The organism is Amycolatopsis sp. TRM77291, from assembly GCF_054166285.1.
Map to the genome: position 1 here is coordinate 269,808 of NZ_JBSZHF010000001.1, position 57,067 is coordinate 326,874.

Annotated in this window: 54 protein-coding genes (1 of these 54 running past the window's edge); 30 read left to right on the forward strand and 24 right to left on the reverse strand. The window is 69.0% G+C overall.

The features are described 5' to 3' along the window. Positions 1-474: 474 nt before the first annotated feature. Positions 475-666: a 50S ribosomal protein L28 gene (gene rpmB, locus ACXIZN_RS01225; RefSeq protein ID WP_007031450.1), complete on the reverse strand. Its 192-nt coding sequence runs from the start codon at positions 664-666 to the stop codon at positions 475-477. A 133-nt stretch (positions 667-799) separates the two neighbouring features. On the opposite strand from rpmB, the gene ACXIZN_RS01230 reads away from it, so the two are divergent. From ACXIZN_RS01230 to ACXIZN_RS01250, 5 genes are all read left to right on the forward strand, one after another. Beyond that, positions 800-2,383, forward strand: coding sequence for a DAK2 domain-containing protein (locus ACXIZN_RS01230; protein ID WP_457951999.1), 1,584 nt, complete (start codon positions 800-802; stop codon positions 2,381-2,383). 4 nt (positions 2,384-2,387) lie between these two features. After that, on the forward strand, positions 2,388-4,541 hold the full coding sequence (gene recG / locus ACXIZN_RS01235) for an ATP-dependent DNA helicase RecG (RefSeq protein WP_457952001.1): 2,154 nt from the start codon (positions 2,388-2,390) through the stop codon (positions 4,539-4,541). Positions 4,542-4,625: 84 nt separating this feature from the next. Then, positions 4,626-5,006: a hypothetical protein gene (locus tag ACXIZN_RS01240; RefSeq protein WP_457952003.1), complete on the forward strand. Its 381-nt coding sequence runs from the start codon at positions 4,626-4,628 to the stop codon at positions 5,004-5,006. Then, positions 5,003-7,048: a caspase family protein gene (locus tag ACXIZN_RS01245; RefSeq protein ID WP_457952005.1), complete on the forward strand. Its 2,046-nt coding sequence runs from the start codon at positions 5,003-5,005 to the stop codon at positions 7,046-7,048. The genes ACXIZN_RS01240 and ACXIZN_RS01245 overlap by 4 nt, the downstream gene beginning before the upstream one ends. Positions 7,049-7,050: 2 nt before the next feature. Further along, positions 7,051-7,554 carry an N-acetyltransferase family protein gene (locus ACXIZN_RS01250; protein WP_457952007.1) on the forward strand — a complete coding sequence of 168 codons (504 nt, stop codon included), beginning with the start codon at positions 7,051-7,053 and terminating at the stop codon, positions 7,552-7,554. Here ACXIZN_RS01250 and ACXIZN_RS01255 read toward each other — a convergent pair. Beyond that, positions 7,544-7,951 (reverse strand): hypothetical protein, encoded by a 408-nt coding sequence (locus ACXIZN_RS01255; RefSeq protein WP_457952009.1) that lies wholly within the window; start codon positions 7,949-7,951, stop codon positions 7,544-7,546. The genes ACXIZN_RS01250 and ACXIZN_RS01255 overlap by 11 nt on opposite strands. Positions 7,952-8,163: 212 nt before the next feature. Here ACXIZN_RS01255 and ACXIZN_RS01260 point away from each other — a divergent pair, with 212 nt between their 5' ends. Next, positions 8,164-9,417: a DUF222 domain-containing protein gene (locus ACXIZN_RS01260; RefSeq protein ID WP_457952011.1), complete on the forward strand. Its 1,254-nt coding sequence runs from the start codon at positions 8,164-8,166 to the stop codon at positions 9,415-9,417. A 227-nt stretch (positions 9,418-9,644) separates the two neighbouring features. Here the strand turns inward: ACXIZN_RS01260 and ACXIZN_RS01265 are convergent, their stop codons facing one another. Then, positions 9,645-10,253, reverse strand: a complete 609-nt coding sequence (locus ACXIZN_RS01265; protein ID WP_457952013.1) for a TetR/AcrR family transcriptional regulator — start codon at positions 10,251-10,253, stop codon at positions 9,645-9,647. A 31-nt stretch (positions 10,254-10,284) separates the two neighbouring features. On the opposite strand from ACXIZN_RS01265, the gene ACXIZN_RS01270 reads away from it, so the two are divergent. From ACXIZN_RS01270 to ACXIZN_RS01290, 5 genes are all read left to right on the forward strand, one after another. Then, positions 10,285-11,442, forward strand: a complete 1,158-nt coding sequence (locus ACXIZN_RS01270) for an erythromycin esterase family protein (protein ID WP_457952015.1) — start codon at positions 10,285-10,287, stop codon at positions 11,440-11,442. A 175-nt stretch (positions 11,443-11,617) separates the two neighbouring features. Then, complete coding sequence (locus ACXIZN_RS01275; RefSeq protein WP_457960435.1) at positions 11,618-12,517, forward strand: S8 family peptidase; 900 nt, start codon at positions 11,618-11,620, stop codon at positions 12,515-12,517. An 88-nt stretch (positions 12,518-12,605) separates the two neighbouring features. Further along, positions 12,606-15,983: a pyruvate carboxylase gene (locus ACXIZN_RS01280; RefSeq protein ID WP_126733569.1), complete on the forward strand. Its 3,378-nt coding sequence runs from the start codon at positions 12,606-12,608 to the stop codon at positions 15,981-15,983. A 93-nt stretch (positions 15,984-16,076) separates the two neighbouring features. Continuing rightward, the gene (locus ACXIZN_RS01285) at positions 16,077-16,871 is read left to right on the forward strand and encodes an arginase family protein (RefSeq protein ID WP_457952017.1); all 795 of its coding nucleotides are present in this window, start codon (positions 16,077-16,079) and stop codon (positions 16,869-16,871) included. Between the two features lie 220 nt (positions 16,872-17,091). Beyond that, the gene (locus tag ACXIZN_RS01290; RefSeq protein WP_457952019.1) at positions 17,092-18,363 is read left to right on the forward strand and encodes a PucR family transcriptional regulator; all 1,272 of its coding nucleotides are present in this window, start codon (positions 17,092-17,094) and stop codon (positions 18,361-18,363) included. Positions 18,364-18,387: 24 nt separating this feature from the next. On the opposite strand, the gene ACXIZN_RS01295 is transcribed toward ACXIZN_RS01290, so the two are convergent. From ACXIZN_RS01295 to ACXIZN_RS01305, 3 genes are all read right to left on the reverse strand, one after another. Then, positions 18,388-18,804 (reverse strand): hypothetical protein, encoded by a 417-nt coding sequence (locus tag ACXIZN_RS01295; RefSeq protein WP_457952021.1) that lies wholly within the window; start codon positions 18,802-18,804, stop codon positions 18,388-18,390. A gap of 180 nt (positions 18,805-18,984) precedes the next feature. Next, positions 18,985-20,361, reverse strand: a complete 1,377-nt coding sequence (locus ACXIZN_RS01300) for a DUF6801 domain-containing protein (RefSeq protein WP_457952023.1) — start codon at positions 20,359-20,361, stop codon at positions 18,985-18,987. Between the two features lie 73 nt (positions 20,362-20,434). After that, positions 20,435-21,040 (reverse strand): DUF6801 domain-containing protein, encoded by a 606-nt coding sequence (locus tag ACXIZN_RS01305; RefSeq protein WP_457952025.1) that lies wholly within the window; start codon positions 21,038-21,040, stop codon positions 20,435-20,437. A gap of 366 nt (positions 21,041-21,406) precedes the next feature. Here ACXIZN_RS01305 and ACXIZN_RS01310 point away from each other — a divergent pair, with 366 nt between their 5' ends. Then, positions 21,407-22,321, forward strand: a complete 915-nt coding sequence (locus tag ACXIZN_RS01310; protein ID WP_457952026.1) for an RCC1 domain-containing protein — start codon at positions 21,407-21,409, stop codon at positions 22,319-22,321. Positions 22,322-22,385: 64 nt separating this feature from the next. Here ACXIZN_RS01310 and ACXIZN_RS01315 read toward each other — a convergent pair whose 3' ends face one another. The 12 genes from ACXIZN_RS01315 to ACXIZN_RS01370 all read right to left on the reverse strand — a co-directional run bounded on the left by ACXIZN_RS01315 (position 22,386) and on the right by ACXIZN_RS01370 (position 33,685). Continuing rightward, on the reverse strand, positions 22,386-23,045 hold the full coding sequence (locus tag ACXIZN_RS01315; protein WP_457952027.1) for a hypothetical protein: 660 nt from the start codon (positions 23,043-23,045) through the stop codon (positions 22,386-22,388). A 50-nt stretch (positions 23,046-23,095) separates the two neighbouring features. Then, on the reverse strand, positions 23,096-23,665 hold the full coding sequence (locus ACXIZN_RS01320; protein ID WP_457952028.1) for a hypothetical protein: 570 nt from the start codon (positions 23,663-23,665) through the stop codon (positions 23,096-23,098). Next, positions 23,662-24,165 (reverse strand): hypothetical protein, encoded by a 504-nt coding sequence (locus tag ACXIZN_RS01325; protein ID WP_457952030.1) that lies wholly within the window; start codon positions 24,163-24,165, stop codon positions 23,662-23,664. Before ACXIZN_RS01325 ends, ACXIZN_RS01320 begins: the two co-directional genes overlap by 4 nt. Beyond that, a complete protein-coding gene (locus tag ACXIZN_RS01330) occupies positions 24,150-25,343 on the reverse strand; it encodes an MCE family protein (RefSeq protein WP_457952032.1) in 1,194 nt (397 codons plus the stop codon). The genes ACXIZN_RS01325 and ACXIZN_RS01330 overlap by 16 nt, the downstream gene beginning before the upstream one ends. Next, entirely contained in the window at positions 25,343-26,398 is a 1,056-nt protein-coding gene (locus ACXIZN_RS01335) for an MCE family protein (RefSeq protein ID WP_457952034.1), read from the reverse strand. The genes ACXIZN_RS01330 and ACXIZN_RS01335 overlap by 1 nt, the downstream gene beginning before the upstream one ends. Continuing rightward, a complete protein-coding gene (locus ACXIZN_RS01340; RefSeq protein ID WP_126733557.1) occupies positions 26,398-27,390 on the reverse strand; it encodes an MCE family protein in 993 nt (330 codons plus the stop codon). The genes ACXIZN_RS01335 and ACXIZN_RS01340 overlap by 1 nt, the downstream gene beginning before the upstream one ends. Beyond that, on the reverse strand, positions 27,387-28,376 hold the full coding sequence (locus ACXIZN_RS01345; protein ID WP_126733556.1) for an MCE family protein: 990 nt from the start codon (positions 28,374-28,376) through the stop codon (positions 27,387-27,389). Before ACXIZN_RS01345 ends, ACXIZN_RS01340 begins: the two co-directional genes overlap by 4 nt. Then, the gene (locus ACXIZN_RS01350; protein ID WP_126733555.1) at positions 28,373-29,380 is read right to left on the reverse strand and encodes an MCE family protein; all 1,008 of its coding nucleotides are present in this window, start codon (positions 29,378-29,380) and stop codon (positions 28,373-28,375) included. The genes ACXIZN_RS01345 and ACXIZN_RS01350 overlap by 4 nt, the downstream gene beginning before the upstream one ends. Beyond that, positions 29,377-30,642: an MCE family protein gene (locus tag ACXIZN_RS01355; protein ID WP_457952036.1), complete on the reverse strand. Its 1,266-nt coding sequence runs from the start codon at positions 30,640-30,642 to the stop codon at positions 29,377-29,379. Before ACXIZN_RS01355 ends, ACXIZN_RS01350 begins: the two co-directional genes overlap by 4 nt. Next, positions 30,639-31,490: an MlaE family ABC transporter permease gene (locus ACXIZN_RS01360; protein ID WP_126733553.1), complete on the reverse strand. Its 852-nt coding sequence runs from the start codon at positions 31,488-31,490 to the stop codon at positions 30,639-30,641. Before ACXIZN_RS01360 ends, ACXIZN_RS01355 begins: the two co-directional genes overlap by 4 nt. Continuing rightward, complete coding sequence (locus ACXIZN_RS01365; protein WP_126733552.1) at positions 31,490-32,284, reverse strand: MlaE family ABC transporter permease; 795 nt, start codon at positions 32,282-32,284, stop codon at positions 31,490-31,492. Before ACXIZN_RS01365 ends, ACXIZN_RS01360 begins: the two co-directional genes overlap by 1 nt. A gap of 405 nt (positions 32,285-32,689) precedes the next feature. Then, positions 32,690-33,685, reverse strand: coding sequence for an LLM class flavin-dependent oxidoreductase (locus ACXIZN_RS01370; protein ID WP_257485072.1), 996 nt, complete (start codon positions 33,683-33,685; stop codon positions 32,690-32,692). A 163-nt stretch (positions 33,686-33,848) separates the two neighbouring features. On the opposite strand from ACXIZN_RS01370, the gene ACXIZN_RS01375 reads away from it, so the two are divergent. Next, complete coding sequence (locus ACXIZN_RS01375) at positions 33,849-37,664, forward strand: nSTAND1 domain-containing NTPase (RefSeq protein WP_457952038.1); 3,816 nt, start codon at positions 33,849-33,851, stop codon at positions 37,662-37,664. A 498-nt stretch (positions 37,665-38,162) separates the two neighbouring features. Here the strand turns inward: ACXIZN_RS01375 and ACXIZN_RS01380 are convergent, their stop codons facing one another. Beyond that, complete coding sequence (locus ACXIZN_RS01380) at positions 38,163-40,277, reverse strand: HelD family protein (protein WP_457952039.1); 2,115 nt, start codon at positions 40,275-40,277, stop codon at positions 38,163-38,165. A gap of 122 nt (positions 40,278-40,399) precedes the next feature. Between ACXIZN_RS01380 and rsmD the strand changes: the two genes are divergently transcribed. The 13 genes from rsmD to ACXIZN_RS01445 all read left to right on the forward strand — a co-directional run bounded on the left by rsmD (position 40,400) and on the right by ACXIZN_RS01445 (position 49,616). Continuing rightward, on the forward strand, positions 40,400-40,954 hold the full coding sequence (gene rsmD / locus ACXIZN_RS01385; RefSeq protein ID WP_457952041.1) for a 16S rRNA (guanine(966)-N(2))-methyltransferase RsmD: 555 nt from the start codon (positions 40,400-40,402) through the stop codon (positions 40,952-40,954). Between the two features lie 53 nt (positions 40,955-41,007). Next, positions 41,008-41,490, forward strand: a complete 483-nt coding sequence (coaD, locus tag ACXIZN_RS01390) for a pantetheine-phosphate adenylyltransferase (protein WP_126733550.1) — start codon at positions 41,008-41,010, stop codon at positions 41,488-41,490. A gap of 99 nt (positions 41,491-41,589) precedes the next feature. Beyond that, entirely contained in the window at positions 41,590-42,282 is a 693-nt protein-coding gene (locus ACXIZN_RS01395) for a ribonuclease domain-containing protein (protein ID WP_457952043.1), read from the forward strand. Between the two features lie 215 nt (positions 42,283-42,497). Next, positions 42,498-43,013, forward strand: coding sequence for a SigE family RNA polymerase sigma factor (locus tag ACXIZN_RS01400; RefSeq protein ID WP_457952044.1), 516 nt, complete (start codon positions 42,498-42,500; stop codon positions 43,011-43,013). Then, positions 43,013-43,801: a hypothetical protein gene (locus tag ACXIZN_RS01405; protein ID WP_457952046.1), complete on the forward strand. Its 789-nt coding sequence runs from the start codon at positions 43,013-43,015 to the stop codon at positions 43,799-43,801. Before ACXIZN_RS01400 ends, ACXIZN_RS01405 begins: the two co-directional genes overlap by 1 nt. A gap of 117 nt (positions 43,802-43,918) precedes the next feature. Continuing rightward, positions 43,919-44,644, forward strand: coding sequence for a DivIVA domain-containing protein (locus ACXIZN_RS01410; protein ID WP_034323487.1), 726 nt, complete (start codon positions 43,919-43,921; stop codon positions 44,642-44,644). A gap of 61 nt (positions 44,645-44,705) precedes the next feature. Next, positions 44,706-45,323 (forward strand): YceD family protein, encoded by a 618-nt coding sequence (locus ACXIZN_RS01415; RefSeq protein WP_457952048.1) that lies wholly within the window; start codon positions 44,706-44,708, stop codon positions 45,321-45,323. Positions 45,324-45,395: 72 nt separating this feature from the next. Further along, the gene (gene rpmF, locus ACXIZN_RS01420) at positions 45,396-45,578 is read left to right on the forward strand and encodes a 50S ribosomal protein L32 (RefSeq protein ID WP_005160412.1); all 183 of its coding nucleotides are present in this window, start codon (positions 45,396-45,398) and stop codon (positions 45,576-45,578) included. Positions 45,579-45,593: 15 nt separating this feature from the next. After that, positions 45,594-46,340, forward strand: a complete 747-nt coding sequence (gene rnc, locus ACXIZN_RS01425; protein WP_185927140.1) for a ribonuclease III — start codon at positions 45,594-45,596, stop codon at positions 46,338-46,340. Positions 46,341-46,508: 168 nt separating this feature from the next. Continuing rightward, positions 46,509-47,369, forward strand: coding sequence for a bifunctional DNA-formamidopyrimidine glycosylase/DNA-(apurinic or apyrimidinic site) lyase (gene mutM / locus ACXIZN_RS01430; RefSeq protein WP_457952050.1), 861 nt, complete (start codon positions 46,509-46,511; stop codon positions 47,367-47,369). 67 nt (positions 47,370-47,436) lie between these two features. Next, positions 47,437-47,877, forward strand: a complete 441-nt coding sequence (locus tag ACXIZN_RS01435) for a helix-turn-helix domain-containing protein (protein WP_257485079.1) — start codon at positions 47,437-47,439, stop codon at positions 47,875-47,877. After that, positions 47,878-48,435, forward strand: a complete 558-nt coding sequence (locus tag ACXIZN_RS01440; protein ID WP_457952052.1) for a hypothetical protein — start codon at positions 47,878-47,880, stop codon at positions 48,433-48,435. After that, positions 48,432-49,616, forward strand: coding sequence for an MAB_1171c family putative transporter (locus tag ACXIZN_RS01445; protein WP_457952054.1), 1,185 nt, complete (start codon positions 48,432-48,434; stop codon positions 49,614-49,616). The genes ACXIZN_RS01440 and ACXIZN_RS01445 overlap by 4 nt, the downstream gene beginning before the upstream one ends. On the opposite strand, the gene ACXIZN_RS01450 is transcribed toward ACXIZN_RS01445, so the two are convergent. Genes ACXIZN_RS01450 through ACXIZN_RS01465 form a run of 4 tightly spaced genes read right to left on the reverse strand, consistent with a single transcriptional unit; the run spans position 49,613 to position 51,940 of the window. Then, positions 49,613-49,966 carry a DoxX family protein gene (locus ACXIZN_RS01450; protein ID WP_457952056.1) on the reverse strand — a complete coding sequence of 118 codons (354 nt, stop codon included), beginning with the start codon at positions 49,964-49,966 and terminating at the stop codon, positions 49,613-49,615. The two genes, ACXIZN_RS01445 and ACXIZN_RS01450, sit on opposite strands and share 4 nt — an antisense overlap. 26 nt (positions 49,967-49,992) lie before the next feature. Next, positions 49,993-50,682: a hypothetical protein gene (locus tag ACXIZN_RS01455; RefSeq protein ID WP_034323465.1), complete on the reverse strand. Its 690-nt coding sequence runs from the start codon at positions 50,680-50,682 to the stop codon at positions 49,993-49,995. Continuing rightward, positions 50,679-51,566 (reverse strand): ABC transporter ATP-binding protein, encoded by an 888-nt coding sequence (locus ACXIZN_RS01460; protein WP_457952065.1) that lies wholly within the window; start codon positions 51,564-51,566, stop codon positions 50,679-50,681. Before ACXIZN_RS01460 ends, ACXIZN_RS01455 begins: the two co-directional genes overlap by 4 nt. After that, positions 51,563-51,940, reverse strand: coding sequence for a GntR family transcriptional regulator (locus tag ACXIZN_RS01465; protein ID WP_457952067.1), 378 nt, complete (start codon positions 51,938-51,940; stop codon positions 51,563-51,565). Before ACXIZN_RS01465 ends, ACXIZN_RS01460 begins: the two co-directional genes overlap by 4 nt. A gap of 162 nt (positions 51,941-52,102) precedes the next feature. Between ACXIZN_RS01465 and ACXIZN_RS01470 the strand changes: the two genes are divergently transcribed. From ACXIZN_RS01470 to aspS, 3 genes are all read left to right on the forward strand, one after another. Beyond that, positions 52,103-52,426 (forward strand): PadR family transcriptional regulator, encoded by a 324-nt coding sequence (locus ACXIZN_RS01470; RefSeq protein WP_034323457.1) that lies wholly within the window; start codon positions 52,103-52,105, stop codon positions 52,424-52,426. Further along, positions 52,423-53,667: a DUF1700 domain-containing protein gene (locus ACXIZN_RS01475; RefSeq protein WP_457952069.1), complete on the forward strand. Its 1,245-nt coding sequence runs from the start codon at positions 52,423-52,425 to the stop codon at positions 53,665-53,667. Before ACXIZN_RS01470 ends, ACXIZN_RS01475 begins: the two co-directional genes overlap by 4 nt. Positions 53,668-54,230: 563 nt before the next feature. Further along, positions 54,231-55,484, forward strand: coding sequence for an aspartate--tRNA(Asn) ligase (aspS, locus tag ACXIZN_RS01480; protein ID WP_457952070.1), 1,254 nt, complete (start codon positions 54,231-54,233; stop codon positions 55,482-55,484). 52 nt (positions 55,485-55,536) lie between these two features. Here aspS and ACXIZN_RS01485 read toward each other — a convergent pair whose 3' ends face one another. Next, positions 55,537-56,061 carry a general stress protein gene (locus ACXIZN_RS01485; protein ID WP_457952072.1) on the reverse strand — a complete coding sequence of 175 codons (525 nt, stop codon included), beginning with the start codon at positions 56,059-56,061 and terminating at the stop codon, positions 55,537-55,539. 228 nt (positions 56,062-56,289) lie between these two features. Between ACXIZN_RS01485 and ACXIZN_RS01490 the strand changes: the two genes are divergently transcribed. After that, a protein-coding gene (locus ACXIZN_RS01490; protein ID WP_457952074.1) for a glutamine synthetase family protein crosses the window boundary here: on the forward strand, positions 56,290-57,067 show its 5' portion. It continues 587 nt past the right edge of the window; only the first 778 of its 1,365 coding nucleotides appear in the window; it begins with the start codon at positions 56,290-56,292; its stop codon lies off the right edge, out of view.

Genomic DNA, 57,067 nt, shown 5'->3' on the forward strand with positions numbered 1-57,067 from the left:
ACATTTCCCAGGCGACTCTGTAGCACCACCAGTCACAACGGTGGCGCGTGAAGGCCCCCTTCCCTCGGCTCAGCCGAGGGAAGGGGGCCTTCACGCGCATCGGTGGCGGCAGTGAAAGCAGTGACCGGTGTGACGCCTGAGGTTTCGCCGAAGTCCGTGAAGGCCTCCTTCACTACCTTGAGGGTAGGGAAGGAGGCCTTCACTACGTGCTGGGCTGGGGTGGGCGCTTCGGAGTACGTGAAGGACCCCTTCCTGTACCTAGGCGCAAGGATGGGGTCCTTCATGTACTCGTGAAGGTGTGAAGGCCAAGTTTCCTCGGCTGAGCCGAGGGAAGGGGGCCTTCACGCGCCACCGTTGTGACTGGTGGTGCTACAGAGTCGCCTGGGAAATGTCGGAACAGAAGCCGCCACCGAACCTACCCATAAAAAATGGCGGGTGCTCCGGAGAGCACCCGCCATTCCCCAAAAACCCGGCTCAGCCGCGAACGACCTTGCCCGCCTTGATGCACGAGGTGCAGGCGTTCAGGCGCTTGCGCTGGGACAGACCGATCTTGGCGTGAACGGTCTGGATGTTCGGGTTCCACCGGCGGTTGGTACGCCGGTGGGAGTGCGAGACCGACTTGCCAAAGCCCGGTCCCTTGCCACAGACGTCGCACACGGCAGCCACGTCGAACTCCTCTGGATCTGGGACAAAGAATGACGCGCCCAGCATGCTGGGCAACTCGACCATAGTAACCAGTGGCTCAGAGCCCTCCGGCACCGGGTCGATACCCTCGCTGGAACAGCTAGGAGGTTACGGGGTGCGGGTGCTCGACGTGGCGGCGGTGTCGGCCTGGTCGGCGGCCTGTGTGCACAGCTTGGCGGTGCTCCGGCCGGCGATCGACGGCATCAACGTCTACCCGGTCGCCGACTCCGACACCGGCTCCAACCTGCTGTTCACCATGACCGCGGCCCGCGACGCGCTGGCGGAGGCCGACCCGGCGACGACCGCCGAGGCGCTGGCGGCGTTCGCCAAGGGCGCGGTCGCGGCGGCCAAGGGCAATTCGGGCGTGATCATGTCGCAGGTCGTGCGCGGGATCGCCGAGTCGGCGGCCACGAGGGAGCTCGACGGGCCGGGGCTCGCGGAGGCGCTCGGCTGCGCGGACAGGGCCGCCACCGGCGCGGTCAGCCGTCCCGTGGCCGGGACCATCCTGACCGTCCTCCACACCGTCGCCGCGGCCGTCTGTGACGCGACAGGCTCACTCGAAGAGGTGGCCGCCGCGGCGGCGAGCGTCGCCGCCGAAGCCCTCGAAGAGACCCCGAAGCAGCTGCCCGTCCTGGCGGTGGCCGGCGTGGTCGACGCGGGCGCGCGCGGCCTCGTCGCGGTCCTCGACGCCCTGCACGGCGTGATTTCCGGAGGCCTCACCGAGCCGGAGCACCCGCTCGAGGCGCATCACCATCACACGATCGAGGCCCCGACGGCCTGGGAGGTCATGTACCTGCTCGACGGCGTCGACGAGGCCAGCCTTCCCGGACTTCGCAAGACCCTCAGCGGCCTCGGCGACAGCGTCACGGTCGCCGGGGACGGCGCCGGCGCGTACGCCGTCCACGTCCACTGCGCGGACATCGGCGCGGCGCTGGAGGCCGGCATCGAGCTCGGCCGTCCCCGCCGGGTCCGGGTCGAGCCGCTGATCACGCCCACCCCGGTCGAGGTCGGCGGCGGGATCGATCGTTCGGTGGTCGCCGTGGTCCACGGCGGGCCGCTGGCCGAACTCCTCCGCGCGGAGGGGGTCGCGGTGCTTTCGGTCCCGCACGGGGTCCAGCCGACGGTCGAGGAGATGCTGGGCCTGATCAACGAGGCCGCCGGCCATCACGTCACCGTGCTTCCCGGCGGACAGGAGCTGACCGCGGCGGCCGACGCGGCCGCGGGGCACGCGATGGCCGCGGACCGCGACGTCGTCGTCATCCCGTGCGTGTCACCCGTCCAGGTGCTCGCCGCGCTGGCCGTCCACGACCAGGACCGCCGCACCAACGACGACGTGGTCGCGATGGCCGAGGCGGCCGCCGCCACCAGGCGTGGCGAACTGAGGATCGCGCAGGAGGAGTCGCTAACCTGGGTGGGCCGGGCGCAGGCCGGTGACGTCGTCGGCCTCGTCGACGGCGAGGTCGTGCTGATCGAGCCCGCGCCCGCCTCGGAGACGAGCCTGGTCGCGGCGGCGGTCGGCGTGCTGAACCGGATGCTGGCCCTCGGCGGCGAGCTGGTCACCGTGCTGACCGGACTGGACGCGCCCGTCCGGCTTCCCGGTGAGCTGGCCGATCAGCTGCGCCTGGAGCATCCCGAGGTCGAAGTGACGAGTTACGCGGGCGGCCAGACCGACGCCGTGCTGCTGATGGGGGTGGAGTGACCGCATGACCAACCTGCGCGCGGACCTCAAGCTGGTCGTCGGCGCGGCGACGGCGAAGGCGCTCGCCAAGGGCCTCAAGATCGAGACGGTCAGCGACCTCCTGCGGCACTACCCGCGCCGCTACGCCGAACGCGGCCAGCTCACCGACATCGCCGGGCTCGAACTCGGCGAGCACGCCACCGTGATGGCGCGTATCGAGCGGGTCAACAAGCGCCGGATGAAGGCGCGCAACGGCACCCTGCTCGAAATGGTGATCACCGACGGCAAACGCCGCCTGCAATGCACCTTCTTCAACCAGGCCTGGCGCGAAAAGGAACTCGTGCCCGGCAAGAACGGGCTTTTCGCGGGCAAGGTCACCGCCTTCCGCGACGTCCTGCAGCTGGCGAACCCCGAGTACGAACTGTTCGACGCCGAGCGCCAGGCCGAGGCGATGGACGACTTCCTCGCCGAGATCATCCCGGTGTACCCGGCGGCGCAGGGGATCCCGACCTGGGTGATCGCCAAGGCCGTGCGGCAGGTGCTGGACGTGCTGGAGGTCGACGAGGACCCGATGCCGATCGAGCTGCTCGCCAGGTACGGCCTGCCCAGCCTGGAGAGCGCGCTGCGCGGCATCCACCGCCCGTCGAGCTGGCAGGCGCTGAATTCCGCGCGTGACCGGCTCAAATGGGACGAAGCCATGGCCGTGCAGCTGATCTTCGCGCAGCGCAGGCATTCTTTGGTCTCGCGGCCCGCGAAAGCCTGTCCGCACACCGACGGCGGCATCCTCGAAGCCTTCGACAAGCGGCTCCCGTTCGCGCTGACGGCGGGCCAGCAGGAGATCGGCGAGGAGATCGCCAGGGATCTGTCCACCGAGCATCCGATGAACCGGCTGCTGCAGGGCGAGGTCGGTTCCGGCAAGACCGTGGTCGCGTTGCGCGCCATGCTGCAGGTCGTCGATTCCGGGCGGCAGGCGGCGATGCTCGCGCCGACGGAGGTCCTCGCCGCGCAGCACGCCCGGTCCTTGCGCGAGATGCTCGGCGACCTCGGGCAGGCGGGTGAGCTCGGCGGCGCGGAGAACGCGACGCGCGTGACCCTGCTGACCGGTTCGATGGGCGCCAAGGAACGCAAGAAGGCGTTGCTGGAGACGGTCAGCGGCGAGGCCGGGATCGTCGTCGGCACGCACGCGCTCATCCAGGACACGGTGTCCTTCGCGGATCTCGGCCTGGTCGTGGTCGACGAGCAGCATCGCTTCGGGGTGGAGCAGCGGGACGCGCTGCGCTCCCGCGGCTCCGACGAGACCAGCCCGCACGTGCTCGTCATGACGGCGACGCCCATCCCGCGCACGGTCGCGATGACCGTCTACGGCGATCTGGAGATCTCCGCGCTGCGCGAGATGCCGGTCGGCCGGTCGCCGATCAAGACGTCGGTGGTTCCGGTCGCGGAGCGGCCCGCCTGGCTGGACAGGGCGTGGCAGCGGGTCCGCGAGGAATGCGGCAAGGGCCACCAGGCGTACATCGTCTGCCCGCGCATCGGCGACGAACCGGCGTCGGACAAGGGCGACAAGCGGCCCGCGCTCGCGGTCCTCGACGTGGCGCCCGAGCTGGCCGAAGGGCAGCTGAAGGGCCTGAAGATCGGGGTCCTGCACGGCCGGATGCCCGCCGACGACAAGGACGCCGTGATGCAGGCGTTCTCCAGGGGCGACCTGGACGTGCTCGTCGCCACCACCGTGATCGAGGTCGGCGTCAACGTGCCGAACGCGACCGCGATGGTGATCATGGACGCCGACCGGTTCGGCATCAGCCAGCTGCACCAGCTGCGCGGGCGGGTCGGCCGGGGCAGCGTGCCGGGGCTTTGCCTGCTGGTCACCGAAACCCTGGACGGGACCACCACCCGCGAGCGGCTGGCCGCCGTCGAGTCCACGACGGACGGCTTCGAACTGTCCAGAATGGACCTGGAACTGCGCCGCGAGGGCGACATCCTCGGCGCCGCGCAGTCGGGGAAGAAGTCGACCCTGAAGCTGCTTTCGCTGCTGCGCGACGAGGACGTCATCGCCGAGGCGAGGGCCCGCGCGTTGGAAATCGTCGAGAAGGACCCTGCCTTGGGGAATTACTTGGGGCTGGCGCACATGATCGCCGACGTCGTCGACGAAGATCGCGTGGAGTACCTGGAAAAAAGCTGACGTGAACAGTTCTGCCCGATCGGACCTTGCCGCCGCACGGGCTTAGGGGCTTTCCTCGTTCCGTACGGGCGAGGGAGGCCGGGGATGACAGCAGCGGTACGGGTCCAGCTCGGTGAGGACGGGGCCGACGCGGAACGGGTCGACCAGCTCGCCGGATACCTTCGAGGGGAACTGGTCGAACGCGGGATCACCGAGGTGAAGGCGCTGCCCGCAGGCCCGGCGCCGCCCGGCTCGCGGGGATTCGACGTCGCGACGGTGGGCGGGCTGCTGGTCACGCTGGGGCAGTCCGCGCAGGGTCTGCGTTCGGTCGTCGCGGCCGTGCGCGAGTGGCTTTCGCGCGGCGGACGGGTGAAGCGCACGGTGCGGCTGGAGATCGACGGAGACATGCTGGAGCTGTCCGAAGCGACGCTCACCGACCAGGACAAGCTCGTCGATCTCTTCGTGAGCAGGCATTCGGCGCCATGACCGGCGCGCGGCGTGCCCTGATCATCGCCAACGGGGAGTACGACAACCCCGGGCTGAGCGCGCTGCGGTCCCCGGCCGCCGACGCGGAGGCGCTCGCCGAAGTCCTCGGCGACCGCGCCATCAGCGAATTCGACGTCCAGGTGGTGCGCGACGAGACCGCCCACGTGATCGCGGGCCGCGTCGAGGACCTGTTCGCCGACAGCGCGCCGGACGACGTCCTGCTGGTGCATTTCTCTTGCCACGGCTTGAAAAGCGAGTCGGGTGAGCTGTTCTTCGCCGCTCGTAACACCCGGCCGGAGCGGCTAGCGTCGACCGCCGTCCCCGCCGATTTCGTCCAGCGCTGCCTGCGGATGAGCCGGTCGCGGAGCATCGTCCTCCTGCTGGACTGCTGCTACGGCGGCGCCTTCAGCCAAGGGGTCGCCGTGCGCGCCACCGGCGAGGCCAACGTGCTCGACGCGTTCCCGGCCGGCGGTTTCGGCGGCCGCGGCCGTGCGGTGATCACCGCGTCGAACTCCATCGAGTACGCCTTCGAGGGTGACCAGCTCGCCGACGACCACGTCCGGCCGTCGGTGTTCACCTCGGCGCTCGTCGACGGCCTCCGCACCGGCGACGCGGACCGCGACGAGGACGGCTGGATCGCGCTCGGCGAACTGTACGACTACCTGTTCGACAGCGTCCGGGAGCGGAACCCGAACCAGACCCCCAGCCGCGACATCGAGATGCAGGGCGAGCTGTATCTGGCCAGGAGCAGGCGCCGCCGGATCAAACCGTCGCCGGTCCCGGCCGATCTGCGCGCGGCGAGCGAGGACGCCAACATGTTCACCCGCCTCGGCGCGGTGACGGAACTCCAGCGGCGGCTGACGAGCGAGAACCTGTCCGTCGCCATCGGCGCGCACGAAGTGCTCACCACGATGGCGCAGACCGACATCCGGCATATCGCCGAGGCCGCCGACCTCGCACGGCGAGAAGCGCGGGTGCGGACCGAATCCGAGGTGGTCCGGTTCGGAGAGGTCGTCCGTGGTTCGAGGCCGGCGGCGCGCATCCGGCTGGCGGGACCGCCGATCGCGCGGGCGTGCCGGTTCGCGTCTTCCCATCCCTGGCTGCGGGTGACCGAAGACGGCGACGACGCCGAGATCGTGCTGGAGCGGGAAGAACTCGGGGCGTTCGAGGCGCGGGTCACCGTGACCGGGCCGACCGGCGAGGCGGTGGTGCGGGTCGAGGGCCGGGTCGTCGCGGAACCGGCGCCGCGACCGGAACCCGAACCGGCCCCTGAACCCGTGGCGGCCGTCCCCGTGCCGCCCGCAGCTGTGCCGTTCGCGGCGCCGGTGCCGAAGACCGACCCGTTCGCGGTCGCCGCGGGGCTGCTCGCGATCGCGGCCGCGGTGTACCTCGTGGCCATCGCGTTCGCGCTCGGCAGCAGTCTGGAGGATTTCCTCGAAGACGGCGGCTGGGCGATCCTGCCGCTCGTCGTCTTCGCGAGCGCGGCGGGGATCGCGATGCTCCTGCCGGGCACACGCCGGATGACAGGCCCGGGGGCGCTGTGCGGGCTGACGCTGCTCGCGGCGATCCCGTACGGCCCGTCGCTTCTCGTCCTCACCGACGGTTTCCTGCTCGCGGGAGCCGTCTGCGCGCTGATCGCGGTACGGCGTGACCGGAGTTTCCGGCTCGGGCTGGGGAAACCGCGGGACGCGCTCGGCGTCGCCGCCCTCGTGGCCGGGATCGGTTGCGCGGCCGGGCTGGTGATGGAGGCCGTCGAGCTGTTCGGCTACTCGTCGAGCCGGGCCGACGAAGGAGCGATCTGCCTCGTGGTCTCGGTGGTGCTCCTGGCCGGGACGGCGCTCGGGGTGCTGCTCAGGCCGGCGGCCTTCGGCGTCGCCTTCCTCGGCGGCGTGGCCGGAGGCGGCATCGTCATGGTGTGCGCGCTGTTCTACGCGATGCCGAGCAGTTCGAGCGTGACCGGTGCCGGCTGGGGGATCGCGCTGGGAGCGGTCCTGGCGCTGGCCATCACGGCCGGTTTCGCGGCCCGCAAGGAGAAAGGCTGACGATGGCCACGATCCGCACCGCGACCGTCGAAGACGCCTGGCCGATCGCCGAGGTGAACGTGCGGTCGTGGCAGTCGGCGTACCAGGGCCTGCTGCCCGAGCTCTACCTCCGCGATCTTTCCGTCGAGGGCCGGGCCGCCCGCTGGCAGCGGACCCTCGCCGACCCCGCCAACCAGGGCGACATCCTGGTCCTGGTCGAAGACGGAACGCTCCTCGGTTTCACCGCCGTCGACCGGATCCGCGGCGAACTACGCGCGATCTACCTCGACCCGCAACGCTGGGGCACCGGGCTGGGCAGGCTGCTGCTCGACACCGCCGTGGCCGCGCTGCGGGAAGCGGGGCACCGCGAGGCGACGCTCTGGGTGCTCGACACCAACAAGCGTGCCCAGCGTTTCTACGCGGCCGGAGGCTGGGCGCCGGACGGGGCGACGAAGACCGACACCATGCCCGGCGAGGACGTCCAGCTGTCCGAAGTGCGGTACCGGATCGATCTCGTCAGCGCTTGAACCAGGCGCTTTCCTCGGGTTTGTTGAGGACGACGATCACGCCGACGGCGATGCCCATCCCGATCAGCTGGGTGATCGCCCCGCCGTTGAGCAGGCTGACCAGCCCCATGATCACGACCAGTCCTTCCACGGCGACGATCGTCGGCCGCACCCACGGCGAACCGCGGGAAATCCTTATCGCGCAAGCGATCAGCGCGACGGCGACCACGAAACCGAGGATCGCCAGCGCCAGGACGAGGCCGGCCTCCTCGTTGCCGTGCTCGAGCTCGTCGATCGCGAGGGCGGTCACTAGCGCGCTCGCGAGGACATTGAGGACCACCTGCACCCAAAGGAAACCGCGGACGAGCTTGAGCCTGCCCGGCATCTCCACCCGCCGGTTCCGGACTTCCTCGGTCATGACTGTCCCCTCTCTCGGTGCGGAGGGACCAGTCTGGCCGGGGAAGTCGTTGGTGCTGACGGTAAAACTGTCCTCATCTCGGCTCCGGAGCCCCGAGGCTTCGGGGTGTAGTGGCGCTTTCGGAGTCGATCACCCTTCAGTGTTGTTTTACTCTTTTCCCGGTCGCTTGAAATTACGAACATCTGTTCTATTTCTTCGAGTATTATTGAGGGGTGTCCGAGACCTTTCTTCCTGAGTTGCCGCAGGAGTTGTGGCGTGCCGGCAGGCTGGAGCTTGCGCATGGTGTGCAGCAGTCGTTGCGGGTGATTCGGATGGCCACCGCTGGTTTGGGGCGGTTTCTGGCGGAGGTCGAGTCTCGGGGTGCCAAGGACTTGTATGGGCATGGCAGTACGGCGAGTTGGTTCGCGGAGTTGGCGGGGTTGTCGCGGGCTGAGGCGGGTGCGGTGGTGAAGCGGGCGGTGGCTTTGAACCCGACGCGGAACCTGGATGGCACCGAAGCCGCGGCCGTGGCACCCGCGACGGCCGCGGTCGCCGCCGAGGGGCTGGTCGGGGATGAGCGGATCGATCAGATTCTGGAGATCTTGAAGAGGTTGCCTGCCGATACCTCGGTTGAGGATCGGGCGGTCGCGGAGAAGATCCTCGCTGATCTGGCCCCGAATGCCGGTCCTCACCAGTTGGTGGACGCTGAAGCGAAACTGCTGGGCTGGCTGGATCCCGACGGCAACGAACCCCAAGACCCCAAGCCCAAGGAACCACGCCGCGAAATCACCCTGGAACGCCGCAGAGACGGCTTCTGGAAACTCACCGGGCTGCTTGATGACGAGACGGGTGCCCGGACGGCGGCCGCGCTGGAGGCGTATGCCCAGCCGCGGCCGGTGGACGAGTTCGGCCAGGCCGATCTGCGGATGAAGTGCGAGCGCCTGGGCGACGCCTGGGCCGAACTCCTCGACCTCGCGATCGCCTGCCCCGACCAGCCCGGCACCAGCGGCTACCGCACGTTGGTGCATGTGACCATCGGACTCGACGAGCTGAAATCCGGCCTCGGGACCGCCTGCCTCGATTTCGTCGGGACGATGACGGCGCGGGAAGCGCGGCTCGCGGCCTGCGACTGTCTGATGCTGCCGGTCGTGATGAGCGCCGCCGGAGAACCCTTGGATGTGGGACGGCTGCGGCGGTTCGTCACCCCAGGGCAACGACGGGCGTTGAACATCCGAGACGGTGGCTGCGCCTTCCCCGGCTGCCATCGGAAACCCAAGAACTGTCACGCCCACCACATCGTCCACTGGGCAGACGACGGACCCACCGATCTCCGCAATCTCGTGCTGCTGTGCGGTTTCCACCATCGTTTGATTCATCACGGTGACTGGGAAGTCCGCATGGCGGCCGACGGATTACCGGAGTTCATTCCGCCCCAGTATCGAGATCCGCTCCGGCAACCCCGCCGCAACACCCTGCATCACCGCTGAACGTCGAGGAGCCCGTCGGTCACACCGGCGACGGGCCCTTCGGCATGCCCGCCGGACGAACATTGGGTCTCGTCCCTTTCATGTACGGGGCATCCAGGGCTTCACCGCAGAACGCTCCCGCTGGCCGGTCCGATCACGCGCGGCCACGCCGGTCTCGGGCAGCCAAGGCGCGAATCTCCCGCATTGAGAGGACTAAATGCGAAACCGCCCGAACCCCGACACAGGGACTAAACGCCTGGCCGCACGAAGGCGCCTTCCCTCGCTGCCACCGCCACCGCCCGCGCCGTGACCCGCGCCTCCGTCACCGTGACGCTCTCCCGCGACAGGAAAAGCCGGTAGAAGATCGGCCCGCACACCGCCCGCACCAGCTCGTCGCCGTCCGTGCCGGCAGGGATCTCGCCCCGCGCGACGGCCCGCTCCGCGATCGGCGCCATGCGCACGTGCCGGTCGGCGTAGAAGTCGTGCAGGGCCTCGGCCGCTTGTGGCGACTGGAATGCCGCCAGCACCGACGCCGTGGGCAACTCCTTCAGCGCGGGCTCGGTGAAGTACCGCACGACCTCCGCGGCCACTTCGTACAGATCGTCCTCGAGCGAGCCGGTGTCGGGCGCCGTCCAGTCGTCCTCCGCGCCCATCTGCAGCGCGGCGGCGACGAGGCCGTCCGGCGACGACCAGCGCCGGTACACCGTGGTCTTGTGCACCCCGGACCGCTCGGCGACCGCGTCCACGGTCAGTTCGCCGAACCCGCGTTCGGCCAGCAGGTCGAGGGTCGCGTGCAGGACGGCCTGGCGGGTGCGTTCGGTCCGGCCGCCGGGCCGCTGGGTACCGGAGGTTGCCAATTGCTACTCCTGTTGCGTTAGTGTGGGCAGTATGTCAGACCCAGCGAAGATCGCCGAACTCATCGGAGACGCGAAGATCGTCGCCATCGGTGAGAACAACCACCACATCCACGAGTTCGGCGACCTGCGTAATCGTTTGCTCCAGCACCTCGTCGAGCAGCACGGCTTCCGGGTCGTGGGCTTCGAGTCCGGCTTCGCCGAGGGCAAGCTCGTCCAAGACTGGCTGAACGGTGCCCCGGGTGACGTCGCCGAGATCGGCCGCGACGGCTTCACGTTCTCGCTCGGGGAGTCGCCCGAGGCGCACGAAATGCTGACGTGGCTCCGCGAACGCGGCGACGTCCGCTACTACGGCCTCGACGTGCCGAGTTCCGCGGGCTCGCCGGTGCCGTCCCTCGACGCGGTCCGTGCCTACCTGTCCACTGTGGACGAAAACGCCGTAGCCCTCGTCGATGCGGCGATCGAGGCGACCAAGGGGTACGCGTCGGTCAGCAGCGCGGAGGCGCCCGCCAAGTACGCCGCCCTCGACACGGCCGCGAAAGACAAGGCGACGGCGGCGCTCACCCGCCTCAAGACGCACCTCACCTCGCTGCGTCCCGTCTACGGGGACACCGCCGTCGCGGAGCACCACGTCGAAGGCGCGCTGCGCGTCGACGCGTACCTCGCCGAGGTCGCCGCGATGATGTCCGGTGACGCGCCCGCCCTGCAGAGCGGTTCGCGCGACGCGTACATGGCCGACACCGTCCGGCTGATCCGCCGGCTGCACGGCGACGACACGAAGATCGTCGTGATGCTCCACAACGGACACCTCCAGCGCGTCCCGTTCTCGCCTTTCCCCGGGCTCACCTCGCCGTCGGCGGGCACGCATCTGGCGGCCGAGTTCGGCGACGACTACTTCGCGCTGGCGCTCACCGCCGTCGAGGGCGAGACCACCGGGCTCAAACCCGATCCGGCCGCGCGGCTCGGGTTCACCGTGTATCGCCAGGAACTGGAGGCTCCGGCGGACGGCAGTGTCGAAGCCGAGGGCCCCGGGCTGGTGGACCTCCGCGCACGGCGGGGAACCGCGGGACCACAGAGCATCCGGCACGCGCATCTGTTCAACCCTGTGGACGTCGCCGACGCCTTCGACGCGCTGGTCTGCTTCCCGAAGTCGACGGTCAGCGGCCAGATCGGGCAAGACTGTGTCGCTTGAAGCGCGCCTCCACAATCCGAGGCCTCATGCCGAAAGAACGCGCGCGTGTCCCACCCGATCGGGTCACCCCAGTTCGGGGGCACCTCATGACAAGCCGAACGGGTGACACTCCGGGGTTGCCGTCCCCGGGGTACAGGCGTAGAGCCAAGGCATGATCATTCGACTGGTACGGGTCATGGCCGCGCTGGCGCTCCTGGTGCTGGTGGCGCCGCCCGCCTCCGCGACGGAAGTCCAGCAGAACCCGCCGAACTGGGGGCTGGACCGGATCGACCAGCGAACGGGTCTCGACCAGCTCTACCACTACGGGACCGACGCGAAGGACGTCACGGTCTATGTGATCGACAGCGGGGTCGACGCGGCGCATCCGGACTTCGGCGGCCGGGTCAAGCCCGGCAAGGACTTCCTCAACGGCGGCACGGACACCACCGACACCAACGGTCACGGCACGTACCTGGCCGGTGTCGCCGCCTCGAAGACCTTCGGCGTCGCGAAGGCCGCGCAGATCGTCCCGGTCCGGGTGATCGACGCACAGGGCGGCGGCGCCACGGACAAGATCATCGCGGGTATCGACTGGGTGACGCAGAACGCACGGCAGCCCGCCGTCGCCGTCCTCGGCATCGGCGGCACGGCTAACGACCAGCTCGACGCCGCCGTCCGCGCGCTCGCGGCTGTCGTCCCGATCGCCGTGCCGGCGGGCGGCGAGGCCACCGACGCGGGCAAGTTCTCGCCCGGCCGGGTCACCGAAGCGCTCACCGTCGGCTCGACCGACGCGAGCGACCAGGTCGGGTCGACGTCGAACTATGGCGAGGTCGTCGACCTGTTCGCGCCCGGCGTGGACGTGCCGGGGCCCAACGCCGGTGGCAACGGCGGCAGGGTGCTCAGCGGCACGTCGTCGGCCGCCGCGCACGTCGCCGGGGTGGCCGCGCTGTACCGGGCCCTGCATCCCGCGGTCTCCGCGCCGGACGTCGCGAAGGCGCTCGTGGACCTCGCCGCCGCCGACGTGCTGACCGGTGTCCACGAGGGCACCGCGAACCGGCTGCTCCAGTCCCCTGGCGCGCAACTCGGGCGGGGATGACGTCCATCACCTGGGCAACAACTCCCGCCCTGCGGGACCGAACGGGTAACGTGCCTCACCTACCGATCCGATGATGGGAAGGACCGGCATGTTCCGCAAGGTACTGGTCGCCAACCGGGGTGAGATCGCCATCCGCGCGTTCCGCGCCGGATTCGAGCTCGGCGCGGGCACGGTGGCTGTGTTCCCGCACGAAGACCGCAATTCGCTCCACCGGCTGAAGGCCGACGAGGCCTATGAGATCGGCGAACCCGGTCACCCGGTGCGGGCCTATCTGTCGGTCGAGGAAATCGTGGCGGCCGCCAAGAAGGCGGGCGCAGACGCCGTCTACCCCGGCTACGGCTTCCTCTCCGAGAACCCGGACCTCGCGCGCGCGTGCGAGGACGAAGGCATCACCTTCGTCGGACCGAGCGCGGACATCCTCGAACTGACCGGCAACAAGGCCCGTGCGGTCAAGGCCGCGCGCGACGCCGGCGTACCGGTCCTGGGTTCCTCCGAACCGTCCTCCGACGTCGACGCGCTGATCGCCGCCGCCGAGGAGATCGGCTTCCCGGTCTTCGTGAAGGCCGTCGCCGGCGGTGGCGGGCGCGGTATGCGCCGCGTCCAGGACCCCGCGCAGCTGCGCGAGTCCATCGAGGCCGCCGCGCGCGAGGCCGAGTCGGCCTTCGGCGACCCGACGGTGTTCATCGAGAAGGCCGTCGTCGAGCCGCGCCACATCGAGGTCCAGATCCTCGCCGACGGCGAGGGCAACGTGATCCACCTCTACGAACGCGACTGCTCGGTCCAGCGGCGCCACCAGAAGGTCATCGAGCTGGCCCCGGCACCGAACCTGCCGTCCGAACTGCGCGACCGGATCTGCTCCGACGCGGTGAAGTTCGCCCGCCAGATCGGTTACCGCAACGCCGGCACCGTCGAGTTCCTGCTCGACCGGGACGGCAACCACGTCTTCATCGAGATGAACCCGCGGATCCAGGTCGAGCACACGGTGACCGAGGAGGTCACCGACGTCGACCTCGTCCAGTCGCAGCTGCGCATCGCCTCCGGCGAGACGCTCGAAGACCTGGGGCTGTCGCAGGACAAGGTGTACCTGCGCGGCGCCGCCCTGCAGTGCCGCATCACCACCGAGGATCCCGCCAACGGTTTCCGCCCGGACACCGGGATGATCAGCGCGTACCGCTCGCCCGGCGGCTCCGGTATCCGCCTCGACGGCGGGACGGCGTTCGCCGGCACCGAGATCAGCGCGCACTTCGACTCGCTGCTGGTGAAGCTCAGCTGCCGCGGCCGCGACTTCAAGACCGCCGTCGGCCGCGCGAGGCGCGCCGTCGCCGAGTTCCGGATCCGCGGTGTGGCCACGAACATCCCGTTCCTGCAGGCCGTCCTCGACGACCCGGACTTCCGCGAAGGCCGCGTCACGACGTCGTTCATCGAGGAGCGCCCGCATCTGCTCACCGCGCGCCATTCGGCCGACCGCGGGACCAGGCTGCTGACCTACCTCGCCGACAAGACGGTCAACAAACCGCACGGCGAGCGTCCGCGCACCCTCGACCCACAGGTCAAGCTGCCGAAACTGCCCAAGGGGCTCGAGCCGGCGCCCGGCTCGAAGCAGAAGCTCACCGAACTCGGCCCGGACGGTTTCGCCCGCTGGCTGCGGGAGTCGCCGACCATCGGCGTCACCGACACCACCTTCCGCGACGCGCACCAGTCGCTGCTCGCCACCCGGGTGCGGACGAAGGACCTGCTCGCGGTCGCGCCCGTGGTCGCGCGGACCACGCCGCAGCTTCTCTCGCTGGAATGCTGGGGCGGCGCGACCTACGACGTCGCGCTGCGGTTCCTGGCGGAGGACCCGTGGGAGCGGCTGGCGAAGCTCCGGGAAGCGGTGCCGAACATCTGCCTGCAGATGCTGCTGCGCGGCCGCAACACCGTCGGCTACACGCCGTACCCCACCGAGGTGACCAACGCCTTCGTCGAGGAGGCGACGGCGACCGGGATCGACATCTTCCGGATCTTCGACGCGCTCAACGACGTCGAGCAGATGCGCCCGGCGATCGAGGCCGTGCGTGAGACCGGATCCGCCGTCGCCGAGGTCGCGCTCTGCTACACCTCGGATCTGTCGGACCCGTCGGAGAAGCTGTACACGCTCGACTACTACCTCAAGCTGGCGGAGCAGATCGTCGGCGCGGGGGCGCACGTCCTGGCCATCAAGGACATGGCGGGCCTCCTGCGGGCACCGGCGGCGGCGCGGCTGGTTTCCGCGCTGCGCAAGGAGTTCGACCTCCCGGTGCACATCCACACGCACGACACCGCCGGTGGTCAGCTCGCGACGTACCTCGCCGCGATCCAGGCGGGCGCGGACGCCGTCGACGGTGCCGTCGCGTCCATGGCGGGCACGACGTCGCAGCCGTCGCTGTCGGCGCTCGTCGCCGCCACCGACCACTCGGACCGGCCGACCGGGCTCGACCTGCAGGCGATCGGTGACCTGGAGCCGTACTGGGAGAGCGTGCGCAAGATCTACGCGCCGTTCGAGGCGGGGCTCTCCTCGCCGACCGGGCGGGTGTACCACCACGAGATCCCGGGCGGTCAGCTGTCGAACCTGCGCACCCAGGCGATTTCGCTCGGCCTCGGGGAGCGGTTCGAGGACATCGAGGCGATGTACGCGGCCGCGGACAAGATCCTCGGGCACCTGGTCAAGGTCACGCCTTCGTCCAAAGTGGTCGGTGACCTCGCGCTGCACCTCGTCGGCGCGGGCGTCTCGCCGTCCGACTTCGAGGCGGAGCCGAACAAGTTCGACATCCCCGACTCGGTGATCGGCTTCCTGCGCGGCGAACTGGGCGACCCGCCCGGCGGCTGGCCGGAGCCGTTCCGCACCAAGGCCCTCGAAGGCCGGGCGAAACCGAAGCCGGTGCAGGAACTGTCCGAAGAGGACCGCAAGGGGCTGGCGGAGAACCGGCGCGCGACGCTGAACCGGCTGCTGTTCCCCGGGCCCACGAAGGACTTCGAGGCGCACCGCGAGCAGTACGGCGACACCTCCGTCCTGCCGTCCAAGGACTTCTTCTACGGCCTGCGGCCGGGCGAGGAGTACTCGGTCGACCTGGAACAGGGTGTCCGGCTGCTGATCGAGCTGGAGGCCATCGGCGAGGCGGACGAGCGCGGGCTGCGCACGGTGATGTCCACGCTCAACGGCCAGCTGCGTCCGATCCAGGTCCGCGACACCTCGATCGCCTCGGACATCCCGGCGACGGAGAAGGCCGACAAGAGCGACCCGAAGCAGATCGCCGCGCCGTTCGCGGGGGTGGTCACGCTGCAGGTGTCGGAGGGCGACGAGGTCGAGGCCGGTGCGACGGTCGCGACCATCGAGGCGATGAAGATGGAGGCGTCGATCACCGCGGCGGGCGGTGGCAAGGTGTCGCGGCGCGCGATCAACGCCGTCCAGCAGGTGGAAGGCGGAGACCTGCTCCTCGTCCTGGAGTGACCCTGTCCGGAGTGCCGTGAAGGCCTCCTTCCCTACGCTGAAGGTAGGGAAGGAGGCCTTCACGGACTTGCGGCCGCCGCTAGCCTGGACCGGGTGCTGATCAACGCCGTACCCCAGTTCCAGGGCGCTCTGACCGAGCGCGCGCCGGAGTTGCCCGAAGGCTGCGTCGCGCTCGCCGAGCTCGCGGGCCACGTGCTGGGCGTGCCGGTGCACCACATCCGACAGACGCGCGAGACGTCGCCCGTGGTCGACGGCATCGCCAACCGCGCGGTGCTCACCGGCGCGAACCGCGCGGCGCAGCTCGCCGCCCTCGAAGCGCCGGGCGGGCCGGTGCTCACCATCGGCGGGGACTGCGGCGTCGAGCTGATCCCGATCGGGGTCGCGCGCTACCGCTTCGGGCCGGGGCTCGGCGTCGCCTGGTTCGACGCGCATTCCGACCTCAACACCGCGGAGACGTCGCCGTCGGGCGCGTTCCACGGCATGGTGCTGCGGTCGCTGCTCGGCGAGGGCGACCCGGAGTTCGCCGCGAATCCGCCGGTCGAACCCGGACGCGTCGTCCTCGCGGGGACGAGGGCGTTCGACGACGCCGAGCGTGCGGCGGTCGATCGCGGGCTGGTCGTCGAGACGGCCGACGTCGCCGCCGGCCTGGCCGGTTCGGACAAGATCTACATCCACCTGGACCTCGACGTGCTCGACCCGGCCGAGTTCGACGGGCTGAACTATCCGGAGCCCGGTGGCTTGACGATCGAACGTCTGGTGGCGATGCTTCGCGGGCTGAGCGGTTTCGACGTCGTCGGCGCGGGGATCACCGAATGCGCCGGCACCGAGGTCCGCGTTCTGGAGCCCGTGCTCGAAGTACTCGGGGAATTGCTCACCGGAAAGCAGTGACGCTCCGTATTCATCGGCCGTTCGTACGTACCGCGCGAGGCGTTTGCCGGGCACTTGTCATCAAAATTCAGGGATGACCCGTGATTTTGTCACGATGATGACAAGAAATCGGTTTCTTCTGCGACAGGTGACACATTTACGAGCGGCTCCGCGATGTGTTCGTTGTCACCCCACGACGATCGTGCGGTGCCGGGACGCTGGGCGGAGCAAAGGAGCTGCGATGTCGGTGGAGCGCGGAATCGAACACGCTGCGCAGCCTCCTGCGGCACTTCCCCGCAAGCTCGCCGACATTTTGCGACCGGAGCTGGGCAGTCTCGCCAACGAGATCGTCGACGAGATCCGGGCGACCATCCCCGCGTACGCGCGCCCGCTCGACGGGCCGTACGGCAAGTCGATCCGCGCGGGCGTCGAGTACGCGATCACGTTGTTCGTCGCCCAGATCGCGGATCCCACCGTCTCCAAGGAACAGTCGCACGAGGTCCACCACCGGCTCGGCCAGAACGAGATGCGGGAAGGCCGCAGCCTTGACACCCTCCAGTCGGCGTACCGGGTCGGCGCCAGGGTCTCGTGGCGGCGCATCATGCGGGTCGGCCGCCGCAGCGGTCTCTCGTCCGCGGTGATGTCGCAACTGGCCGACGCGATGCTCGCGTTCATGGACGAACTCGCGTCCGTCGCGCTGGACGGGTACCTCGAAGCGAAGGCGCGCACCGCGGGCGCGCTGGACACCTGGCGTCGCAAACTGCTGCACCTGGTGCTGGAAACCCCGCCCGCGCCGTCGAAGGCGATCGCGGAACTCGCGCAGCTCACCGGCTGGACGGTGCCCGAGCGCGCGACGCCGGTCGTGTTGCACCCGATCGGCGAGACCGTCAGACCCCGGCGGCACAACGCCGTGGATTCGGACGTGCTCGCCGAACTCGACTGCGCCGAGCCGCGGGTGCTCGTCCCCGGCGAGATCTCCGTCGCCCGCCTCGCCACCTTGCAGGCCGCGCTGCCGGACTACCGGCTCTCGATCGGCCCGTGCCGCCCGCTGGACTCCGTCGCCGATTCCCTCCGCTGGGCGCGCGAGGCCCTGCACCTGTCCGAACGCGGCATCATCCAGGCCCGCCGGGTGATCCGCGCCGAAGAACACCTCGCCACCCTGCTCGTGAACGCCGACGCCGCGCTGACCTGTCAGCTGCGCGACCGCCTGTTCGCCCCGCTCGCGGAGATGACCGGGAAACAGCGGGAACGGCTGCTCGAAACCCTGCGCGCCTGGCTGGACAGCCAGGGCAATGTCGTCGACATCGCCGAACGCCTCCAGGTGCACCCGCAGACCGTGCGCTACCGCATGCGGCAGCTGCAGGCGACCTTCGGCGAGCACCTGCGTGATCCGGGCGCGCGGTTCGAGATGGAGCTCGCGTTGCGGGCCGGTGCCGCGCCCGCCGGTTACGCTTTGCCGGAGGTGCTTCCGGCGCCGCGTAAGAGTCCACAGTGGACGCCGAGCGGCTCGTAGCGACGGGTCTTCAGATCCGGGCTCTCACAGCGTTTTCCATTGCATGTAGCGCTCCTTCTCCGTGGACGGGGGAAGAAGATGGTCGATCCGCCGGACCTGCCTGAGCAGACTCAGTCGTCCGACGATCGCGCGGGCTTCAGGCCCTGGCGACGGAGCCGCCAGGAGTTCGCGTGCCGTTTCGACCGGCGGCGAGTCGTGCAGGAACTCGTGGAGGAGCCGCATCGGGTCGAGGAGAGCGATATCCGTCCTGGGGCCGATGGCGAGGACCAGTGTCGTGGACAGATGGAACCTGTTCGCTGTCGCGGACCGCCTGCTGTAACCGCCGTAGGGCATCAGCCAGGAAAAGAACGTCTCGGCGATCTCGGCGCAGTGCCGTAACCGATCGTCGGTGAGTTCCCGGCAGTGCTTGATGAACCCGCCCCGGAAGTCCTCGTCGATCAACGCCCAGGGGCCTCCAGCAGGTCGATGGGATTCGCCTTCGCCAGCCGCGTGGGATCGACGGCCGCCAGCCCGTCGGTCAGCTCCTCGAAGGTCATCCACCTGACCTCCGAGAACGTGGGCATAACCGTCTGGTTTCCGTTCATGAAGCACCCAAGGCTTCGAGCGCGTCCTCGCCGTTCCTCAGCGGCGCGCCACCGGCGGATCGACGTTCGGGCACTTGCGCTCCAGGTCCCAGGGCAGCCCGACCTGGTTGACCCCGACGCAAGCCTGGTTCCCCGGCCCCGACGCCATCCCGGTCAACAGCGAGTCGAGATCTTCGTTCACACCACAGCCCGAGAACGGGGGCAGGGTGAAGTCCCGGTAGGCGGGATCCGTCCACTTCGGATCGGTGCGCACGACGCCACCGGTGAACATCCCGTACTTCTCCCCGCGGAGATTGATTTTGATCGGCTCGGCGGTGAGGCAGTTGTCGCCGACGTCGAGGCCGACCCCGTTGATGGTGACCCCGCTCAGTTTCCCGTAGACCTTGAGCGGGGTGAGGACGGTCGAGCTGCCCTCCGGTTCCGGGATCGAAACGCCGTCGACGTCGATGATGTGATTGCCGGTCGCGTAGTCCTCCGGCAACAGTTCCATGGTCGCGGTGATCGGGACGAAGCCGAAACCGAGGAAGGTGATCGTGCTCGGCGGCATCATGACCGAGCCGGTGATCTTGCCGGGACCTTCGGTGTTCTCCAGGTCGACGTGCCACACCGCGTTGACCATGAACGCGGGCTTCAACCGGGCGAAGGCGCCGAGTTTCGTGATCGACGACGTGCCCTGCAGTTCGAACGGCTGCAACGCGATGGGGTAGAGAGCGCTGGCGTGGACGTCGTCCGCGGTTCGCGCGTCGGCCTCGGGCCTCTTCGGCTCACCGGGCTTGCCGGGCAGCGGTTCGGGCTTCCCGAGTGGCAGCAGCGCGACACTGCCGAGCAGTGTCTTCTGGTCCGGTGCCTGGACACAGGTGATCGGTTTGAGCGGCGTCTCGGCGGCGGTCAGCGCGAGCGACGGCGCGCCCGTGCTCAGGCGCAGTTCGGACGGCACGTTCAGCACGATGGCGGGGACGGTGCCCGTCGCGACCAGCTTCAGTTCGCCGGTCGCCGGAATTTTTGTCGCCGGGATCGTCAGTGTCACCGGGACCGGGGTCTTCTTGTCCCCGTTCGCGGCCGTGAGTTCGACGGTCGCACCGCCCGCGATCTCGGTGACGGCTCCGAGCGAGCCTTCGCCGATCGTGAAGGTCAGCGAGAAATCCTTGACCTGTACGGGCTTTCCGGTCTGGACGACCTTCGGCAGGGTCGCCTGGACGTCCATGGTGACCGGTCGCTCCCCGGCCGGATCCGGGAAGACACAGGTGTTCGTGAGGGTCTGGTGCGCGGACGTGGCACCTTCCAGCGGTTCCGGCGGTGGTGCGGCCGGATCGGTCGCGGCCGAAGAGGACAGTGTGCCGCTCACCCCCACGAGCAGGATGACGCCCGCCAGAACGGGAAACCTCCCGAGTACCCGGCGAACCCGCTGTGTCATGGGTGTTCCTCTCGTGCCTCGCGCGGATGGAGACCGTGCGGGGCGGGCGTCCCCGCCCCGCACGGGTGGTTCATCAGGTGATCGGGATCGCCGGGCTGAACGCGCGGTTCTGCGCCGGGTTGGTGTTCTTCACCGTGCAGTTGAAGTTCCAGGTGGTCCAGGTGCCGTCCTTCTTGTGGAAGTCCAGCGGCGCGTTGATCGTGGTGCCGAGTGACGCGGTGGCCGAGCCGGGCGTACCGGCGGTGAACGTGGGAACACCGGTGCCCGCGTCCTGGACGATGTTGAACGTCCGCGGCCCCGGCACGTACGGGTTGATCTGCGTCGGGACGTCCAGGTTCGTCACCGTCGCCGAAGCGGGCGAGGCGTTGGTGACCGTGACCGGCATGTTCGCCTTGCCGCGCACGCCGTCGTAGTTGGCGGCGTTGAGCAGCGCGTTGATGGTGGCGTTGATCGTGGCGGTGCCCCCGACGGACGCCGGGGTGAAGGTGCCGCCGGCGGCGACCGAGTCCGGGCCGCTGAAGTTGGCCTTCACATCCAGCTGCTGCTGGCCGATGCCGGGGAAGTTGCACATGTAGGCGACGGTGCCGGTGGCGTAGGTGGTCGCGGCGGCGGCCGTGCCGGCGGTGAGCACGGCGACGGCGCCGAGCACGATGCCGGTGGTGGCGACGCCGGCTGACAACTTGCCAAGTCTACGGGACATACCTGTCATCTCCTTTGATCCAGTTTACGTCTCGGGCGGCTTTCCCCATGCGCCTTTCGGCGGATTTTTCTGATCAAATATGCTCGACTCGAGCGGCTTTCTCGGTGGTGGGGTAAACCGAGGTTACCCGCGAGTTATGTACGTAACAAGGATTCATGTCGACATGTTTCGAAGTGGGTGAGACGCCCGTTCTTTCTTGTCAGCCCGCGCTGAATGCGATTATGAAGTTTGTCCGCGGATGACAAAGAGGCGGCCGATCGGTGCAGCCGGGTTAACATTCGGCGCATGTCTTCCGAGAATCGACGATCGGCATCACGACGGGTAGCGGGCGTCGCGATTACCGTAATGATCGCAACGGTTTCCCTTTCCGGTACGGCGAGCGCCGCGCAGACCGGCGAAGCACGGCCATGGGGGAGCAACGACTACGGGCAGGGGACGATACCGGCCGCGGCGCTCGGCGCCAGTGCGGTCTCCGCGGGCGCGATCACCCATCTCGCGCTCAAGGACGGCGGGGTGATCGCCTGGGGGAACGACAGTTACGGCCAGCTGGCGGTTCCGGCGGTGGCCACTTCAGGGGTTTCGGCGATCGCCGCCGGCTGGGCGCACGAACTCGCGCTGAAGAACGGCGGGGTGATCGCCTGGGGCAACGGTTTCTACGGCCAGAACGTCGTGCCGCCGTCCGCGACGTCGGGGGTCACGGCGATCTCCACCAGCGCGTACTTCAATCTGGCGCTCAAAACGAACGGCAGCGTGGTGAGCTGGGGCTCGCGGACCACTGTCCCCGCGACCGTCTCCTCCGGGGTCACGGCGATCTCGGCCGGTGGGGACCACGGGCTCGCGCTGAAGAACGGCGGCGTCGTCGCCTGGGGCAGCAACGGGAAAGGCCAGATCACCGTGCCCCCGGCGGCCACCTCCGGGGTTTCGGCGATCTCGGCCGGCTTCCGGCACAGCATCGCGCTGAAGAACGGCGGCGTGCTCGCCTGGGGTGACAACTTCTACGGCCAGGCCACGGTTCCGCCGGAGGCGCAGTCCGGCGTGGTCGCCATCGACGCGGGTTTCAACCACAACGTCGCGCTGAAAGCCGACGGGAGCGTCTTCGCCTGGGGCAGCAACGTGAAGTCCGAAAGCCGTGACACCAGCACGGAACCGCCCACGGACTTCTGGAAGTTCTCCGGCGTGTGCGCTCCGGTCTACGCTGTTTCCGCAGGTGACAGCACCGGCGTCGCGTTGGTCGACCCTGCGGCGCCGTACTTCTGCTGACTTTCCGTGAAGGCCTCCTTGCCTACCTTGAGTGTAGGCAAGGAGGCCTTCACGGACTTGAGCGTCAGGACAGGTTCGACTTCATGCTCAGGTTGATCGTGTTGTCCGGCCCCGAGATCAACGCCCCCAGCGCGAGGTCGTTGATGAAGCAGTCCTTGAACTCCGGGATGGTGAACGTTCCCGAAGACGGGATGGTCGGCGCGAACAGGTCGACGTTCTTCGACACCAGGGTCAGGTCGAGCGGTTTGACGGTCTTGCAGGCGTTCGGCACCGTCGGGAGCGGGATGACCGGCCAGAACAGGCCGACCACGATGTTGTCGATCAGCATGTTCGCCTGCGAGTGGGTGGTCAGGTCGCCGTTGGCGAGCGTGCCGGTGACCGGGCCGGTCGGCTCGATCCGCACGCGGGCCTTGATCTTGAAGACGCCCGAGACCAGCGAGATTTTCGCGGTCGAGGGCGGCAGGGCCAGATCGCCGCGGATGCCGACGTTGTCACCGTCGATGACGAGGGCACCGTTGAGCTGGCCGGGGCCGAGAGCGAGGGTTCCGCCGGTCTTCTTCACCGTGGTCGTCCCGGTGACGGTGTAGGACACCGGGATCTCCACCGGGTCGTCCGCCAGCGCCGGGGTCGCGGCGAGGCTGCCGGCCATGGCGAGCGCGGAGGTGAGTGCGACGACCGTGCCGAGACGGCGGCGGGCGGTTTTCGGGCGCGTTCGACCGAACATGGGTTTCTCCTCGTTTTCTCTCCTGGTTTACAAAGCGGACGAATGAGGGATCATCGGGGGACGAGATCGGTGATGACCCAGTTGTCGCCTTCGCGTTCCGCGGTGATCGAAAGCTGGGCCGCGGCCGTTGTCGAAGAATTGTTGTCGGCCCGGGTGGCCGCTTGATCGAGGAATACCAGCAGCCTCGCTTTACCGTCGCCGAGTTCCTGGACGGCGGATGAGGAGACGCGGGTGGTGAGTACCAGTTTCTGCGCCGGGGCCTTTTCCCGGACTTGGGCGAACAACTGGTTGTAGGACTCCAGTGCCTTGCCTCTGAGCACCGCCGCGGCCGCCTTTTCGGTGGCGTCGGTCCGGTCGTAGGAATAGGAGAAGATCTTGTCGAGCGCCACGGTCACCGCGGAGTTCACCTCGGCGGTCGCGCCGACGTCGGTGAGCGCGGTGTTGGCCGCCGACGGCGCCGCCGAGATCGACCTCGCCTCCAGCGTGAACCACACCCCGGCCGCCACCAGCACGGCGGCCGCGACCAGCAGGATCAACGGCGGCTTCGGGCGCCGCGAAGGCTTCTCTTCGACGACCTCTTCTTCGACGACCTCGGTTTCGGTTTCGGCCGTGGCGGTCATCGCGCACCCACCGGCAGCTGGTCGAGCGCGCTGAGCTTCCAGCCCTCGTCCGTCCTGGTCAGCCCGGCGGCGAACCGGTTGCGCTTCGTCGTCGGCGCCGCGCCCTCCTTCGCCATCGTGATCTCCACCGACGCCAGCATCTTGGCCGTTCCCGCGTGGTCGTCTAGTTCGCTGATCGCCGCGTCGAGCACCTTGCCCGTCGAGACGGACGCGTCCTTGGTGAGCGTCCGTTTCGTCGCGTCGTCGGCCTTGCCCAGCTGTTCGCGCAGCGGGCCGGTGGACGCGGCGAGCCAGTCGGCGATGCCCTGGTCGACGCGGTGGTGGTCGAGGCTGGTGAGCCGGGCGACGAGTTCGCGCCCGGACTTCAGCGCTTCGTCGCGCGAGTTCCCGTAGGCGACGGCCTCGGAACCCGTCGCGGTGAACCAGGTGTACCCGGCCCAGCCCGCGAACGCGCAGGCCGCGGCGAACACGGCGATCGCGATCTTCAGTTGCGCAGCCACAACATCTCCTCGAGGCTGGTGGACGTCGGCTGGCCGTCGGCGCCGAAGCCGCCGGGGATCGCGGCGGGCGGAACGCCGCCCTTCGGCGCGTTCTGCGAGCCTCGGACCGAGCTCGCGTTGCCCTTGTCGAGCGTGCACGCGGCACCGGTGTTGAACGGCAGCGGCGAGACTTCCGCGCTGCTGCGGACCGTCGTACCCCCGTAGCCCTTGGTACAGGGCATGGGATCGAAGAAGGTCAGGACCAGCTCGGTCCGCACGGAACCCCCGTCGACGGCGGCGTCGACCGCGGACACCGCCTTCGGGGTGTTGATCAGTAGCTGCCGGAGGCCGTCGGTGCGGGCGGAGAACACGTGCGACGTGGTGAGCAGGTTCGCCAGCAGGATCGGCAGGCCCGGCTCGTTGTCCCGCAGCAGCCCGGAAAGCTGGGTCGCCGCGTCGGGCGCCGTCGCGATCAGCCGCCGCAGGTCACCGTCCGAACGGGACAGCTGCTCGGCGAACTGCTTGGCGTTGCCGCTGAACTGCCGCCACGCCTGCGACGAGTCGACCTGGGTCTTCAGCACGGTCGAGCCGTCGGTGATCAGCTTCTCCGTCTGCGGCAGGTGGTCCGCGGCCTGTTTCGTGAAGTCGGTGGTGGAGTCCAGCAGCACCTGGAGGTTCGCGCCGGAACCGCGCAGGGCGTTGTCGAGTTCGTCGACCACGGTCCGCAGGTCCTCGGTCGGCACGGACGCGGTCAGCGCGTCCAGGTCGGTCAGCAGATGCTGCACCGGCAGCGGAACGGCCGTCGCCTCGCGCGGGATGACCGAACCCTCGGCGAGGTACGGCCCGTCGCCGGTCCGCGGCTGGAGGTCGACGAACTGCTCGCCCACCGCGGACCGGTTCGCCACGACCGCCCGCGAGTTCGCGGGGATCGGTGGCGCGTCGTCGTCGATCAGCAGATCCGCTTCCATCCCGCCGTCGGTGAGCCGCAGTTCGCCGACCCGGCCGACGGCGACGCCCCGGTAGGTCACCTCGCCGTTGGTGAACAGGCCCCCGCCGTCGGACAGGGAGAGCTTCACGGTGTATCCGCCCGCCCCGAAGAGCCGGCCGAGTCCCGCGTAGTTCGCTCCGACGAACGCCGTCGTCGCCAGCGCGAGGATGACGAACGCGATCACCTGGATCCGGACACGGGTGGTGAGCATCAGCTACCTCCGGAGGACGGCAGCGGCAAGGTCGGGAGTCCCGGCGGGACCCCTTCGCCAGGGGGCGGGAGTTCGACACCCGGCGCGGGGATGAGCGAGGCGTAGACGTTCAGGTAGTCGCCCTTGATGCCGTCGCGGACGGCGTCGGTGAACGGGAACGTCGGCAGGATCTCCAGCGACTTGGGCAGGGCTTCCCCGGCGTCGGCCAGCCGCTTGAGGATCGGCGCGAGCGCGGTGAGGTCCGCGACGAGATCGGCCCGGCTCTTCTCGATCACGTCGACACCCACCCCGGAGAGCCGGTCCAGCGCCTGCAACATCGAGACGAGCTGGGTGCGCTGCTCGGCAAGGCTCTGGAGGCCGGGGGTGAGGTCGGTGAGGGCGCCCTCGACCTGCTTCTTCCGGTTCGCGAGTGTGGTCGAGAGCCGGTTGAGCCCGTCGAGGGCGGAGGTGATGTCGGAGCGGTGCGTGTCCAGGTTGGACACCAGTTGCTCCACCGTGGACAGGAACGAGCGGATCTCCTCCTCGTTGCCGTCCATCACCTTCGACAGCTCCCGGTTGATGGTCTGCAACTGGCCGATCCCGCCGCCGTTGAGCAGCAGGGACAGCGCGCCGAAGATCTCTTCGAACTCCGGGTTGCGGTTCGTGCTCGCGACCGGGATCACCCCGCCGTCGCCCAGCCTTCCCTCGGCCTTCGCCGCGCTCGGGGCGAGTTCGATGAACTTCTCGCCGAGCAGGCTGGACTGCCGCAGCCGCGCGATGGCGTTGGCGGGAAGGTGGACGTCGCCGTTGACCGCCAGGACGGTCTCGGCCGTCCAGCCGTCCTCACCGAGCCGGATCGTCTCGACCCGGCCGACCGGGACGTCGCCGACCTTCACCGCCGCCTGCGGTACCAGGTCCAGGACGTCGGCGAACTGCACGGTCACCCGGTACGGATGGTCGCCGATGTCCGCGCCGCCGGGGAGCGGCAGGTCGTAGACGCCCTTGAAATCCGACGAACAGGCGGTGAGCGCGACACAGCACGCGGCGAGCACGGCGATCTTCCGGTTCGCGGCCATCAGCGCCCCCCGGTGTAGGTGTCGCCGGCGACGGGCAGGGGGAGCGGGGCGTATTCGAGCATGTTGCCGCGGCTCTGCAGCTTGCCGGTCTTCGGATCGACGGCTTCGAGCACGTTCGTCACCGCCAGCGGGATCGTGTCGAGGGTTTCGGCCAGCGCGGCGCGTTTGTCGACCAGCGTCCCGGTGGTCACCGCGAGTTTGTCCACATTGGACTTGATCAGCGCGCGGTTGTCCTTGATGAACTGCTGGATCTCCGCCAGCGCGCCGCCGAGGCCGTTGAGCGCGCGGGCGAGCTCGTCCTTGTTCCGCGCGAGCGTCCCGGTCACCGAGGCGAGCTGCTTGTTGACCTCGCCGACGTTCCGGTCGTTGGTCGCCAGCATCGAGGTGAACCGCTGCAGTTCGTCCACGGTGGCGAACAGGTTCTGCGAGTTCCCGGACAGCGTCCTGGCGAGGTCGGCGAAGTTGCGGACCGACTCGTTGAACGGTTTGCCGTTGCCCTGCAGGTTCTTCGCGCCGGTGCGCAGCAGGTCCGAAAGCGCGCCGTCGGCGTTCGCGCCGTTGGGGCCGAGCGCCTTGGCGAGGGTGTCGAGGCTGGAGTAGAGCTGGTCGAGTTCCACCGGCGTGCCGGTGCGTTCGACCGGGATCACCGCGCCGTCGTTCAGCCGGTTCCCCGCGCGGGTGAGCTTGGTGAACTGGACGTAGCGGTCGGCCACCACGCTCGGCGCCACGACCAGCACGTTCGTGTCGGCGGCGATCGGGGTCGACCCGTCGACGGTCAGCACGACCTTGACCCGTTCCCCCTCCGGGGCGACCGATTCGACCTGGCCGACCCGGACGCCGAGCACCCGCACGTCCGATCCGCTGTAAACGCCGACGGCCCGCGAGAAGTACACGGTGACCCGGTCGAGCCCGCTGCCGGAGAAGATCCACCAGAGCCCGCCGACGACGGCCAGCGCGAGCACGAGCGCGAGGGTGACGAATCTGCTGATCACCGGCCACCTCCCGGAATCGGCGGGGTACAGGGATCCCGGTTCTCCGGGATCAGCCCGCACAGGTAGCCGTCCACCCAGCGCCCGTTGCCGAGCGAGTTGTTCACCACGCGGAAGTACGGCGCGGCGAGGTCGAGGCTCTTGGCGAGATTGTCGTTCTGCCGCTGCAGGATGTCGGTCACCTCGCCGAGCTGTCTGAGCGCGTTGCCGAGCTGGTCCTTGTTGTCCTTCACCAGCCCCGAAAGCTGGGTGGCGAGTTCCTGCGAGCCGGTCAGCAGGTCGTGGATCGCCTGCCGCCGTTTGTCCAGTTCGGTCAGCAGCAGGTTGCCGTCCGCCAGGAGTTTGGCGAAGTCGTCGTTCGAGTTCGCGAGCGTCGTGGTGAGGCCGTGCGCGTTGGACAGCAGGCTGGCGAGCTCGTTGTCCCTGGAGGACACGGTCTTCGACAGCGATGTCAGCCCTTCGAGCGCCTTCTTGATGTGCGCGGGCGAGTTCTTGAACGTGTCGCTGAGCGTGGTGAAGCTCTCCGCGAGCTGATCGGTGTCGATCGCGCCCGCGGTGTCGGCCAGCCCGTTGAACGCCTCGGTGACGTCGTACGGCGTCACGGTCCTGGTGCGCGGGATGACCTGCTTCGGGTTCTGCACCGTTTCGCCGGTCGGGCGCAGCGCGAGAAACTTCCGGCCCAGCAGGGTCTTGATCTTGATCTCGGCGGCGGTCTTGTCACCGATCCAGGCGTCCTTGACCCGGAAGCTGACCACCACGTGGTCTTCGGCGAGCCGGACGTCGCTCACCTCGCCGACCTTGATCCCGGCGATGCGGACTTCGTCGTCCTGCTGCAACCCGGCCGCTTCGGAGAATTCGGCCTGGTAGGTGGTCCCGGAGCCGATGATCGGCAGGTTCTCGTAGTTGAGCGTCGCGGTCAGCACCGCGGCCGCGACGGCACTGCCGACGAGACCGACGACGATGGGGTTCCGTTCCTTGAAGGGTTTCACGACGTGCACCTCTCCGCCGTCGCCGGTACCCCGCGCGGAGGTTTGGTCTGCAGGACGGACGAGCACAGGTAGAAGTTCATCCACGAGCCGTAGGAGCCGATCCGCCCCAGGTCGTTCAGCTTCCCCGGGAGCACCGTCAGGACGCGGTCGACTTCGGCCTTGCCCTCTTCGGTCGTCAGCTGACCGGCCAGCAGGCCGAGCCCCTCGATGCTGTCCTTGAGCGGTTTCCTGCCCTGTTCGAGCAGACCGGCCGTGGCGGTGGTGAGGTCCGCGAGCCCGGAGACGGCCTCCCCGATCTCGGTGCGGTCACCCGCGAGCCCTGCCACCAGTTCCTTCAGTGTGGAGACCAAAGTGGACAGTGCGTCGCCCTTGCCGTTGATGCTCTTGAGCACCGTGTCCAGATTCGTGATCACGTCGCCGATCACCTTGTCGCGGCCGGCGAGCGTGGTGGTCAGCGAACCGGTGTGCGCCAGCAGGCTTTCCACCGTGCCGCCCTCGCCCTGCAGTACCTGGACGATCTCGCCGGAGAGCTGGTTGACGTCCTTGGGCGACAAGGCCTGGAACAGCGGTTTGAAGCCGTTGAACAGTTCCGTGAGATCCAGCGCGGGCGTCGTGCGCTCCAGCGGGATCTCCGCGCCGGGCTCCAGGAGCTCGGGGGTGCCCTTGCCGCGTTCGAGCGCGATGTAGCGCTGGCCGACCATGTTGCGGTACTTGATCACCGCGGTCACGTCGGCGGGCAGCCTGCGCTGCGAGTCGAGGGAGAACCGGACGCGCGCCAGGCTGTGGTCGGCGATCTCGAGTTCCTCGATCTGGCCGACCCGCACGCCGGAGATCCGGACGTCGTCGCCGACGTTCAGCGACGTCGCGTCGAGGAACTTGGCGCTGTAGGTCCTCGTGTCGCCGAGGCCGGTGTTCGTGATGGACACCGCCAGCAGCACCGTGGCCAGCGTCGTGACGACGACGAAGATCAGCCCCTTGATCAGCGGGCTCACGAAGTTCCTCATCGCAGGGTCACCTCCGTTCCCCGGTAGAGCGGGCCGACGAGCACGCTGCCCCAGGCGGGGACCTGCGCCGCCGGGACGCCGATGGACGGCGCGACCAGCGTGGAGATCAGCTCCCGCTCCTGCGGCGAGTTCGCCAGGCCGAGATCGCCCTGCGCGCCAGGGAGCGCCGCGGTCTGCTCGCCGGTCGCCACGATCCCTTGGCTCATCAGGCCGTTCGACGGGTAGCAGCGCGGTTCCCCGGTGGCGTCGTAGACCGGATCGTCCTTTCCGGGTACGTATTTGCCCCGGGGCTGGGAGATGGTGATCTCCGCGTGCAGGCCGGGCTCGCCGGTGCCGGCGCCCAGCGCCTGGTCCATCTGCGGCTTCAGCTTGGCGAGCGCGACCAGCGTGCAGGCGAAACTGGGCGAGTACTTCGCGCCGATCTCCAGTGGTGCGCGGCTGTCGGCGGCGAGCGCGATGATGTTGGCCCGGTTGTTGGCGAGGAACGTCGTGACCTGCTGGGAGGACGACGTCACCTGCTGGTACACCGACGCCAGTTCGGCGCGTTTCTCCTTGACCGTGTCGAGCGTGACGGCCGAGGCGCTCAGCGCGTCGAGCAGATCCGGCGCGATGTCGCCGTACAGCTTCGAGACCGTCGCGAGGTCGCGGATGTTGTCGTTCAGCTTCGGCAGGTTCGGGTTGAAGTCCTTCAGATAGGCGGCCGCGGTGGCGAGCGTGTCGCCGATCTGGTCGCCGCGGCCCTCCAGCGCGGTGGCGACGGTGGTCAGCGTGGTCGCGAGTTTCTGCGGTTGCACGGCCTTGAGCAGCGGCAGCAGGTTGTCGAAGACGCGTTCCAGCTCGATCGCGTTGGCCGACCGGTCCTGGGTGATCACGTCGCCGGAGGCGAGCGGCGCCGCGGTCGAACCGTCCGGAATGGACAGTTGCACGTACCGCTCACCGAACAGCGTCTTCGGCACGAGCAGCGCGGACACGTTCTTGGGCAGTTTCGAGACCTTGCCGGGCTCCATGGCCAGGTCGATCTCCGCGCCGCCCGGTGTCGCGCGGACGTCACGGATCTCGCCGACCACCACGCCACGCGCCTTGACCTGCCCGCCCTGGCGCAACTGGTTGCCGACGCGGTCCGCCTGCAGCGTCACCGGCACGGAGTCGACGAAATCCTTGCGGTAGATCTTGATCGACAGCAGCACGAGGGCGGACATCACCACGAGGAACAGCACCCCGGCCGTCCTGACCCCGGCTTTGCGCAGCCCGCGCCGGCTCATCCGGCCACCTGCACCGTCGTGGTCGCGCCCCAGATCGCGAGGCTGAGGAAGAAGTCCAGCACGCTGACCGCCACGATCGCGGTCCGCACCCCGCGGCCGACGGCGACGCCGACGCCCGCCGGGCCGCCGCTCGCGCGGAAGCCGTAGTAACAGTGGGCGAGCACGATCACGACGCTGAACACCAGCACCTTGCCGAACGACCAGAGCACGTCACCCGGTGGCAGGAAGAGCAGGAAGTAGTGGTCGTAGGTGCCCGCGGACTGGCCGTAGAACCAGACGGTGATCTGGCGTGACGCGAGATACGAGGTCAGCAGGCCGATCGCGTACAACGGGATGACCGCGAGGAAACCCGCGATGATGCGCGTGGTCACCAGGTACGGGACGCTGGGGATGCCCATCACCTCCAGCGCGTCGATCTCCTCGGAGATCCGCATGGCGCCCAGCTGCGCGGTGAAACCGCAGCCGACGGTCGCCGACAAGGCGAGCCCGGCCACGAGCGGCGCGATCTCGCGGGTGTTGAAGTACGCGGAGACGAACCCGGCGAACGCCGACGTGCCGACCTGGTTGAGCGCCGAGTATCCCTGGAGCCCGACGACCGTGCCGGTGAACACGGTCATCCCGATCATCACGCCGATCGTGCCGCCGATGACCGCGAGCGCGCCGCTGCCGAAGCTGACTTCGGCCAGCAGGCGGATGATCTCGCGGAGATAGCGTCGTATCGCGCGCGGCACCCAGGCGAGTGCCTTGAGGAAGAAGAGGATCTGGTCGCCGAGGGTGTCCAGGAACCCGAACCGGCGATCGACGGCTTCGCGGACCCGCGTCGTGCGAGTGGGTGTCGTCGTGACCATCAGCTGCCCTTCGCCGGGACGAGCTGCAGGTAAAGCGTCGTCAGCACGAGGTTCAACAGGAACAGGAGCAGGAACGTGATGACCACGGATTGGTTCACCGCGTCACCGACGCCTTTCGGGCCGCCTTTCGGATTGAGCCCGCGATAAGAGGCGACGATCGCCGCGACGAAACCGAAGATGACCGCCTTGATCTCGCTGATCCAGAGGTCCGGGAGCTGCGCGAGGGCGGAGAAACTGGCCAGATACGCACCCGGTGTCCCATTCTGCATGATGACGTTGAAGAAATAGCCGCCGAGGACGCCGACCACGCTGACCATTCCGTTGAGGAATGCGGCGACCCCCATCGCGGCGAGCACGCGCGGCACGATCAGGCGCTGGACGGGGGAGACCCCGAGCACCTCCATCGCGTCGATCTCCTCGCGGATCGTGCGGGACCCGAGGTCCGCGCACATCGCCGAGCCGCCGGCGCCCGCGATCAGCAACGCGGTCACGATCGGGCTGGCCTGCTGGATGATCGCCAGCACACTGGCCGCGCCGGTGAAGGACTGCGCGCCGATCTGCGCGGTCAGCGAGCCGATGTGCAGCGCGATCACCGCGCCGAACGGGATCGCGACCAGCGCCGTCGGCAGGATCGACACACTCGCGATGAACCAGAACTGCTGGATCAGCTCGCGGGCCTGGAACGGCCGCCGGAAGGTCAGGCGGACGACGTCGAGGCCGAGTGAGTAGAGCCTGCCGGTCTCCCGGATCGCACCCGCGCCGGGGAATGAGGGTGCGTTAGTCCGGACGCCCACGCCGACCCTCCCGTTTTCCGGGCACGGCGAATACACCCCAGCTTGCGCAATTCCTTTGCTCCGAATGGCGGAACGGAATCGTTGAACAGTATCAACGGGGTGTTACCGTGCTGTTTGCTACTGGTCGGTACGCTAATCACGTGCCTGCCTGGTGACAAGAACTTCGGTGTGATCAAGACGTCACGTCCTGGTAACCGGAGAATTCTTGTTCTTTTGTGACAAAGGCGGGCGGGGGTCTTGTCCGTTCTTTCGTGTCCGGTGGCGCGTTGGTCCATTCGTGGCGCCGGACCCTTCATGTGCTTCCGGTCCGCCGGATGGGCCGAAAGACCGTGAAGGCCTCCTTCCCTACGCTCAAGGTAGGGAAGGAGGCCTTCATGGAACGGCGCCGAAAGCGCCAGAAGTGCCTCAGCGCGCCAGTTCGGAGACCAGCTCGTAAGACCGCACCCGGTCCGCCTGGTCGTGCACCATGGTCGTGATCATCAGTTCGTTCGCGCCGGTGTCGGCCAGCAAGGTCTCGAGTCCCTTGTGGACCGTCTCGGGCGAGCCGATGATGCTGCTCGCGGCGCGGTCCTCGATGAACACGCGCTCGATGTCGGTGTACGGGTAGGCCGCGGCCTCTTCCGGCGTCGGCAGCGGGATCGGGCGGCCCTTGCGCAGGCTGAGGAACGTCAGGCCGCTCGGGGCGGCGAGGTACTGCGCGCGCTCGTCGGTCTCGGCGGCCACCACGGAGACGCCGAGCATCACGTACGGCTCGTCGAGGACGTCCGACGGTTTGAACGAGTCACGGTAGAGCGCCACGGCGGGGAGCGTGTTCTCGGCGCTGAAGTGGTGCGCGAACGAGAACGGCAGGCCCAGTTCGCCCGCCATCCGCGCGCTGAAGCCGCTCGACCCGAGCAGCCACACCGGCGGCTTGTTGCCTTCGGCGGTCACGGCGTTGACGGCGCGCTGGTCGGAGTGCTCGAAGTAGGCCAGCAGCTCCGCGAACTGCTGCGGGAAGTTCTCCGCGGTGAGCCCGCCGGGTCCGCGCAGTGCCAGCGCGGTCCGCTGGTCGGTGCCCGGGGCGCGCCCGATGCCGAGGTCGATCCGGCCCGGGTGGAACGCCTCCAGGGTGCCGAACTGCTCGGCCACCACCAGCGGCGCGTGGTTCGGCAGCATGACCCCGCCGGAGCCGACCCGGATGCGTTCGGTGGCGGCGGCGACCTGGCCGATCATCACGGCGGTCGCCGAGCTCGCGATACCGGGCATGTTGTGGTGCTCGGCGAGCCAGTACCGGTGGTAGCCGAGGGCTTCGGTCCGGCGCGCGAGGTCGAGGGTGTTGCGCAGCGAATCCGCGACACCGCCTCCGGCCACGACGGGCGAGAGGTCGAGCACGGACAGCGGGATGTCAGGCAAAGAGGTCACGCATCGGTACAACGTCGCGGGCCCCCGATCCCTTCCCGTGCCTGTCGATCGATCGAAATTAACCGACTCGATGTACCCGGTACTCGGCGGAGTCCCCCCGTTTCCACGGTACGGTTGCCCCTAATGCGAGCGTGGGAAAACCACTGAAAAGAAAGGATTAAGGGTGCCGCGTCCGGAACGACCGCTGGACCCCGGGGACGATCCGTTGCTGGGGTTCGCCGCCGATCTCCGGCGCCTGCGCGAGAAGGCCGGAAATCCGACGTACCGGGAGCTGGGCAGGCGTGCCCACTACTCGGCCGGCACCCTCTCCGAGGCCGCCGGTGGGAAGAAGATGCCCAGCTTGGCGGTCACGTTGGCCTACGTCCGGGCGTGCGACGGCCCCGAGGACGAGTGGGAGGCGCGATGGCACGACGTGACCGAGCGGACGCGCGCCGGAGTCGATGATTCACCGGTTGCCCCGCTGAATGGGGAATCGGTCCCTTATATCGGTCTGGCCGCATTCGGGCCGGATGACGCGAGCAGATTCTTCGGTCGCGAACGACTTGTCGGAAAACTCGTCACGAGGCTTTCGAACCAACGATTCTTGGCCGTTCTGGGTGCTTCGGGTTCCGGTAAGTCGTCCTTGCTCCGGGCCGGTCTCCTCCCCGCCGTCGCCGAGACGTCGGTCACGCTGCTGATGACCCCCGGATCGCGGCCGCTGCAGGAATGCGCCGTCCAGTTCGGCGCCGCGCTCGGGCTCGCGCCCGGCGGTCTGCTCGCGGAGTTCACCGGACATCCGCGAAACCTCGGCCTCGCCGCCCGTCAGCTGGTCGCCGACCGCGAGGGCGACGTCGTGCTGGTCGTCGACCAGTTCGAGGAGGTGTTCACGCTCTGCCAGGACGCCGACGAACGCACGGCCTTCCTGTCGGCGCTGGTCACCGCGACGACCGAGCCGGAGAGCCGCACCAGGGTCGTCCTCGGCATCCGCACCGACTTCTACACCCACTGCGCGCGGCATCCCGAGCTGGTCGAGGCCATGCAGGACGCGCAGATCCTCGTCGGCCCGATGAGCACCGAGGAACTGCGGCAGGCCATCTCGCGGCCGGCGATCGACGCCGGGTACCGCGTCGAGAACGCGCTGGTCTCGCGGCTCGTCGCCGATGCGACCGGGCAGCCCGGCGTGCTCCCGCTGCTCTCGCACGCGCTGCTGGAGACCTGGCGCCGCCGCCACGGCAACACCCTCACCCTCACCGGTTACGAGTCCACCGGCGGGATCGAACGGTCGGTCGCGCAGACCTCCGAGCACACCTTCACCGCACTGACCGAACACCAGCAGCGCCTGGCGAACCAGATCTTCCTGCGGATGACCGCGCTCGGCGAAGGCACCGAGGACACCAAACGCCGCATCACCCGCGACGAGGTGGACGCCGACGACCCGGACGTCGCGGTCGTGCTGGACAGGCTGGCGTCGTCGCGGCTGGTCACGCTCGACGACAACGGCATCGAGATCGCGCACGAGGCGCTGATCCGGGGCTGGCCGCGCCTGCGCGAATGGCTCGCCGAGGACCGTGAAGGCCTGCGCGTGCACCGTCAGCTCACCGAGGCGACCGACGCGTGGGAGTCCGTCGGCCGGGACGACGGCTGGCTCTATCGAGGCGCGCGCCTGGCGATCGCCAGGGAATGGGCGGACGAGCACGACAGCGCGCTTTCCCAGCGTGAACGCCGGTTCCTCGAGGCGAGCGTCGCGATCGAGAACCACGAGCAGGCCGTCGCCCGGCGCCGCACCCGGCGGCTGCGTCAGCTGGTCGCGCTCCTGGCCGTCCTGCTGGTGCTCGCGACGGCCGCGATGGCGTACGCCGTCCGCGCCGAGCAGACCGCGACCAGCCAGCGCAACAGCGCGCTCGCGCAGAAGGTCGCCGGGCAGGCCATCGAGATGCGGACGACGAATCCGGCGCTGGCCGCGCAGCTCGCGTTGGCGGCGTACCGCGTCGATCCGAGCGTGGACACCCGCGGCAGCGTGCTCGGGATGTTCGAGTCGCCGTACTCGACCCGCGTCCGCGGGCACGGCCACCGCGTCAACGCGACCGCACTGCGCGGCGACGGGCAGGTGATGGTCACCGGCAGCTGGGACCAGACGGCCAAGCTGTGGGACGTCAAGGATCCTCATCGCCCGGCCGAGCTGGCCACGCTGACCGGGCACACCGGCAACGTCAACTCGGTGTCCTTCAGCGCCGATGGCGCCGTGGTCGCGACGGCGGGCTGGGACAAGACCGCGCGGCTGTGGAACGTCGCCGATCCGGCGAAACCCGGGCCCGGAGTACTGGTCGGCGAGCATCCGAGCCGGGTCAACGCGGTGGCGTTCAGCCCGAAGGCCGCCGTGCTCGCGACCGCCGACGGCGACGGCACGGTGCGGTTGTTCGACGTCCGCGATCCCGCGAAACCCGTGCTCGCGGCCACCCTCCCGGGGCACACCGGCAACGTCAACGGTCTCGCCTACGCCCCCGACGGGCGGACGCTCGTCTCGACCGGCGCCGACAAGACCGCGCGGTTGTGGGACGTCGCCGACCCCGCCAAGGCCAGGCCGCTCGGTGTGGTGAACGGGCACACCGCCGGAATCCACTCCGCGGCGTTCAGCCCGGACGGCCGGACGCTCGCCACCGCGAGCATCGACCAGACCGCGCGGCTGTGGAACGTCGCCGACCCGATGGCGCCGTCACCGCTGGGGACGACGGCCGCGCACAAGACCATCGTGCGGTCCGTGGCGTTCAGTCCGGACGGGACGACGCTGGCCACCACCGGTTTCGACCGCGCCGCACGGCTTTGGGACATCACCGATCCGGCGAAACCGCGCGAGAAGCCGTCGCTCGTCGGGCATACCGCGGCCGTGGTCTGGGCGGTGTTCTCCCCGGACGGCCGCACGCTCGTGACCGCGAGCGACGACCAGACGGTGCGGATGTGGGATCTGCCGGGACCCGCGATCAGCGGTCCGGCACGGTCGGCCTGCCGGGCGGTGTTCAGCTCCGACGGGAAGCTGCTGGCCACCGGCAGCCAGGACGGCGTGGTGCGCCTGGTCGACGTCTCCGACACCCGGAACCCGCGTGAGGTGGGCAAGGTCACGGGCTTCGGCCAGGGCGTCTGCGGTCTGGCCTTCAGCCCGGACGGGCGGACGCTCGCCGCAGGCTCCTGGGACCACACCATGCGGCTGATCGACGTCAGCGATCCGCGCAAGCCGGTCGACACCGGCGTCTTCTACCGGCCGGCGGAGGAGATCGACCCCGTCGCGTTCAGCCCGGACGGCCGGACGCTCGCGACGGCCGGGTCCGGGCACACGGTGAAGCTGTGGGACGTCTCCGACATCCGGCGGCCCGTCGAACTCGCGACGCTGACCGGGCACGAGGACGACGTCCACTCGATCGCGTTCAGCCCGGACGGCCGCACCCTGCTCAGCGGCGGATGGGACCACACCGCCCGGCTGTGGGACGTCTCGATGGCGAAGGCGCCGAAGCCGCTTTCGGTGCTGAAGGGGCATTCGGACACTGTGTTCTCGGTCGCCTACAGCCCGGACGGCAAACTCGCCGCCACCGGCAGCGCGGATCGCACCGGCAAGCTCTGGGACGTGACGGATCCGGCGGCCCCGCGCGAGGCGGCGCTGCTGGCGGGGCACACCGACAACGTCATCTCGGTCGCGTTCAGCGGGGACGGGAAGACCTTCTCGACCGGCAGCTACGACCGGTCCGTGCGACTATGGGACGTCTCCGATCCGGGATCGGTCCGTGAATCGGCGAACCTGACCGACGACGTCGACCGGGTCAACGCCGTGGCGTTCGCCCCCGATGGGCACACCCTCGCGGGCTCGGTCGCGGACGGCAGCGTGCGGTTGTGGGAGACCAGCCCCGAACGGGCGGCCGAACGCATCTGCGCGACGGTGTACCCGCGGATCACGGCGGACGAGTGGGAACAACACCTGCCGGGGCTCGATTACGCGCCCCCGTGCCCGTGACCACGACCGATACGTTGTTCGGCGTTGTTGTTCGGTGAGATCGCCGTGACACCGAACAACGAAGAGGCGCTAGAAATACCCCTGGACGTGCGATGCGTCCCCACATCGTTCACTCACCGGGGGTCTGAAGGGCTCCTTCAGGGCATTCACAGTGTCCTGAAGGAGCCCTTCAGCTTTTTTCCCCCGTCACTTGTGTTCCGCGCCCAATCACGCGAGTCGCGCCCCCAAGCACGCGAGTTACGCCCCCAAGCACGCGAGTTACGCCCCCAACCACGCGAGTTACGCCTGCAAGCACGCGAGTCACGTCCTCAAGCACGCGAGTCGCGCCCGAATCACGCGTGTCGTCCATCCCGGACTGCCGAACTCGCGTGATCAGGCACGTAACTCGCGTGATCAGGCACGTAACTCGCGTGATCGGGGGCGTAACTCGCGTGCTTGAGGGCGTAACTCACGTGATTGGGCGGCGAACTCGCGTGATCAGGTGGACGACACGCGTGATCAGGCGGCCGGGATCCAGTCCGGGTTCGAGGCCAGGACGGTCAGCTGCTGGGTCGCGCGGGTCAGCGCGACGTACAGCACCCGGCGTCCGGTGGTCGACTCCGTGATGAGGTCGTTCGGCTCCACCAGGACGACGGCGTCGTACTCGAGGCCCTTGGAGTCGAGGCTGCCGACGACCTTGAGCCGCTCGTCCGACAGCCCGTCTAGCCAGCCCTCGATCTCGGGCACCCGGTCCATGGCGGTGATCACGCCGACGGTGCCTTCGACGACCCCCAGCATCTCCTTCACCGCGGCCTGCGTCGCCGCCTCCAGCCCGGCGGCCTCGACGGGCCGGACCTCCGGCGTGACACCGGTCTGCCGCACCGCGCGCGGAAGCTCGTCGGCCTCCGCGTGCCCGGCGACGACCTTCGCGGCCAGGTCGAAGATCTCCGCCGAGTTCCGGTAGTTGGTGCGCAGGGTGAACCGGCGACGCGTCGTCTTGAGCCCGAAGGCCTGGTCCCGCGCCATCGCGGCCTCGGCCGGATCCGGCCACGAACTCTGCACCGGGTCGCCGACCACGGTCCAGCTCGCGTACTTGCCGCGCCGCCCGACCATCCGCCACTGCATCGGCGAGAGGTCCTGCGATTCGTCGACGACCACGTGCGAGTACTCGTCGTAGTGCTCAGGCCGGGTCGGGGCGCCACCGCGCTCCGGGTTGACCTCGACGTTCTGGCGGGTCCGGCGGCTCTTCGGCGGCGGCCCGATCAGGACGCGCAGCTCGTCGAGGAGCGCGACGTCCGCGATGGTCCAGCCGCGCGAGCGATCGGCGAAATCGGCCGCGAGCATGCTGATCTCGCCGCGGTTGAGCAGGCCTTTCGCCGCGGAGGCGAGCCGCTTCTCGTTACCGAGCCAGCGCAGGATCTGCGCCGGGTACAGGATCGGCCACCAGGTCACCAGGAACCGGTGGAACTCGATGCGCTCGCCGAGTTCGGTGATCAGCTCGGCCTTGTCGATCTGACGGCCGTCGTCCTTCGCGTGCTGCTCGGCCTTCGCGGCGAGCGCGTCGAGCAGCAGTTCGGCGGCGCGGATCCGCGACCGGTTCGGCGGCCCGCCCGCGGTATGCACCTTGCGGCGCACCTTGTCGAGCTCGCGCGCGTTGAGCCGCAGCACCTCGCCGCGGTAGACGATCTTCATGTCCTCCGGCGCGTCTTCCGGCGTGTCCCGCAGCGCGCGCAGCAGGATCTTGCGCATCCGCAGCGATCCCTTGATCGCCGCCAGCGGAGCCGGGTCCTGCCGGGTCGCCTCGAGGCCGTCGAGGACCTCGCCGAGCGCGCGCAGTTCGACGTTCGTCTCACCCATCGACGGCAGCACCCGCGAGATGTAGCTGGTGAACACGCCGGACGGGCCGATCACCAGCACGCCCGCGCCGCCGAGCTGGCGCCGGTGGCGGTAGAGCAGGTACGCCGCGCGGTGCAGCGCGACCGCGGTCTTGCCGGTACCGGGGCCGCCGGTGATCTCCGTGACCCCGCGCCACGGCGCCCGGATGACCTCGTCCTGCTCCTTCTGGATGGTGGCGACGATGTCCCGCATCTTCTCGCCACGCGACCGCCCGAGCGCGGCCATCAGCGCGCCTTCGCCGACGATCTGCATGCCGTCGGGGACCGCGTCGGCGATCAGGACGTCGTCGTCGACGTCGAGCACGTTCTGGCCGGAGCACCGGATCACCCGGCGCCGGACGACGTCCATCGGCTCCTCGGCCGTCGCCTGGTAGAACGCCGCGGCCGCGGGCGCGCGCCAGTCGGTGACGAGGTTGTCGAACTCGGCGTCGCGGATACCGAGGCGGCCCACGTAGATGTGGTCGTTGTCGAGGTGGTCGAGCCTGCCGAAGACCAGGCCCTCGTACTCCGCGTCGAGGGTCTGCAGGGTCTGATTGGCGTGGAAGACCATCATGTCCCGTTCGAACAGCATGGACGCCTGCTCGAAGATGGCTTCCCGCCCGGCGCCATGGCCGATCTCGTAGCCCTTGGTACGCATGGCCTCAGCCTGGGCTCGCAATTCGGCGAGCCGGGTGTAGACGGTGTCCACATGGGCTTGCTCGATGGCGATCTCGGCCCGTCTGACCCGAGGTTCGGACACGCAACGCTCCTAAACGCTTCTATCGCCTCCGAGGGCGAAGGACGACTCTACGCGAGCTGGGCGGCGGCTTCACCAAGTCCCGGCCAACGTCACGGTGGAAGGCGTTGAGGCACGATGCACCCATGACCAGGATCGTGGCGGGGACCGCGGGCGGCAGGCGGCTGAAGGTCCCGCCGAAGGGCACCAGGCCCACGTCGGAACGCGTGCGCGAAGCGCTGTTCAACGCGCTCGAGGTCGCCGGCGAGCTGCAAGGGGCCCGGGTCCTCGACCTTTACGCCGGTTCGGGCGCGCTCGGGCTGGAGGCGTTGTCCCGCGGCGCGTCCGGCGCGCTGTTCGTCGAGTCGGACCGGCGCGCGGTCGAAGTGCTCAAGGGGAACGTCGCCGCGCTGGGGCTCGGCGGCGCGGTCCGGGCCGGCGCCGTCGAGTCCGTCGTGGCCGCTCCGGCGCCGGAAACGTTCGACATCGTCCTCGCCGATCCGCCCTACGCTGTCGATTCCACCCGCCTGGGGGAGGTCATGGCCGCGCTCGCGGCGGGCCGGTGGATCACGGACGGCGCGCTGGTGGTGATCGAGCGGGCCGCGCGGGACGGCGAGCCGGACTGGCCGCCGGGTTTCGAGCCGACGCGGACGAAGCGCTACGGCGACACCGCGCTCTACTGGGCCGAATATCAGGTGTGACGCCGCACTGAATGAGCGCGCAGGGGGACCGTCTCCTTGGTAGCGTCCGCGCCATGCGGCGTGCGGTCTGTCCCGGGTCCTACGACCCGGCCACCAATGGACATCTCGACATCATCGAGCGGGCGGCCAAGCTGTTCGACGAGGTCGTCGTCGCGGTGGGGGTGAACAAGAGCAAGAAGGGCCTGTTCACCACCGAGGAGCGGATGGACATGCTCCGCGAGATCACCGCGAAGCTGCCGAACGTGCGCGTCGACTCGTGGCAGGGACTGCTGGTCGATTACTGCCGCGAGAACGACATCATCGCGGTCGCGAAGGGGCTGCGGTCGGTCAGCGACTTCGACTACGAGCTCCAGATGGCGCAGATGAACCGCGAGCTGACCGGGCTCGAAACGCTGCTGATGGCCAACAACCCGGCGTACGGGTTCGTGTCGAGCTCGCTGGTCAAAGAGGTCACCGCCCTCGGTGGCGACATCGAGCACCTGGTGCCGCCGATAGTGTTCAAACGCCTCTCGGAGAAGTACTCCGACCGAGGTTGACCCGAACGGCCGAAGCCGTTGGTCGGGCGCCGGTGGGCGGCGATGAAGAGTTCATCTCGGCGCCTTCTGGTGAATACACGATCGGGTTACGGTCCGAAAATGACCAACAAACGATCGCGGATCGCCGCCGCGCTGCTCGTTCTGCTAGTCACCTTCTTCGGCGGGCTGAGTGCCGCGCAGGCCACGGCCGCCCCGGTCTCCGTCCAGCAGAACCCGTGCGGGGATCTCACCGGGTTCAAGCACGTGTCGTTGTCGTCCCTGCCCGCCGAGGCCACGACGACCTACAACCTCATCCAGAAGGGTGGCCCGTTCCCGTACCCGGACAAGGACGGCACGGTCTTCTCCAACCGCGAGAACATCCTCCCGAAGTGCGCGTCGGGGTACTACCGCGAGTACACGGTCCCCACGCCGGGATCGCCCGATCGCGGTGCGCGCCGCATCGTCACCGGTAACGCCGGCGAGCACTTCTACACCGCGGACCACTACAAGACCTTCTCCGTGATCGACGCCGACGGCACCCCGGCGCCGTCATGCGGTGACACCTCGAAGCTGACGAAGATCGGCTACTCGACGCTGTCCTCCGCGGCGAAGTCCGTGGTGGACAAGGCCCGCGGCGGCGCGAGCGGCACGGTCTACGAGAACCGCGAAGGTGTGCTGCCGTCGTGCGCCGCCGGCTACTACCAGCTGTTTCCGGTGGGCACGAGCGACCGCGTGATCTCCGGCAAGGGTGGCGAGATCGTCTACACGCCGGACCGTTACGCGACCTTCAAGCTGGTGAATCTCGCCGGCTGACCCGTCCGTGCAACATTTCGTGCCTCCTCGTCCGTGAGATACACCGGAACACGGACGAGGAGGCACGATGCGGTCTGGGGACGACGCGAGCTTCAGGGAGTTCGCCAGGGACAAGGCGCTACCGCTCAGGCGGACGGCGTACCTGCTCTGCGGCGACTGGCATCTCNGTGCCTCCTCGTCCGTGAGATACACCGGAACACGGACGAGGAGGCACGATGCGGTCTGGGGACGACGCGAGCTTCAGGGAGTTCGCCAGGGACAAGGCGCTACCGCTCAGGCGGACGGCGTACCTGCTCTGCGGCGACTGGCATCTCGCGGAGGATCTGGTCCAAACCGCGCTCATCAAGCTCTACCGGGTCTGGCCGAAGGTCCGCCGGAAAGGGACCGTCGACAACTACACGAGGCAGATCCTGATGCGCTGCTGGCTCGACGAGCGGCGACGACCATGGCGGAGCAGAGAGAACCGCGACGGCGTCGTCCCCGAAGAGCCCGCGGCCCCGGCGACCGCCGGGATCTCGGATTCGCTGCTTCGCGCCCTCGCCGAAGTTCCCCCGAAACAGCGCGCCGCCGTCGTGCTGCGCTACTGCGCCGATCTGCCGGCCGCGGAGGTCGCCGTCGCGCTGCATTGTTCGGAAGGGACGGTCAGGAGCCAGGCCGCGCGGGGGCTCGACGTCCTCCGCGCGGCCCTGCAGAGACAGCACGACGAGGCTGTCTCCGGGAGGAGCGCGTGATGGACGAACTCGAGAACAGGCTGCGCGGAATCACACTGGCCGAGCCCCCGCTCGGCTTCGACCCGGACGAGGTCGCCGTGGCGGCGGCGAAGAAGACGCGGAACCGGCGGGCGGTGGCGCTGACCGGGGGAGCCACGCTGGCGGTGATCGCGGCGGCGGTGGTGTTCGTGGCGCCGGGAGACGATCCTTCGGTGCCACCGGCCGTGCCGACCTCTTCGGTGGCCGTTCCAGCGAAGCCACCGGTATCGCCGAAGGTGAACCTGACGGCTCAGAAAGCGCGGATCACCGGGCATCTGACGGCCACGCTGCCCGCCGTGCTCACCGGGGCCGAAGACATTCAGGTCCGCTCCATCCACCAGTTGCGGACCGCGAACGACTGGGACGTCCTCGTCGCCACGGCCGGGTATCGGGACGCCGGCGGCTTCACCCGCGCCCTCGTCATCACGATCAGCGGTACCGAGGCCGCCAAGCTGGGCTTCTCCCTCGAAGACAGCTGTAAGCCGGGACGAAAAGCCCTCGCCGGACTCGACGCGGACATCTCCGGCGTGACGAGCGGGGAACCGGTGGACTGCGTGAAGCTGCCCCAAGCCGACGGAAGCACCATCGTCCTCTCCGGGATCGTCCCGTCACTGCCTCCCGGTGACTTCGAGGCCACGCGCGGAGCGGTCGTGTACCGGGCCGACGGCACGTCCGTGACCGTGACCGACAGCGCGGTCGACGGTGGCTCGCCACTGTCCGACGACCAGTTGAGCAGACTGGTCACGGATCCCGGGCTCACCCTGCGGTAGGTGGCGCGCGGTACCGGCGGGGACACGCCCGGTACCGCGCGCTTTCACCCCTTACGGCGGCGATGAGGGCAAACTGATCTCAGGGAATGTGGGGATCGCTGTAGGTAGGGAGTGGCCGTGTACCGGGTTTTCGAGGCGCTCGACGAGCTCGTCACCATCGTGGAGGAAGCCCGCGGCGTGCCGATGACCTCCAGTTGTGTCGTCCCGCGGGGGGACACCCTGGAGCTGCTCGACGACATCCGCGACGCGCTGCCGGGCGAGGTGGACGACGCCCAGGACGTCCTGGACAAACGTGATCAGCTGATCCAGACCGCCCGCACCGAGGCGGCGGAGACGATCACCACGGCGAACACCGAGGCCGACCGCACGGTCGCCGACGCGCAGGCCGAGGCCGAGCGCATCCTCGCCGACGCCCGCGCCCGCGCCGAGCAGATGATGAGCGACGCGCACGCCGAGGCCGAGCGCATGGTCGCCGCCGGGCAGGCCGAGTTCCAGAACCTCACCGACCGCTCCCGCGCCGAGTCGGAGCGGATGATCCAGGCGGGCCGCGACGCCTACGAGCGCGCCATCGAGGACGGCCGCGCCGAACAGGCCCGGCTCGTCGCCCAGACCGAGGTCGTCCAGGCCGCGCACGGCGAGGCGGCCCGCATCGTCGACGAGGCGCACGTCGAGGCCGACAAGCAGCGCGGCGACTGCGACGCCTACGTCGACGGGAAGCTGGCCGAGTTCTCCGAACTGCTGGCGACCACGCTGCGGACGGTCGACTCCGGGCGCAACCACCTGCGGTCCCCGGTCAACCTGCCGGGCAACAGCCGGACGTCGCTGTACGACTACCAGAGCTGATCACCGGCGCTCGTGACCGCGCCCGAAAGTCGGTGGCGGTACCTGCGTACCCTGGTGACCGATGTCTGAGAACAAGTCGCCGCAGGCCAGGCCTGCGCAACTGGACGACCGGAACCCGTGGGTGCTCGACACCCGCGAACTCGGCCGTCACGCCGGCCTGAGCAAGGCCGTCCAACGCTCGATCCCCGTCGAGACCGCGCTCGGTGTGCCCGACGTCATCACCATCGACGCCGGTTCCACCCTCGGACTCGACCTGATGCTCGAGTCCGTCGTCGAGGGCGTGCTCGTCAGCGGCACGGCGTCCGCCGTCGCGACGGGGCACTGCTCGCGGTGCCTCGACCCGATCACCGAGGACGTCGAGGTCGACCTGACCGAGCTCTTCGCCTACCCCGGCTCCGCGACCGAGGAGACCACCGACGAGGACGAGATCCCCCGCCTGGTGGACGACCGGATCGACCTCGAGCCGACGGTCCGCGATGCGGTGGTGCTGGCGCTGCCGCTGGCCCCGCTGTGCGCCGAGGACTGCCGGGGACTGTGCATCGAATGCGGTGTCAAGTGGGCCGATCTCGAGCCCGGTCACGGGCATGAGAAGATAGACCCTCGGTGGGCCGCGCTGGTCGATCGTTTCGATGACGAAACGGGCGATGACCAGGCCGATGGCCCCGGAAAGCAAGCCTGACGAGCACCAGCTCGATCCGGAGAAGCAAGTTCGCTCGCGACCGCGGGCAGACCGTCTGAAGGAGATCTACTCGTGGCCGTCCCGAAGCGGAAGATGTCGCGATCCAACACCCGCGCGCGCCGCAGCCAGTGGAAGGCGGCTCCGGTTCAGCTGGTGCCCTGCTCCAACCGCGCCTGCAAGCAGCCGAAGCTCCAGCACATCGCGTGCCCGGCCTGCGGCCAGCACAACGGTCGCCAGGTCGTCGAGCCCGCCTGATCGGCAGCCGACGACATGGGGGGCAAATCTGCCGGTGGACCACCCGCGGACCCCGCACCACTGCTCGAAGCTCTCGGGATCACGATCGAACCCGAGCTGCTGACGCTGTCGTTGACCCACCGTTCTTATGCCTATGAGAACGGTGGGTTGCCGCCGAACGAGCGGTTGGAGTTCCTCGGGGACGCGGTGCTGGGCCTGGTCGTCACCGACCACCTCTACAACACCCATCCCGAACTTGCCGAGGGACAGCTCGCGAAGCTCCGGGCCAGCGTGGTCAACATGCACGCGCTGGCCAGGGTCGCGCGCGGTCTCGGTGAGGGCGGGCTGGGCAAGCACCTGTTGCTGGGCAAGGGCGAAGAGCTCACCGGCGGCCGGGACAAGGCGAGCATCCTCGCCGACGGGCTCGAAGCCGTCATCGGCGCCGCGTACCAGCAGCACGGCATCGACGTCGCGCGCAAGCTCGTGCACCACCTGTTCGACGACCTACTCGCCGAGGCGCCGCTGCGTGGCGCCGGCCTGGACTGGAAGACCAGCCTCCAGGAGCTGACGGCGTCGGCCGGGCTCGGCGTGCCCGAGTACAAGGTCGAGGACACCGGGCCCGATCACCGCAAGGAGTTCAGCGCCACCGTCCTCGTCGGCGGGCGCGAACTCGGCTACGGCTCGGGAACGACCAAGAAGGAAGCCGAGCAGAAGGCCGCCGAGACAGCCTGGCGCCAGCTTTCGGCCGAGCTCGACATCGAACAGCCGCCGAAGACGACCTGAGTCCTCCTCGACGGGACGGTTCGTTGACGTCCGAGCCGGTGAATCAGTAACCGCGGCACGCATCCGCCGACCGTCGGTGGATGCGTGCTTTTTGGCTCACCGGTCGTCCGGAAAGCCGGTACCTGACCGTCCTCACCGCTCACCGGGGCCGGTGGGAGAATCGACGGCATGCCCGAACTCCCCGAGGTCGAGGTGGTCCGTGCCGGGCTCGAGGCGCATGTCTCCGGCCGGACGATCACCGAGGTCGAAGTCCTCCACGCCCGCGCGATCCGCCGCCACGAACTCGGCGCCGAGGACTTCGGCGGACGGCTTTCCGGGGTGAAGATCACCGCCGCCCGACGCCGCGGCAAGTATCTGTGGCTGGAACTCTCCGACGGCCAGGCCATGCTCGCGCATCTCGGCATGAGCGGCCAGATGCTCGTCCAGCCCGATGACGCACCCGACGAGAAGCACCTTCGCGTGCGCTTCCGCTTCGCCGACAACGGGCCGGAGTTGCGCTTCGTCGACCAGCGGACCTTCGGCGGGCTCGCGCTCGCGGAGCTCACCGAGGTCGACGGGACGCCGTTGCCGGGCACCATCGCGCATATCGCCCGCGACCCGATGGATCCGCGGTTCGACCTCGACCAGGCCGTCCGCGCGCTGCGGTCGAGGCGAACCGAGCTCAAACGCGCCCTGCTCGACCAGACCCTCGTCTCCGGGATCGGCAACATCTACGCCGACGAGGCGCTCTGGCGCGCCAAGCTCCACTGGGCCCGCCCGACCGACAGGCTCACCGCGGCCCACGGCCGTGCCGTGCTCACCGCCGCCAGCGACGTCATGGCCGAGGCGCTGGTCGCCGGCGGGACGTCGTTCGACGCGCTGTACGTCAACATCAACGGCGAGTCCGGCTACTTCGACCGGTCACTCGACGCCTACGGCCAGGAAGGACTGCCCTGCGGCCGGTGCGGGACGGCCATCCGGCGCGACCCGTTCATGAACCGGTCCTCGTTCTCCTGCCCCCGGTGCCAGCCGAAGCCGCGCGCGAGGTGAAAACTGTCGTGTACGACACGGGCACCGCGTCAACTAGCATGAACGGGCACGACATGTAGGGAGTGGGATGGTGGCCGCGACCGAGCCCGGCAAGACGACGCTCGCCGAGAAGATCGACAAGCTGTTCCAGATCGTGCTGAGACCCGATCGCGAGCCGTACAGCCACGAGGAGGTCGCCAAGGCCTGCCGCGAGGCGACCGGCGAGACCTTCTCGACGACGTACCTGTGGCAGTTGCGCACGGGGCGTCGCGACAATCCGACGAAACGCCATCTCGAGGCGCTCGCGCGGTTCTTCGGCGTCTCGCCCGCGTACTTCTTCGACGACGAGCAGAGCGCCAAGATAGCCGAGGAACTCGCGCTCCTCGGCGCCCTTCGCGACGCCGGTGTCCGCGACGTCGCGCTGCGGGCCGTAACGCTTTCCCCCGACGGACTCGACACCATCAGCGACATGATCGACGCGATCGCCCGCAGGGAATCCGGACGGGGCGGCCCGAAGAAGGAGTCGTGAGTGGACCGTCGCCGTAAGGAGTTGTGGCGCCGCTGCCGGAGTCTCGCCGACGGCGTCACCCTTCCCGAACCCTTCGACGCCGGGTCCTTCGTCGCGGAGCTGGCGGCCGAACGCGGCCGTCCCATCGAATTGATGCAGGTCAGCGTTCCTTCCAGTGGCCCGTGCGGACTGCTGATGAGCACGGAACGCGCGGACTACATCCTCTATCCGACCAACACCACCGCCCTGCACCGGCGGCACATCCTGCTGCACGAGGTCGGCCACCTGGTGTGCGGGCACGTCGGCTCGGACGCCGGGGCCGACGGGATCGTGCTCGACGCCGCCGCCGGCAAGACCCTCATGCCGAACCTGTCGCCCGAACTCGTCCGCCGTGTCCTCGGCCGCACGGGTTACAGCGCCGTCGAGGAACAGGAGGCGGAGCTGCTCGCCAGTCTCCTGGCGCGCCGTGTCGCGCGGACGGCGGTGCGCGGCGCCGCGCGTCCCGACGAGAGCGATCTCGCCGGCGGGATGGCGAGGGTCGACGATCTCTTCGGTAGCCGGAAACGGCGCCTGCCGTGACCGAGACCATCGCGTACTTCTGCTGCGTGGTGGCTTTCGCGGGCTTCGGCTACAAGCTGATCCAGGCCCGCCACACCCAGCCCCTGCGGCGGATGTGGTTCCTCAGCGCCTTCGGGATGTGCATCGCGGGCGGCATCATGCTGCTCACCCCGGCGATGGAGAACGCCGTCGGGGTCGAAGAACCGATGGGCAGCCTCCTGAACCTCGCGGCCGATCTGCTCAAGATCGGCGCGATGGCCTTCGCGGTCGCGTTCGCGCGGTCGCTGAAACTGGGGGAGGGCGAGCGGATCGGCTGGCACGCGGTGCTTTCCTGGACCGTGGTGGCCGCCGAAACCGCGCTCTTCTTCCTGTCCGACAGCTACCGGGTTGGCGACCACACCGCTGCCGGGCCGGGCAGGCTCGGCTGGTTCGTCGCGTACAACGTCCTTTTCCTCGTCTACGGTCTGATCAGCCTGCTGACCTTCTCGATCGTCTTCGCCCGCTTCGCGCGCCATGCCGCCCCCGGTCCGCTTCGCATCGGGCTGTGGCTGCTCGTCGGTGGCGGGGTTTCCGCGCTGGGCTGGACTTTCTGGGACGTCGACGACATCTACATCCTCGCCACCACCGGCGCGGTCGACGCCGGTGAGGAGACGTTCTCGGCGATTTTGGCGGCGCTGAGCGTCGGGCTCGCCGGGGCGGGCGCGACACTCAGTGTGTGGGGGCCCGCGCTGGCCACGCCGTTCCGGCTGATCGGCGCGTACCGGACGTACCGCCGGATCGAGCCGTTGTGGGCCGCGCTGCGCGACGCGGTGCCCGGAATCGCGCTGGACCCCGGCCCCGGCATGCCGGGTGGCGTCGAATTCGCCTTGTACCGCAGGGTGATCGAGATCCGGGACGGCCATCTCGCGTTGCGGCCTTACTTCGATCCGGACGTGCCGGCGCTCGCGGAAGCCGAAGCACGTGAGGCGAAGATCCCCGAAGCCCGGATCGCCGCGACGATCGAGGCGGCGGCACTGGCCGCCGCGCTCGTCGCCTCCGAGGCGGGCCGCCGGTACGCCCCCGACGACGTTCCGGCGACCTACCTCGACGAGCCGGACATCGCCACCGAAGCGGCGTGGCTCGTGGAGGTCACGCGAGCCTGGCGGCGGTCCACCGTGGTCGGACGCATCCGGGACCGGGCGCGCGAAACGCTCGCGGTCTAAGCCGAAACGATCGCGGTGACGGCGGCGGCCGCCGAGACCAGCGCGAGCCAGACCGGCGGGGCGACGTCCTTGATCTGGTCGCCGGCCCGCACGTGGAAGACCGCCGCCCCGATCAGCAAGGCGACCAGGCCTGCCGCCGCGGCGATCCCGAGCGGCCGCCAGGAGAACCCGGCCACCAGGCCCGCCGCGCCCGCGAGTTCGAGCACGCCGATCCCCTGGATCCCCCGGACCGAGAAGCCGAGCCTCTCGGTCCGGGAGACCAACGCCGGCTGACGCAGGATCTTCGCCACCCCCAGCGCGGCGAAGATCGCGGCCAGCAGTACCGACAGCACCACATGGGTCACGGCCATGACGAACTCCTTGGTGTGGAAAGGTTTCAGACCGTGACGCGGCGCATCGTGGCGAATCCGCCGGCGCCCGCGACGCAGACCAGCAGGGCGAGCACCCCGGTCACGCCGCCGACGGTCAGCGTGCTGAAGAACGTGCCGAGTTTCGGCCAGGAATCGGTCCAGCTGAGCAGCAGCACCCCGCCCAGCAGCACCAGGACCTGCGCGGCGCCGAACAGGACGACACCCACCACCGCGGCGCGCCGGTAGATCAGGCCGTACCACATGCCGTAGACGAACATCAGCGTCAGGAACACGAACGACGTGAGCAGGGTCAGGTACCAGGGACCGTCGAGCAGCCAGGGCACCCGGAAGTAGTTGAGGCCGAGCCCCCAGCCCCCGGTCGCGTTCTCGATCGCCTGGAACACGACGATCCCCACCGCGTACAGCGCGGACAGCCCGGCGACCAGCAGGATCGTGCCCAGGTAGTACGACCGCCTCGACACGCCCAGCGCGAGCCCGAACGGCAGCGACTTCGTCATGCTCAGTGCGCCGCAGACGAGCATGAACACGTACAGCGTGAACAGGCCGCCGGAGTAGTTCTCGTTCGGTGTTTCGGGGAGCAGCGAGAAGATCGCGAGGTTCACCCCGAAGGCGAAGAACGTGATGCCGACCGGGAGGACGACGTACTGGAGCCGGTCCACCAGGTGGTAGCGCGCGACGTTGATCAGGGTGTTCATGCGGACGCCTCCTCTGCGGTCTGTCCGTTGGAGGTGTGCACCATCAGTTGCTGCAAGGAAAGCGGCTCGAGCTTCAAATGCAGGGCCTTCGCCTTCGCCTTCGAAGCGGCGTCGAGCGCGTCGGCGACGGTGACCGAAGCCCGCGAACCGATCTTGCGGCGATGCAGCACCCGGCGGCCGCTGACGAAGTCGTCCACCGCGAGGGCCGGGCCCGAGACCGTGACGGCCGAACCGCGTAGTTCGTCGGCCGCCGCGTCGAGGACGACGCGGCCCTTGTCGATCATCACCACGTGCTCCAGCAGATCGGCCACTTCGTCGATCAGGTGCGTGGAGAGCAGGATCGTGCGCGGATGGGCCGAGTAGTCGTCGAGCAACCGGTCGTAGAACAGCTGGCGCGCGACGGCGTCGAGGCCCGCGTACGGCTCGTCGAGCAGCGTTAGTTCCGCTCGCGCCGCGAGCCCGATCGTGATGGACAGCGCCGAGCGCATCCCTCGCGAGAGCTTCTTGATCGGGCGCTTCGTCGGCAGGTCGAAATCGCGGAGCAGCGTGTCGGCGAGTTCGGAATCCCAGTTCGGATAGAACCACGACGCGGCCGAAAGCGCGTGCCGCACCTTGAAATCCGGGAACTGCTGGTCTTCGCGGACGAGCACCAGGCGCTTCAGCACCCGCTCGTTCTCGACCGGGCTCTCGCCGAACACGCGGACCGAGCCCGCGCTGGCGAATTCCTGCGCGGTGACGATGCGCAGGAAGGTGCTCTTGCCGGCGCCGTTGCGGCCCAGCAGGCCGGTGATCTTGCCTTCTTCGATGTCGACCGAGACATCGCCGAGCGCGAGATGGTCGCCGTAGCGCCGGGTCAGGCCGGTGGTCGAAATGGTCGGCGTCATGCGGCGGGTCCTCCGTTCCGGTGTCCGTTCCCGCGGATGAGCGAGATCAGGGTTTCGTCGTCGATGCCGAGGCGCCTCGCTTCGCTGAGCATCGGGTCGAGGTACTGCTCGGCGAACCGCTGCCGCCGGTCGGTGAGCAGCTTCTGCCGCGCCCCGGCGGCGACGAACATGCCGATACCACGCCGCTTTTCGAGCAGGCCGTCGTCGGTGAGCACGTTGATCCCCTTGGCCGCCGTCGCCGGATTGATCCGGTAGAAGGCGGCGAGTTCGTTGGTTGACGGCACGCGTTCCCCCTCGGCCAGGCTTCCCTCGGCGATGTCGTCGGCGATCTGTTCGGCGATCTGCGCGAACAGGGGTGTTCCTTCGTCGAGCACGACACCTCCGTCCCCAGTCTTCGAGCACCTCGTTGGTGCGGTGGTTCATTACTGGACTAAGTAACCCATGAACCACCCGGTCGACGCAAGTCGCCTCCGCCGTGCGCACTACTGTGCAATGCGTGGTACCTTCTGTTGCGTAAGACTGGGAGGGACGCGACTGTGGAGATCAGTCAGCTACTCAAAGGCGTGCTGGACCTCGCCGTTCTCGCGGTGCTTCGCGGAGAGGACGGCTACGGCTACGACGTACTCCGAAGACTTCGTATCGCGGGGTTGCAGGAGGTGGGCGACGCGTCGGTGTACGGGACGCTCCGGCGCCTGTACAAGGCGGGCCTGCTGACGTCCTATGTGGTGCCGAGCGAGGAAGGCCCGCACCGCAAGTACTACAGCCTCAACGAGCCGGGTCGCCAGCGGCTCGAAGAGTCGGGGCAGACCTGGCGGACTTTCGCCACGACGATGAACAGCCTGTTGGGAGAGGCAGCATGAGCACGCAGAATCCGACCGCCGTGCGGGTGTATCTGGCGAGGGTCAGGAGCGCGCTCGCCGACCTGCCCGAGAGCGAAGTCGAGGAGATCCTCGAGGACGTCCGGCCGCATCTCGCCGAGATGGAGGCGGAACTCGGGGACAACCCCAAGGTCGACGCCCTGATCGAGCGGCTGGGCAGCCCGGAAAGCTACGCCGCCGAACTGCGGGCGTCCGGCGGCTACCCGCCGCGGCCGGTCGAGGCCGGCGGCAAGACCACCGTGCTGAAGGTCAAGACCGGGATCGGCGGGGCGCGGTTCGCGTTCTGGGGCCTGGTGTTCTCGATCGGGGGCTTCGCGCTGTTCGGCTTCGCCGCCGCGGTGTGGGTCCGGGTGGAACCGTTGCTGGGCCTGCTTTTCGTCGCGCCCGTGCTCGCGATCAGCGTCGCCTACGTGGTCCGGAAGGGGGTCGCCCCGATCGCGGAACTGCCCGAGGTGGTGAAGCTCCGAGAGATCGCGGCCTCGTTCCAGAAGGACCGGAACGGCAAGGGGCTCAACTACTTCCGCACGCTCAAGCCGGCGTGGTGGGTGCTGTGCGCGGCGGTGCTGGTCATCTTCGGCCTGCTGCTCGTGCTCCGCGACACCGAAGCCGTGCTGCTCCTGCCGCTGATGCTGCTGGCGGCCGTCGCGGTGGTCTGGGCGGGCCCGAAGCTGAAGGCCGACCGGCGGCTGCTGTGGCTGGCCGTGCCGATCTCGGCGTTCGTCATCGGCAGCATGCTCGGCGGTGCGGGCGCGGCGGTCGACCTGATCGCGAAGCGGTCCTACGGCGGCGGTTCCTACAACGGCCCCTATGGGCCGAGCTACAACGACAGCTACGGGAACCCGCAGCTGATGTACGGCAGCGGGGAGGTGGAGAACATCTACGCGTTCGACGCCGAGGGCAAACCGCTGACCGAGATCTACCTCTACGACGAGAACGGCCGCCCGCTCAGCACGACCCGGTACGCCTGCGAGCAGAGCACGGGTGAGAAGCGAAGGATCGGCGACGACAACCGCTATCCGCGGCCGCGGCTCGAGCGGGGAGTCCAGGACCACGACGGAAACCTCAACGGCTACAACGGTTACCGCAGCTACTGTCTGGAAAGGACGGACGTGCCGTTCAGCGCGGCGATCCCGAAGATCACCCCGGCGCCGCCTTCCACGACCGCGCAGGCTCCGCCTTCGTCCCCGGTGCCGCCGTCGAACTCCACCCAGCCGACGCGCTAGGTGGCTCCGGGTGGAGGCGGACGTCGGGGGCCGCCTCCACCCGCGTTTCGTCCTCTGGATGCGGTAGTTGGCAACGCGAACCACCGCATCCAGAGGACGAAACGCGGATGCGGGGTCGCCCCGGGCGACGTAGCCTCCGGGGCAACGCGTTGACGGAGACGAGTAGCCAAGGGACCACGCGAGCCCAGAGAGCCGCCGGTAGNCGTCCTCTGGATGCGGTAGTTGGCAACGCGAACCACCGCATCCAGAGGACGAAACGCGGATGCGGGGTCGCCCCGGGCGACGTAGCCTCCGGGGCAACGCGTTGACGGAGACGAGTAGCCAAGGGACCACGCGAGCCCAGAGAGCCGCCGGTAGCTGGGAAGGCGGCCTCGCGCCCTTCGGTGAAGACCCTCCCGAGTGCGGGGAGGAACGGCGTCCGTGCCCCATGCCCCGCCGTCCGGCCCTCGTCACGGGCCATCGAGGCCGCCGTTCCTCCGGCGGCGGCGAAAGTGCGGTGGTACCGCGAGTTCCCTTCTCGCCCGCACTCCCAAGGGGTCGCGCACATCCGTACAGGAGTTGTGATGATCTCGCGTGTCCTCGCCGCCGACCTGCCCCGGCACGTCGGCGGCCGTGTCCGCATCGCCGGCTGGGTGCACCGCCGGCGCCGTCTGAAAACCGTCACCTTCCTGGTGGTCCGGGACCGCTCCGGACTCGCCCAGGTGGTCCTCGCCGAACCTGGTGGCCCACCTGAAGAAACCGTCGTCGAGGTCGAGGGCCTCGTCACCGCGAATCCGCAGGCGCCGGGCGGGCTCGAACTCACGGAGCCGTCCGTCGGGCTGCTTTCCGAGCCCGCCGAACCACCGCCGTTCGACCTCTACCGGCCGTCGGTTCCGGCGGCGTTGCCCACGGTGCTGGACAACGCCGCCGTCGCATTGCGGCATCCGAGGCTGAAGGAGGTGTTCGCGGTCGCGGCGGCGAGCGTCGCCGGGTTCCGGTCGGCCCTGGACGGGCTTGGGTTCACGGAAATCCATACGCCCAAGATCGTTTCGTCGGCCACGGAATCCGGTGCGAACGTCTTCGGCATCGACTACTTCGGCAGGCGGGCCTTCCTCGCGCAGTCCCCGCAGTTCTACAAACAGGCGCTGGTCGGGGTTTTCGAGCGCGTGTACGAGGTCGGCCCGGTCTTCCGCGCCGAACCGCACGACACCGCGCGGCATCTCGCGCAGTACACCAGCCTCGACGCCGAACTCGGTTTCATCGACGGCCACCATGACGTCATGACGGTGCTGCGGGAGGCGATCGCGGGAATGGCGGCCGCCGTTCCGGAGGCCGGGGTCGTGGTGCCACGGGAAATCCCGGAACTCCATTTCGCCGAGGCGCAGGAGCTGATCGCGCGGACCTCCGGCGAGGACCCGCGTGGCGAACCCGACCTCGCGCCCGCGCACGAGCGGCTGCTTTCGGAATGGGCGCTGCGCGAACACGGATCGGAATTCCTGTTCGTCACCGGCTACCCGATGGTGAAGCGGCCGTTCTACACGCATCCGGACGCGGAGCGGCCCGCGTACTCCAACAGTTTCGACCTGCTTTTCCGTGGGCTGGAACTGGTGACCGGCGGACAGCGGCTGCACCGGCACGCGGACTACGTCGCCGCGCTGGCGGAGCGCGGCGAGCCCACTGAGCCGTACCGGGACTACCTGGCGGCCTTCGCGCACGGGATGCCGCCGCACGGCGGTTTCGCGCTCGGTCTCGAACGCTGGACGGCCCGCTTGCTCGGGCTGCCCAACGTCCGCCAGGCGACGCTCTTCCCGCGCGACCTGCATCGCCTGACCCCGTGAATGCCGCGAGCCGGCACCTCCCGAAGAGGTGCCGGCTCGCGTGGGGTGAGGCTCAGTGGTGGAACGCGCTCCTGGCGGCCAGGTCGGCCAGCAGGGCGCGGCCCTTCTCGGCGTTGCGCGGCTGGGCCAGGACGTCGTAACGCCGGGCGACCAGCTGGCTCTGCGAAATGAACCCGCGCTTGTTCTTCGATGCCGCGTACCCCAGCGCGCCGAACAGCAGGTTGAACCCGATACCGCCGACGAGGCCGACGAGGATCGGCACCAGCCCGGCGCCCGGGTTCAGCAGGCTCAGCACGAGCCCGAGGAACACACCGAACATCGCGCCCGACAACGCCGAGCTGGTCAGCACCTTGCTCCAGCCCATCCGCCCGGCGATCCGCTCGACCAGGACCGGCTCGACACCGACGATGGTCACGTCCGTGATCGGGAAGTCCGTTCCCGCGAGGTGGTCGACGGCACGCTGCGCTTCGGAGTACGACTCGTACGAGCCGATCGGCCACCCACTGGGCATCGTCGGGAGCTGAGCCCGCCCCTGGGGCTCGGTGAACGTGGTCTGCTGCGTGAATGCCTGTGTCATTCCTTCTCACCTCTCTTGATCCGTACAACGTCCCGGATGCGCGGATCTCCTCCCGGTGCGGCGGGATTCACAGCATCTTCTCAGCCGGGCATCGCAGACAATCCGCCCAGGGATCAACTACGGTGGGCAATGGATAACGAACTAGACCATTGGTCGAGTTGACCGAGTTCGGTCGACCCGGTAGGAAGAAGCCACAAAGGTACCGCATCGAACCTTTAGGTGAGGCTGATGGCGAACAGGCGCGGCATGCTCACGCTCGATCGGCTCCGGGAACTGGTCGAGGAAGGCGCCGTCGACACGGTGCTGGTGGCGATCACCGACATGCAGGGCAGGCTGCAGGGCAAACGCTGCGCCGCCGAATACTTCCTCAACGAGGTCGTCGAGCACGCCACCGAAGCGTGCAACTACCTGCTCGCGGTCGACGTGGACATGAACACCGTCGACGGCTACGCGATGTCGTCCTGGGAGACCGGCTACGGCGACTTCGTCATGCGCCCGGACTTCGGCACGCTGCGCCTGCTGCCGTGGCAGGAGGGCACCGCGCTCGTCCTCGCCGACCTCGAACGGGTGCAGGGCGGTGCCGTGGCCCCCTCGCCGCGCCAGATCCTGCGCGGCCAGCTCGACCGGCTCGCCGAACGCGGTCTCGCCGCCTACGTCGGGACCGAACTGGAGTTCATCGTCTTCGACGACACCTACGAGTCGGCCTGGGACAAGCGGTATCAGGGCCTCCGCCCGGCCAATCAGTACAACGTCGACTACTCGATGCTCGGCACCGCGCGGATCGAGCCGCTGCTGCGCCGTATCCGCAACGACATGGGCGGAGCGGGCCTGTACGTCGAATCCGCCAAGGGCGAGTGCAACCCCGGCCAGCACGAGATCGCGTTCCGTTACGCCGACGCGCTGACCACCTGCGACAACCACAGCGTCTACAAGACCGGCTCCAAGGAGATCGCCGCGCAGGAGGGCAAGAGCCTCACGTTCATGGCGAAGTACAACGAACGCGAGG

Coding starts and splice junctions, on each gene's coding strand:
- ACXIZN_RS01290 (WP_457952019.1), top strand. CDS start 17,092: ATGTCGGTGGAGCGCGGAATCGAACACGCTGCGCAGCCTCCTGCGGCA.
- ACXIZN_RS01400 (WP_457952044.1), top strand. CDS start 42,498: ATGCGGTCTGGGGACGACGCGAGCTTCAGGGAGTTCGCCAGGGACAAG.
- ACXIZN_RS01315 (WP_457952027.1), bottom strand. CDS start 23,045: ATGTTCGGTCGAACGCGCCCGAAAACCGCCCGCCGCCGTCTCGGCACG.
- ACXIZN_RS01300 (WP_457952023.1), bottom strand. CDS start 20,361: ATGACACAGCGGGTTCGCCGGGTACTCGGGAGGTTTCCCGTTCTGGCG.
- mutM (WP_457952050.1), top strand. CDS start 46,509: ATGCCCGAACTCCCCGAGGTCGAGGTGGTCCGTGCCGGGCTCGAGGCG.
- ACXIZN_RS01435 (WP_257485079.1), top strand. CDS start 47,437: ATGGTGGCCGCGACCGAGCCCGGCAAGACGACGCTCGCCGAGAAGATC.
- ACXIZN_RS01275 (WP_457960435.1), top strand. CDS start 11,618: ATGGCCGCGCTGGCGCTCCTGGTGCTGGTGGCGCCGCCCGCCTCCGCG.
- ACXIZN_RS01415 (WP_457952048.1), top strand. CDS start 44,706: ATGTCTGAGAACAAGTCGCCGCAGGCCAGGCCTGCGCAACTGGACGAC.
- ACXIZN_RS01270 (WP_457952015.1), top strand. CDS start 10,285: ATGTCAGACCCAGCGAAGATCGCCGAACTCATCGGAGACGCGAAGATC.
- ACXIZN_RS01460 (WP_457952065.1), bottom strand. CDS start 51,566: ATGACGCCGACCATTTCGACCACCGGCCTGACCCGGCGCTACGGCGAC.
- ACXIZN_RS01240 (WP_457952003.1), top strand. CDS start 4,626: ATGACAGCAGCGGTACGGGTCCAGCTCGGTGAGGACGGGGCCGACGCG.
- ACXIZN_RS01395 (WP_457952043.1), top strand. CDS start 41,590: ATGACCAACAAACGATCGCGGATCGCCGCCGCGCTGCTCGTTCTGCTA.
- ACXIZN_RS01450 (WP_457952056.1), bottom strand. CDS start 49,966: ATGGCCGTGACCCATGTGGTGCTGTCGGTACTGCTGGCCGCGATCTTC.
- ACXIZN_RS01350 (WP_126733555.1), bottom strand. CDS start 29,380: ATGAGGAACTTCGTGAGCCCGCTGATCAAGGGGCTGATCTTCGTCGTC.
- rnc (WP_185927140.1), top strand. CDS start 45,594: ATGGGGGGCAAATCTGCCGGTGGACCACCCGCGGACCCCGCACCACTG.
- ACXIZN_RS01320 (WP_457952028.1), bottom strand. CDS start 23,665: ATGACCGCCACGGCCGAAACCGAAACCGAGGTCGTCGAAGAAGAGGTC.
- ACXIZN_RS01255 (WP_457952009.1), bottom strand. CDS start 7,951: ATGACCGAGGAAGTCCGGAACCGGCGGGTGGAGATGCCGGGCAGGCTC.
- ACXIZN_RS01485 (WP_457952072.1), bottom strand. CDS start 56,061: ATGACACAGGCATTCACGCAGCAGACCACGTTCACCGAGCCCCAGGGG.
- coaD (WP_126733550.1), top strand. CDS start 41,008: ATGCGGCGTGCGGTCTGTCCCGGGTCCTACGACCCGGCCACCAATGGA.
- ACXIZN_RS01280 (WP_126733569.1), top strand. CDS start 12,606: ATGTTCCGCAAGGTACTGGTCGCCAACCGGGGTGAGATCGCCATCCGC.
- recG (WP_457952001.1), top strand. CDS start 2,388: ATGACCAACCTGCGCGCGGACCTCAAGCTGGTCGTCGGCGCGGCGACG.
- ACXIZN_RS01455 (WP_034323465.1), bottom strand. CDS start 50,682: ATGAACACCCTGATCAACGTCGCGCGCTACCACCTGGTGGACCGGCTC.
- ACXIZN_RS01310 (WP_457952026.1), top strand. CDS start 21,407: ATGATCGCAACGGTTTCCCTTTCCGGTACGGCGAGCGCCGCGCAGACC.
- ACXIZN_RS01475 (WP_457952069.1), top strand. CDS start 52,423: ATGAGCACGCAGAATCCGACCGCCGTGCGGGTGTATCTGGCGAGGGTC.
- ACXIZN_RS01405 (WP_457952046.1), top strand. CDS start 43,013: ATGGACGAACTCGAGAACAGGCTGCGCGGAATCACACTGGCCGAGCCC.
- rsmD (WP_457952041.1), top strand. CDS start 40,400: ATGACCAGGATCGTGGCGGGGACCGCGGGCGGCAGGCGGCTGAAGGTC.
- ACXIZN_RS01245 (WP_457952005.1), top strand. CDS start 5,003: ATGACCGGCGCGCGGCGTGCCCTGATCATCGCCAACGGGGAGTACGAC.
- ACXIZN_RS01335 (WP_457952034.1), bottom strand. CDS start 26,398: ATGGCCGCGAACCGGAAGATCGCCGTGCTCGCCGCGTGCTGTGTCGCG.
- ACXIZN_RS01250 (WP_457952007.1), top strand. CDS start 7,051: ATGGCCACGATCCGCACCGCGACCGTCGAAGACGCCTGGCCGATCGCC.
- ACXIZN_RS01360 (WP_126733553.1), bottom strand. CDS start 31,490: ATGGTCACGACGACACCCACTCGCACGACGCGGGTCCGCGAAGCCGTC.
- ACXIZN_RS01330 (WP_457952032.1), bottom strand. CDS start 25,343: ATGCTCACCACCCGTGTCCGGATCCAGGTGATCGCGTTCGTCATCCTC.
- aspS (WP_457952070.1), top strand. CDS start 54,231: ATGATCTCGCGTGTCCTCGCCGCCGACCTGCCCCGGCACGTCGGCGGC.
- ACXIZN_RS01355 (WP_457952036.1), bottom strand. CDS start 30,642: ATGAGCCGGCGCGGGCTGCGCAAAGCCGGGGTCAGGACGGCCGGGGTG.